General features: G+C 53.3%; 55 protein-coding genes, 1 tRNA gene and 2 pseudogenes (2 of these 58 only partly in view). 29 read left to right on the top strand and 29 right to left on the bottom strand.

From position 1 onward, the window contains the following. From E6P06_RS13110 to roxA, 17 genes and pseudogenes are all read left to right on the top strand, one after another. On the top strand, window positions 1-440 hold the end of the coding sequence (locus E6P06_RS13110; RefSeq protein ID WP_139935306.1) for a hypothetical protein. The gene continues 493 nt to the left of window position 1, outside the view; the window shows 440 of its 933 coding nt (coding positions 494-933); its start codon lies beyond the left edge, outside the window; the stop codon is at window positions 438-440. A 9-nt stretch (window positions 441-449) separates the two neighbouring features. After that, window positions 450-911: an NUDIX hydrolase gene (locus E6P06_RS13105; protein ID WP_016150068.1), complete on the top strand. Its 462-nt coding sequence runs from the start codon at window positions 450-452 to the stop codon at window positions 909-911. A 53-nt stretch (window positions 912-964) separates the two neighbouring features. Next, window positions 965-2,071: a tRNA 2-thiouridine(34) synthase MnmA gene (gene mnmA, locus E6P06_RS13100; RefSeq protein WP_003832402.1), complete on the top strand. Its 1,107-nt coding sequence runs from the start codon at window positions 965-967 to the stop codon at window positions 2,069-2,071. Between the two features lie 34 nt (window positions 2,072-2,105). Continuing rightward, a complete protein-coding gene (gene hflD, locus E6P06_RS13095) occupies window positions 2,106-2,747 on the top strand; it encodes a high frequency lysogenization protein HflD (protein WP_003841885.1) in 642 nt (213 codons plus the stop codon). A 3-nt stretch (window positions 2,748-2,750) separates the two neighbouring features. Next, a complete protein-coding gene (purB, locus tag E6P06_RS13090) occupies window positions 2,751-4,121 on the top strand; it encodes an adenylosuccinate lyase (protein WP_044711951.1) in 1,371 nt (456 codons plus the stop codon). 120 nt (window positions 4,122-4,241) lie between these two features. Beyond that, a pseudogene (locus E6P06_RS27975) lies at window positions 4,242-4,385 on the top strand (SOS response-associated peptidase family protein); the annotation flags it as partial. A gap of 156 nt (window positions 4,386-4,541) precedes the next feature. Then, entirely contained in the window at window positions 4,542-5,081 is a 540-nt protein-coding gene (locus tag E6P06_RS13080; protein WP_044711949.1) for a cytochrome b, read from the top strand. A 366-nt stretch (window positions 5,082-5,447) separates the two neighbouring features. Further along, window positions 5,448-6,104: a thermostable hemolysin gene (locus E6P06_RS13075; protein WP_003841881.1), complete on the top strand. Its 657-nt coding sequence runs from the start codon at window positions 5,448-5,450 to the stop codon at window positions 6,102-6,104. Next, entirely contained in the window at window positions 6,085-7,527 is a 1,443-nt protein-coding gene (locus tag E6P06_RS13070) for an AMP-dependent synthetase/ligase (RefSeq protein WP_139935304.1), read from the top strand. Before E6P06_RS13075 ends, E6P06_RS13070 begins: the two co-directional genes overlap by 20 nt. Then, on the top strand, window positions 7,524-8,189 hold the full coding sequence (locus E6P06_RS13065) for a TenA family transcriptional regulator (protein WP_003841877.1): 666 nt from the start codon (window positions 7,524-7,526) through the stop codon (window positions 8,187-8,189). Before E6P06_RS13070 ends, E6P06_RS13065 begins: the two co-directional genes overlap by 4 nt. Then, entirely contained in the window at window positions 8,176-8,982 is an 807-nt protein-coding gene (locus tag E6P06_RS13060) for an SDR family oxidoreductase (protein ID WP_106902457.1), read from the top strand. Before E6P06_RS13065 ends, E6P06_RS13060 begins: the two co-directional genes overlap by 14 nt. Next, window positions 8,979-9,599 carry a hypothetical protein gene (locus E6P06_RS13055; RefSeq protein WP_103856767.1) on the top strand — a complete coding sequence of 207 codons (621 nt, stop codon included), beginning with the start codon at window positions 8,979-8,981 and terminating at the stop codon, window positions 9,597-9,599. The genes E6P06_RS13060 and E6P06_RS13055 overlap by 4 nt, the downstream gene beginning before the upstream one ends. A gap of 139 nt (window positions 9,600-9,738) precedes the next feature. Further along, the gene (locus E6P06_RS27970; protein WP_229235678.1) at window positions 9,739-9,906 is read left to right on the top strand and encodes an Arm DNA-binding domain-containing protein; all 168 of its coding nucleotides are present in this window, start codon (window positions 9,739-9,741) and stop codon (window positions 9,904-9,906) included. Window positions 9,907-10,058: 152 nt separating this feature from the next. Then, on the top strand, window positions 10,059-10,907 hold the full coding sequence (locus E6P06_RS13050; protein WP_233622591.1) for a site-specific integrase: 849 nt from the start codon (window positions 10,059-10,061) through the stop codon (window positions 10,905-10,907). A 73-nt stretch (window positions 10,908-10,980) separates the two neighbouring features. Further along, the gene (gene phoP / locus E6P06_RS13045) at window positions 10,981-11,652 is read left to right on the top strand and encodes a two-component system response regulator PhoP (protein ID WP_003030783.1); all 672 of its coding nucleotides are present in this window, start codon (window positions 10,981-10,983) and stop codon (window positions 11,650-11,652) included. Then, window positions 11,652-13,115 carry a two-component system sensor histidine kinase PhoQ gene (phoQ, locus tag E6P06_RS13040; protein WP_139935303.1) on the top strand — a complete coding sequence of 488 codons (1,464 nt, stop codon included), beginning with the start codon at window positions 11,652-11,654 and terminating at the stop codon, window positions 13,113-13,115. The genes phoP and phoQ overlap by 1 nt, the downstream gene beginning before the upstream one ends. Before the next feature lie 92 nt (window positions 13,116-13,207). Continuing rightward, window positions 13,208-14,329: a [50S ribosomal protein L16]-arginine 3-hydroxylase gene (gene roxA / locus E6P06_RS13035; RefSeq protein WP_003030786.1), complete on the top strand. Its 1,122-nt coding sequence runs from the start codon at window positions 13,208-13,210 to the stop codon at window positions 14,327-14,329. Window positions 14,330-14,431: 102 nt separating this feature from the next. On the opposite strand, the gene pepT is transcribed toward roxA, so the two are convergent. Beyond that, window positions 14,432-15,658 (bottom strand): peptidase T, encoded by a 1,227-nt coding sequence (gene pepT / locus E6P06_RS13030; protein WP_032936142.1) that lies wholly within the window; start codon window positions 15,656-15,658, stop codon window positions 14,432-14,434. 250 nt (window positions 15,659-15,908) lie between these two features. Here pepT and potA point away from each other — a divergent pair, with 250 nt between their 5' ends. The 4 genes from potA to potD are packed head-to-tail and all read left to right on the top strand — an operon-like array spanning window position 15,909 to window position 19,736. Beyond that, on the top strand, window positions 15,909-17,045 hold the full coding sequence (gene potA / locus E6P06_RS13025) for a spermidine/putrescine ABC transporter ATP-binding protein PotA (RefSeq protein WP_003030791.1): 1,137 nt from the start codon (window positions 15,909-15,911) through the stop codon (window positions 17,043-17,045). Next, window positions 17,029-17,886 (top strand): spermidine/putrescine ABC transporter permease PotB, encoded by an 858-nt coding sequence (potB, locus tag E6P06_RS13020; RefSeq protein ID WP_003030793.1) that lies wholly within the window; start codon window positions 17,029-17,031, stop codon window positions 17,884-17,886. The genes potA and potB overlap by 17 nt, the downstream gene beginning before the upstream one ends. Continuing rightward, window positions 17,883-18,662, top strand: coding sequence for a spermidine/putrescine ABC transporter permease PotC (potC, locus tag E6P06_RS13015; protein WP_003030794.1), 780 nt, complete (start codon window positions 17,883-17,885; stop codon window positions 18,660-18,662). Before potB ends, potC begins: the two co-directional genes overlap by 4 nt. 27 nt (window positions 18,663-18,689) lie before the next feature. Then, the gene (gene potD / locus E6P06_RS13010) at window positions 18,690-19,736 is read left to right on the top strand and encodes a spermidine/putrescine ABC transporter substrate-binding protein PotD (RefSeq protein WP_003030797.1); all 1,047 of its coding nucleotides are present in this window, start codon (window positions 18,690-18,692) and stop codon (window positions 19,734-19,736) included. A 99-nt stretch (window positions 19,737-19,835) separates the two neighbouring features. Here potD and cobB read toward each other — a convergent pair whose 3' ends face one another. From cobB to lolC, 5 genes are all read right to left on the bottom strand, one after another. Continuing rightward, entirely contained in the window at window positions 19,836-20,657 is an 822-nt protein-coding gene (gene cobB / locus E6P06_RS13005) for a Sir2 family NAD+-dependent deacetylase (protein WP_003030799.1), read from the bottom strand. A gap of 15 nt (window positions 20,658-20,672) precedes the next feature. Then, complete coding sequence (nagK, locus tag E6P06_RS13000) at window positions 20,673-21,584, bottom strand: N-acetylglucosamine kinase (protein WP_003030802.1); 912 nt, start codon at window positions 21,582-21,584, stop codon at window positions 20,673-20,675. A gap of 89 nt (window positions 21,585-21,673) precedes the next feature. Next, window positions 21,674-22,918, bottom strand: a complete 1,245-nt coding sequence (lolE, locus tag E6P06_RS12995) for a lipoprotein-releasing ABC transporter permease subunit LolE (protein ID WP_003030804.1) — start codon at window positions 22,916-22,918, stop codon at window positions 21,674-21,676. Then, complete coding sequence (gene lolD, locus E6P06_RS12990) at window positions 22,918-23,619, bottom strand: lipoprotein-releasing ABC transporter ATP-binding protein LolD (RefSeq protein WP_003030805.1); 702 nt, start codon at window positions 23,617-23,619, stop codon at window positions 22,918-22,920. Before lolD ends, lolE begins: the two co-directional genes overlap by 1 nt. Then, window positions 23,612-24,811: a lipoprotein-releasing ABC transporter permease subunit LolC gene (gene lolC, locus E6P06_RS12985; RefSeq protein WP_139935901.1), complete on the bottom strand. Its 1,200-nt coding sequence runs from the start codon at window positions 24,809-24,811 to the stop codon at window positions 23,612-23,614. Before lolC ends, lolD begins: the two co-directional genes overlap by 8 nt. A gap of 261 nt (window positions 24,812-25,072) precedes the next feature. Here lolC and E6P06_RS12980 point away from each other — a divergent pair, with 261 nt between their 5' ends. From E6P06_RS12980 to E6P06_RS12970, 3 genes are all read left to right on the top strand, one after another. Further along, window positions 25,073-26,137 carry an acyltransferase family protein gene (locus E6P06_RS12980; protein WP_016149996.1) on the top strand — a complete coding sequence of 355 codons (1,065 nt, stop codon included), beginning with the start codon at window positions 25,073-25,075 and terminating at the stop codon, window positions 26,135-26,137. 118 nt (window positions 26,138-26,255) lie between these two features. Further along, complete coding sequence (mfd, locus tag E6P06_RS12975; RefSeq protein WP_139935302.1) at window positions 26,256-29,702, top strand: transcription-repair coupling factor; 3,447 nt, start codon at window positions 26,256-26,258, stop codon at window positions 29,700-29,702. Window positions 29,703-29,851: 149 nt separating this feature from the next. Further along, window positions 29,852-30,817: a L,D-transpeptidase family protein gene (locus E6P06_RS12970; RefSeq protein WP_121571635.1), complete on the top strand. Its 966-nt coding sequence runs from the start codon at window positions 29,852-29,854 to the stop codon at window positions 30,815-30,817. A gap of 86 nt (window positions 30,818-30,903) precedes the next feature. On the opposite strand, the gene bhsA is transcribed toward E6P06_RS12970, so the two are convergent. After that, window positions 30,904-31,161 carry a multiple stress resistance protein BhsA gene (gene bhsA, locus E6P06_RS12965; RefSeq protein WP_003030810.1) on the bottom strand — a complete coding sequence of 86 codons (258 nt, stop codon included), beginning with the start codon at window positions 31,159-31,161 and terminating at the stop codon, window positions 30,904-30,906. A 243-nt stretch (window positions 31,162-31,404) separates the two neighbouring features. Between bhsA and comR the strand changes: the two genes are divergently transcribed. Both comR and E6P06_RS12955 read left to right on the top strand, forming a co-directional pair. After that, entirely contained in the window at window positions 31,405-32,040 is a 636-nt protein-coding gene (gene comR, locus E6P06_RS12960; protein WP_044711798.1) for a TetR family copper-responsive transcriptional repressor ComR, read from the top strand. A gap of 255 nt (window positions 32,041-32,295) precedes the next feature. Beyond that, window positions 32,296-34,477, top strand: a pseudogene (locus E6P06_RS12955) (TonB-dependent siderophore receptor). Window positions 34,478-34,534: 57 nt separating this feature from the next. Here E6P06_RS12955 and E6P06_RS12950 read toward each other — a convergent pair. From E6P06_RS12950 to hinT, 8 genes are all read right to left on the bottom strand, one after another. Next, window positions 34,535-35,074, bottom strand: coding sequence for a glycine zipper 2TM domain-containing protein (locus E6P06_RS12950; protein WP_003030814.1), 540 nt, complete (start codon window positions 35,072-35,074; stop codon window positions 34,535-34,537). Between the two features lie 168 nt (window positions 35,075-35,242). After that, window positions 35,243-36,547: an NADH-quinone dehydrogenase gene (gene ndh / locus E6P06_RS12945; RefSeq protein WP_003030815.1), complete on the bottom strand. Its 1,305-nt coding sequence runs from the start codon at window positions 36,545-36,547 to the stop codon at window positions 35,243-35,245. A 237-nt stretch (window positions 36,548-36,784) separates the two neighbouring features. Further along, entirely contained in the window at window positions 36,785-37,327 is a 543-nt protein-coding gene (ycfP, locus tag E6P06_RS12940) for an alpha/beta hydrolase YcfP (RefSeq protein WP_003030817.1), read from the bottom strand. A gap of 21 nt (window positions 37,328-37,348) precedes the next feature. Next, window positions 37,349-38,374 (bottom strand): beta-N-acetylhexosaminidase, encoded by a 1,026-nt coding sequence (nagZ, locus tag E6P06_RS12935; RefSeq protein ID WP_003846728.1) that lies wholly within the window; start codon window positions 38,372-38,374, stop codon window positions 37,349-37,351. Window positions 38,375-38,384: 10 nt separating this feature from the next. Further along, a complete protein-coding gene (gene thiK, locus E6P06_RS12930; protein ID WP_003841846.1) occupies window positions 38,385-39,209 on the bottom strand; it encodes a thiamine kinase in 825 nt (274 codons plus the stop codon). Further along, window positions 39,190-39,831, bottom strand: coding sequence for a penicillin-binding protein activator LpoB (gene lpoB / locus E6P06_RS12925; protein WP_003846732.1), 642 nt, complete (start codon window positions 39,829-39,831; stop codon window positions 39,190-39,192). The genes thiK and lpoB overlap by 20 nt, the downstream gene beginning before the upstream one ends. Window positions 39,832-39,844: 13 nt before the next feature. After that, entirely contained in the window at window positions 39,845-40,219 is a 375-nt protein-coding gene (locus E6P06_RS12920; protein WP_003846733.1) for a YcfL family protein, read from the bottom strand. 2 nt (window positions 40,220-40,221) lie between these two features. Then, window positions 40,222-40,581 (bottom strand): purine nucleoside phosphoramidase, encoded by a 360-nt coding sequence (gene hinT, locus E6P06_RS12915; RefSeq protein ID WP_003030826.1) that lies wholly within the window; start codon window positions 40,579-40,581, stop codon window positions 40,222-40,224. 349 nt (window positions 40,582-40,930) lie between these two features. Between hinT and fhuE the strand changes: the two genes are divergently transcribed. Then, a complete protein-coding gene (gene fhuE, locus E6P06_RS12910) occupies window positions 40,931-43,117 on the top strand; it encodes a ferric-rhodotorulic acid/ferric-coprogen receptor FhuE (RefSeq protein ID WP_044711786.1) in 2,187 nt (728 codons plus the stop codon). A gap of 22 nt (window positions 43,118-43,139) precedes the next feature. Here fhuE and paaY read toward each other — a convergent pair whose 3' ends face one another. From paaY to paaA, 13 genes are all read right to left on the bottom strand, one after another. Further along, on the bottom strand, window positions 43,140-43,736 hold the full coding sequence (gene paaY / locus E6P06_RS12905; RefSeq protein WP_044711783.1) for a phenylacetic acid degradation protein PaaY: 597 nt from the start codon (window positions 43,734-43,736) through the stop codon (window positions 43,140-43,142). 11 nt (window positions 43,737-43,747) lie between these two features. Beyond that, window positions 43,748-44,674 carry a phenylacetic acid degradation operon negative regulatory protein PaaX gene (gene paaX / locus E6P06_RS12900; protein WP_161805914.1) on the bottom strand — a complete coding sequence of 309 codons (927 nt, stop codon included), beginning with the start codon at window positions 44,672-44,674 and terminating at the stop codon, window positions 43,748-43,750. A 158-nt stretch (window positions 44,675-44,832) separates the two neighbouring features. Then, window positions 44,833-46,149: a phenylacetate--CoA ligase PaaK gene (paaK, locus tag E6P06_RS12895; RefSeq protein WP_044711779.1), complete on the bottom strand. Its 1,317-nt coding sequence runs from the start codon at window positions 46,147-46,149 to the stop codon at window positions 44,833-44,835. A gap of 28 nt (window positions 46,150-46,177) precedes the next feature. Continuing rightward, window positions 46,178-47,383 carry a 3-oxoadipyl-CoA thiolase gene (pcaF, locus tag E6P06_RS12890; RefSeq protein WP_139935301.1) on the bottom strand — a complete coding sequence of 402 codons (1,206 nt, stop codon included), beginning with the start codon at window positions 47,381-47,383 and terminating at the stop codon, window positions 46,178-46,180. Beyond that, window positions 47,383-47,805, bottom strand: coding sequence for a hydroxyphenylacetyl-CoA thioesterase PaaI (gene paaI / locus E6P06_RS12885; protein WP_061549515.1), 423 nt, complete (start codon window positions 47,803-47,805; stop codon window positions 47,383-47,385). The genes pcaF and paaI overlap by 1 nt, the downstream gene beginning before the upstream one ends. After that, entirely contained in the window at window positions 47,798-49,216 is a 1,419-nt protein-coding gene (locus E6P06_RS12880) for a 3-hydroxyacyl-CoA dehydrogenase (protein WP_136346041.1), read from the bottom strand. The genes paaI and E6P06_RS12880 overlap by 8 nt, the downstream gene beginning before the upstream one ends. A 3-nt stretch (window positions 49,217-49,219) precedes the next feature. Next, window positions 49,220-50,008 carry a 2-(1,2-epoxy-1,2-dihydrophenyl)acetyl-CoA isomerase PaaG gene (paaG, locus tag E6P06_RS12875; RefSeq protein WP_032949037.1) on the bottom strand — a complete coding sequence of 263 codons (789 nt, stop codon included), beginning with the start codon at window positions 50,006-50,008 and terminating at the stop codon, window positions 49,220-49,222. Between the two features lie 2 nt (window positions 50,009-50,010). Further along, window positions 50,011-50,778 carry a 2,3-dehydroadipyl-CoA hydratase PaaF gene (gene paaF / locus E6P06_RS12870; protein ID WP_044711773.1) on the bottom strand — a complete coding sequence of 256 codons (768 nt, stop codon included), beginning with the start codon at window positions 50,776-50,778 and terminating at the stop codon, window positions 50,011-50,013. Next, entirely contained in the window at window positions 50,775-51,845 is a 1,071-nt protein-coding gene (gene paaE / locus E6P06_RS12865; RefSeq protein WP_102191132.1) for a 1,2-phenylacetyl-CoA epoxidase subunit PaaE, read from the bottom strand. Before paaE ends, paaF begins: the two co-directional genes overlap by 4 nt. A gap of 7 nt (window positions 51,846-51,852) precedes the next feature. Beyond that, window positions 51,853-52,353: a 1,2-phenylacetyl-CoA epoxidase subunit PaaD gene (gene paaD, locus E6P06_RS12860; RefSeq protein WP_139935300.1), complete on the bottom strand. Its 501-nt coding sequence runs from the start codon at window positions 52,351-52,353 to the stop codon at window positions 51,853-51,855. Window positions 52,354-52,365: 12 nt separating this feature from the next. Next, window positions 52,366-53,121: a 1,2-phenylacetyl-CoA epoxidase subunit PaaC gene (gene paaC / locus E6P06_RS12855; RefSeq protein ID WP_071687212.1), complete on the bottom strand. Its 756-nt coding sequence runs from the start codon at window positions 53,119-53,121 to the stop codon at window positions 52,366-52,368. A 7-nt stretch (window positions 53,122-53,128) separates the two neighbouring features. Then, window positions 53,129-53,416 carry a 1,2-phenylacetyl-CoA epoxidase subunit PaaB gene (gene paaB / locus E6P06_RS12850; RefSeq protein ID WP_003030843.1) on the bottom strand — a complete coding sequence of 96 codons (288 nt, stop codon included), beginning with the start codon at window positions 53,414-53,416 and terminating at the stop codon, window positions 53,129-53,131. Between the two features lie 11 nt (window positions 53,417-53,427). Further along, window positions 53,428-54,357, bottom strand: a complete 930-nt coding sequence (paaA, locus tag E6P06_RS12845) for a 1,2-phenylacetyl-CoA epoxidase subunit PaaA (protein ID WP_061549519.1) — start codon at window positions 54,355-54,357, stop codon at window positions 53,428-53,430. A gap of 283 nt (window positions 54,358-54,640) precedes the next feature. Here paaA and paaZ point away from each other — a divergent pair, with 283 nt between their 5' ends. Then, complete coding sequence (gene paaZ / locus E6P06_RS12840; RefSeq protein ID WP_057101705.1) at window positions 54,641-56,686, top strand: phenylacetic acid degradation bifunctional protein PaaZ; 2,046 nt, start codon at window positions 54,641-54,643, stop codon at window positions 56,684-56,686. 82 nt (window positions 56,687-56,768) lie between these two features. Here paaZ and E6P06_RS12835 read toward each other — a convergent pair. After that, window positions 56,769-56,844: transfer RNA gene (locus E6P06_RS12835), tRNA-Asn, on the bottom strand. Between the two features lie 160 nt (window positions 56,845-57,004). Between E6P06_RS12835 and E6P06_RS12830 the strand changes: the two genes are divergently transcribed. Then, window positions 57,005-57,671, top strand: the 5' portion of a protein-coding gene (locus E6P06_RS12830; protein ID WP_003846749.1) for an EmmdR/YeeO family multidrug/toxin efflux MATE transporter. Its footprint extends 821 nt past the window's final position; only the first 667 of its 1,488 coding nucleotides appear in the window; its start codon is at window positions 57,005-57,007; its stop codon lies beyond the right edge, outside the window.

Genomic DNA, 57,671 nt, shown 5'->3' with positions numbered 1-57,671 from the left:
CAACGGAACAGTGCCGCAGCCAGTCCGTTTTTTTGGTTCCCGGCGACATTATTTCCACACAAGAGCAGTCAAAAGATGACTTTATTGAAGCGGTTTATTACACCGCCGATCGCCATATCGTACGCGGCTGGTTGAAAAAGTCACAACTCCAGTCTTTAAACAGCGGTGATAACTACCGCTATGATATCAATCCATTATCGACAGACGAAGCTACACGAGTCGCGACCCTCAGCCTACGCCCGGACTATCAATGTATTTTTTATGAAAGCTGGAATGCTAAAAAGGCCATTGAGATTATCGTACGCGAGGATCATCAAACTGCATTGTGTCGCGGAGGGGCCGACCCACAAACGTCGCCTCCTGTGGCTTATATCAGTATCGACAAGACCAGCGGTGAAATTAGTTGGCCAGATGTTGCCGAAGGTTTTGCTGAGGAATAAGGGGGAAACATGTTCAAACCGCACGTCACGGTCGCCTGCATTGTGCATGCAGAAGATAAATTCTTAGTCGTTGAAGAAACGATCAATGGCAAGGCCTTGTGGAATCAACCCGCAGGACACCTGGAAGCCGACGAAACGCTGGTGCAAGCCGCAGCACGCGAACTATGGGAAGAAACGGGCATTAAAGCACAGCCACAGCATTTTGTTCGTATGCATCAATGGATTGCACCGGACAGAACGCCCTTCTTGCGTTTTCTTTTCTCTATCGAGCTTGCCAATATGTGCGCTACTGAACCCCATGATAGCGATATTGATTGCTGTCGTTGGGTCAGCGCAGAAGAGATTTTCTCTGCGCCAAACCTGCGTTCGCCGTTGGTTGCAGAGAGTATTCGCTGTTACCAGAGCGGCCAGCGCTACCCGCTGTCCATGATCGGTGAATTTAACTGGCCATTTACAGAGGGTGTCAAGTAAAGGGCTGCGTGCTAGAATATGCCGCCTTGAAGTTCAATGTTGTGAGTATTCCTATGTCTGAAAGCCCAAAAAAAGTGATCGTCGGCATGTCCGGCGGTGTCGATTCCTCCGTTTCTGCCTGGCTGTTACAACAACAGGGCTATCAGGTAGAAGGCCTGTTCATGAAGAACTGGGAAGAGGACGATGGCGAGGAATACTGCACAGCGGCAGCCGACCTTGCGGATGCACAGGCTGTCTGTGACAAACTCGGCATTGAACTGCATACCGTCAACTTTGCCGCAGAATACTGGGACAACGTCTTTGAACTGTTCCTTGAAGAGTACAAAGCGGGTCGTACGCCGAACCCGGATATTCTGTGCAATAAAGAAATTAAGTTTAAAGCCTTCCTTGAGTTTGCCGCCGAAGATTTAGGTGCCGATTACATCGCCACCGGTCACTACGTGCGTCGCGCAGATGTCGACGGCAAAAGTCGCCTGCTGCGTGGGCTCGATGGTAATAAAGACCAAAGTTATTTCCTCTATACGCTCGGCCATGAGCAAATCGCGCAAAGCCTGTTCCCGGTCGGTGAACTGGAAAAACCACAGGTGCGTAAAATTGCCGAAGACCTTGGTCTGATTACGGCCAAGAAAAAAGACTCCACCGGCATCTGCTTCATTGGCGAACGTAAGTTCCGCGAGTTTCTTGGTCGCTACCTGCCGGCTCAGCCAGGCAAAATCATCACCGTTGATGGTGAAGAGATTGGCCAGCATCAGGGGCTGATGTACCACACTCTGGGTCAGCGTAAAGGTCTGGGTATTGGCGGAACGAAAGAAGGGACAGAAGATCCATGGTATGTAGTGGATAAAGACGTAGAGAACAACATTCTGGTTGTCGCTCAGGGTCATGAACATCCACGTCTGATGTCTGTTGGCCTGGTGGCGCAACAGCTGCATTGGGTCGATCGCGAACCGTTCACTGGTACCATGCGCTGTACGGTGAAAACCCGCTATCGTCAGACCGACATTCCGTGCACCGTTAAGGCACTGGATGCTGAGCGTATTGAAGTCATTTTCGACGAGCCAGTCGCGGCGGTTACGCCGGGTCAGTCGGCTGTCTTTTACAATGGCGAAGTGTGCCTCGGCGGCGGCATTATCGAACAACGGTTGCCTCTGCCTGTATAATTACTTACACATTTGATACAAGGAAGCAGTGAACGTGGCAAAGAATTATTATGACATCACCCTCGCCCTGGCAGGCATTTGCCAGTCGGCACGCCTGGTGCAAGAACTGGCGCACCAGGGGCATTGTGATGCCGATGCATTACACGTTTCACTGAACAGTGTCATCGACATGAATCCCAGCTCTACGCTGGGCGTGTTTGGCGGCAGCGAGGCCAACTTGCGTTTGGGGCTGGAAACAATGCTCGGCGTACTTAACGCCAGCAGTCGCCAGGGACTGAACGCTGAACTCACTCGTTACACGCTAAGCCTGATGGTGCTGGAGCGTAAGCTGTCAGCGGCCAAGGGCGCTATGGACACGCTGGGAGACCGTATCAGCGGCTTGCAGCGCCAGCTGGACCATTTTGATTTGCAGTCAGAAACGTTGATGAGTGCGATGGCTGGCATTTATGTTGACGTCATCAGCCCACTCGGCCCGCGTATTCAGGTCACGGGTTCCCCGGCCATCCTCCAGAGCCCGCAGGTTCAGGCTAAAGTACGCGCTTCGCTGCTGGCTGGCATCCGTGCTGCCGTGCTCTGGCATCAGGTTGGTGGAGGCCGTCTGCAACTCATGTTTTCTCGTAATCGCCTGACGACTCAGGCAAAACAAATTCTTGCTCATTTAACCCCGGAGTTGTGATCTATGGAATTATCCTCACTGACCGCCGTTTCCCCTGTCGATGGACGCTACGGCGATAAAGTCAGCGCGCTGCGCGGGATTTTCAGCGAATACGGTTTGCTGAAATTCCGCGTACAGGTTGAAGTACGCTGGCTGCAAAAACTGGCCGCGCACGCAGCGATCAAGGAAGTTCCTGCTTTTGCTGCCGACGCAATCGGTTTCCTTGATGCGATCGTCGCTAACTTCAATGAAGAAGATGCTGCGCGTATCAAAACCATTGAACGTACGACCAACCATGATGTGAAGGCAGTTGAGTATTTCCTGAAAGAGAAAGTAGCGGATATCCCGGAACTGCACGCCGTTTCCGAATTTATCCACTTTGCGTGTACCTCAGAAGACATCAACAACCTGTCTCACGCGCTGATGCTGAAAACCGCACGCGACGAAGTGGTTCTGCCGTACTGGCGTCAACTGATTGATGGCATCACCGCGCTTTCAGTTGAATATCGCGATATTCCTCTGCTCTCCCGTACTCACGGCCAACCTGCCACCCCATCAACAATGGGCAAAGAGATGGCAAACGTGGCGTACCGCATGGAGCGTCAGTATCGCCAGCTCAACCAGGTTGAAATTCTTGGTAAAATCAACGGTGCCGTGGGTAACTATAACGCCCACATTGCCGCTTACCCGGAAGTAGACTGGCATCAGTTTAGCGAAGAGTTCGTCACCTCGCTGGGTATCCAGTGGAACCCCTACACCACGCAGATTGAGCCGCACGACTACATTGCCGAGCTGTTTGATTGCATCGCCCGCTTTAACACCATTCTGATCGATTTCGATCGCGACGTCTGGGGTTACATTGCGTTGGGTCACTTCAAGCAGAAAACTGTCGCGGGTGAAATCGGTTCTTCCACCATGCCGCATAAAGTTAACCCCATCGACTTCGAAAACTCCGAAGGTAATCTGGGTCTGTCCAATGCGGTTCTGCAGCACCTGGCGAGTAAACTGCCGGTTTCCCGCTGGCAGCGTGATCTGACAGACTCTACCGTTCTGCGTAACCTGGGTGTGGGTATCGGCTATGCGCTGATCGCCTATCAGTCCACGCTGAAGGGTGTGAGCAAACTGGAAGTGAACCGCGATCATCTGCTGGATGAACTGGATCATAACTGGGAAGTTCTGGCAGAGCCGATTCAGACCGTGATGCGTCGCTACGGTATTGAGAAGCCGTACGAGAAGTTGAAAGAACTGACCCGCGGCAAGCGCGTTGACGCCGAAGGTATGAAGCAGTTTATCGATGGTCTGGCACTGCCGGAAGAAGAGAAAACTCGCCTGAAAGCAATGACGCCTGCCAATTATATTGGCCGCGCCATCACCATGGTTGATGAACTGAAGTAATCAGCAACTCCCCAGATGCTGAACAGAAGCCGGATAAGCGTAAGCGATTCCGGCTTTTTATCACCCGCTACATTATCCCTTCCCCCCCCCCCAAATTTGCCCCAAAAAAGTAACAATCTATGGTGGTCTAAGCTGCTACTAATTTATGCACGATCTGAAACTGCAGCCACCCGCAGAATGTTTAAACCACTCTGGCAGCATGGCCGCGCAATTTTCTTTGCTGATGGCTGCTACGAATGGGAAAATGAAGGCAACAAGAAACAGCACGGACTGCCGGAAAGGACCCGTAAGTGATAATAATTATCAAAACGTTCACGTGGGGTCATTGGAATAACAATTTCTTAATCTCTCACCGAAAATAAGGATTTGTTAAGCTTCATGCTTTATGGTTGATGCAACACACCCTTTGAGGAAATAATAATGATGAAATTCTCAAAACTTCAGATTCGCTTACACTGGCTGACTCTGATGTTAATAGCGATAACCTATGCAGCTATGGAGCTACGCGGCTGGTTTCCTAAAGGCAGCAACACCTACCTGCTCATGAAAGAAACACATTACAATGCTGGGGTATTTGTCTGGTTTTTAATGATAATACGATTAATTATTAAACATAAGTATCATGACCCAGACATCATTCCGCCCCCACCGACCTGGCAGATGATGGCTGCTAAAATAATGCATATCCTGCTATACATTTCTTTTTTGGCTCTGCCATTATTAGGTATTGCAATTATGGCTTACGGTGGGAAGGACTGGAGTTTCTTAAGTTTTAACATTGCACCTTTCGTTACTCCTGACGGGGAAACAAAATCACTTATTAAAGATATTCACGAAACACTGGCAAACGTCGGATACTTTTTAATCGCAGCGCATGCAGGTGCAGCGTTATTTCATCACTACGTCCAGAAAGATAACACTCTTTTGAGAATGATCCCTGACTGTAACGATAAGAAATAAATACAAATTTTAATGTTTAACATTACAGTAGGCACTCAGTGAATGCCTACTGTAATCCTGGAGAATTGGTATCGCGCCTTTTGGTAGTTCTTTAGTGCGATCAATGGCTAATTCAACTCTCATAATTACCTCCGATGTATACACTGTTTTTTTATACAGCACTCCTGTAAACAGAAATGATCAACGATTTAAGAGCGCAAATTATTAATTTTTTTACGTAATGTATTTACACATCAGATATTCCGTTTTTCGGGTCCTACACATTTTTGTCGCGACATTGGATTTAAATTACCTGGCTCATGCTCAACTTAATGTTGACATAATGTTGACTCGCCATACTGGTAAGACGCTAAAAGAGGTCTTCCTATGCGAATCTTATCTCCTTATACGTTGCGCTGGCTTCCAGGTGAACGTGAGCAAAATGATATTTCAGAGTTTATTCGTGAAAGTTATTCTCAGTTTTATCATGCTTCTCTTCCTCGCTGCATGCCATGGTTACTTGGAATGTTCGATGCCAACGGAGAATTAAAAGCAGCCTGTGGCGTCCAACCGGCCTCAATGGGCAAGATATACCTCGAACACTATCTTGATGTCCCGGTTGAAGTCGTGCTGTCTGCACGATTGTCACATCCCGTTTCACGCGACTCGATTGTTGAAATTGGTAATTTTGCCGCGAGCGATGGGGCAAGCGCCCGAATAATGTATGCGGCTCTATGCCTGCTTCTCAATCAATACTGCTATTCGTGGATTGTCTTTACCGGAACTAAAAAAATACGCAATACCTTTTTCCGCCTGAATCTGCAACCAGTCACATTGATGCCTGCTGACTCGACAAGGCTTGGCGAAGCTGCGCGTGAATGGGGGAGCTATTACGAACATGACCCGCAAATTATGGCGGGGGAGTTACATGGTGGGCAAACCACACTGAGTCAGACCAGCCTGTTGCTGGGAATGTTTGCTGATCCGCCTTCTGCTCCCTGGATAACCCCTTCCGGAGGATCTTATGCTTCTGAACACGCTTGAGAAACAGGCTGCGCTTCAGCCAAATGCCATCGCCCTGCAGGGCGATTCTCGCTCGTGGAGCTGGCAGCAATACCATGATGCCGTTAAAGCAGTGGCCGAACAATTATCTGCCCTCAAGGTAAAACGGCTGGCACTTGAAATGGATAACAGCCCTGAATGGGCCATCATCGATCTCGCATGCCTGATAAGTGGAGTGGTGATCATCCCTGTCCCCTCCTTTTTCAGCGGGCAACAGAAAGCCTGGGTACGATCATCAGCCTCTGTGGATGCACAAATCGGTGGAGAAATCCTGGCGGATTGGCAGGAACACGATTTTGTACTGGGGAGACTGCAAATCCGTGCAGTAGAGGACCCCGTGACTCTGCCGGCAGGAACGGCAAAGATAACGTATACCTCCGGTACAACCGGAGAGCCAAAAGGCGTCTGTCTGAGTCTGGATGGTATGGAATGGATGGCTCAAACGTTAGCGGCCGCATTGCACCCCCTGAAACTGGAAAAACACCTGGTGACACTGCCCCTCAGTATTCTGCTAGAAAATCTGTGCGGCGTTTACATCCCTCTGCTACTTGGCGCTGAGACGGTGATTCTCCCACCCTCCCGGATTGGGTTTGAAGGTTCCAGCCGCTTTAATCCAGCCCAGTTTCTTCAGGCGCTGAACACCTGGTGCCCACAAAGTCTGGTGCTGGTACCAGAGTTGCTACGTGTGTTACTGCATCTACACAAGCAGGTACCAGGCAGTACGCAATCTTTACGGTTTGTCGCCGCAGGCGGTGGCAAGGTTCCGGCTTCATTGCTGACAATGGCGATAAAGAGTGGCTTACCTGTATATGAAGGATACGGTCTCTCAGAATGTGGCTCTGTCGTTGCCCTCAATCTGCCCGACGCTATAAAAGAGAACAGCGTCGGTCGGCCATTGCCAGGTATCCAGATCAATGTTGATGACCGGCAACAATTGTGTGTCACCAGCCCGGCTAACGCTTTGGGATATCTGGGATCCGCACCAGCCTCCCCAACAGTTGCCACCGGCGATCTTGGCAGTGTTGATGAACACGGGTTTGTTCGTATTCAGGGGCGCCTGAAGAATGTCCAGATAAACGCTTTTGGTCGTAATTTTTCACCTGAATGGCCTGAGGCAGAGGCCATGACCTGTCCAGCTGTACGCCGGATAGTGATTTTTGGAGAAGGCTTAAGGCATAACGTTGCACTCGTCGATGTCTTCGACGGGCAACAGATGCAGGCCCGCGAGCAGCTGCTGGCCCTTTCAGCTCGCCTGCCTGATTATGCGCAGTTCCATCGCCTGTTATTCACTTCAGCTATATCAGAGCCTGGCATGCTCACTGCAAATGGCCGCCCACGCCGGGAACTCATCCGGCAATCCCTCTGGCAACACATTCTCACCTGTAGTGAAGAGGAGTCATCATGAGCTTTTATAACAAATTACAACAACAGACTGAGGCCGAACGCCGGAGTTTACTCTCCTCGCCTGTCATCGCGCGCTGCCAGACTGGTGACATCTCGCGCGACCTGTATATCGCTTTTCTGACACAGGCTTACTATCACGTCAGCCATACCGTCCCCCTGTTGATGAGTGCTGGCAGCCGTTTGCCAGCCTCACATGAAGCCATTCGGGGCGCAATTGCTGAATATATTGACGAAGAGTACGGGCATCAGGAATGGATCCTGAACGATATTCAGGCTTGCGGCGGTGATGCGGAAAGCGTTCGCAATGGCACCCCAGGGATACCGATAGAAATGATGGTGGCCTGGCTCTACTACCGCATTGAACGGGTCAACCCTATGAGTATTTTTGGCATGGTACAGGTTCTGGAGGGAACCAGCGTATCTATTGCTACCGCGATTGCAGCCCAGGTGGAACGGACACTGGGGTTGCCAGAACAGGCGACAACCTACCTGCGTTCACACGGTGAACTTGATCAAGGACATCTTAAATTTTTCGCCTCACTTATGGATACCGTGACTGACGAGGCCGATCAGGCAGCCATTATCTATGCCGCTCGTCGCGTCTATCACCTGTACACAGAGATGCTTAACCAACTGGGGCAGACCACGTATGAACCTGCATGATAAAACCGTTCTGCTGACTGGCGCCAGCGGTGGTATCGGACAAGAGCTGGCGCAAAGGCTGGCGCACAAAGGAGCCAGACTCTGCCTGGTTGGACGAAATGCACAGGCGATGACGCTTCTGAAAGAGATGCTTCCCTATCCGGAACGGCATCATATTGTGCTAATGAGCAGTTATACCGATGACGAAATCGTCGCGCTGGCCAGCAGATTCAAAGATGAGAACAAACTGGATATCCTGATCAACAATGCCGGAACCAGCCGTTTTGCACTGTTTGAACAACAGTCTTTTGACGATATTCGGGAACAGATTAGAACCAATATCGAAATCCCCACTCTGTTGACCCGCGCCATGCTGGATAAGTTTAATCCACAGGGCATCATCCTAAACATTGGTTCGATATTTGGTGAGATTGGCCACCCTGCCTGGAGCGTGTATAGCGCCACCAAAGCGGCCACGCACCGTTTGTCGGAAGCGCTGGGGCGCGAATTAAAGGGGAATGGTATCAGCGTACTGTATGCCGCGCCGCGTGCTACCGAAACGGCGCTCAACAGTGACGAGGTTTACGCGCTTAACCGCAAACTGGGCAACAGCAGTGACTCCCCACAATTTGTCGCCGTACGTCTGGTACATCTCCTTGAGACAGAGCAGAAACGCTACCGCTTCGGCGCGATGGAACGTCTGTTCGTTAAAATCAATGCCTGGTTTCCCGGTATGGTAGACAAAGCGCTGGGTAAAAAAATAGCGGTGATCCAGTCCTATACCCAGGGCACATTCAAAGGTGAAGACAAATGAAAATTATGAAAACGTTGCTCCTGACAGCAGCTTTTCCCGCCTCTGCCATGGCGACTACCACGCTGGAAAACCTCCAGCACGACTGGTCCGTTTGTCAGTATCAGACCCTTGAAGCAAAAAAAGAGAGCTGCTTTACCACACTGAGTCAACGGGCCCATAGTGCGAGTCAGGCGAAAAATAATGCTGACGCAGCATTGCTTATTTGGTCGGCGATTATCGACAGTAGCTGGGCGGGGGCTAAAGGAGGGCTGGGTGCATTGAGTCTGGTCAAACAGGCCCGTAGCGATCTGGAAAAAGCGATCAGCATCGACCCCAATGCTTTACAAGGTTCAGCCTGGACCAGCCTTGGGGCGCTATATTATCAGGTTCCCGGCTGGCCGATTGGGTTTGGTGATAAAAACAAAGCCGAAGAAATGCTGAAAAAAGCACTGGCGATCAATCCTGATGGCATCGATCCAAACTATTTTTATGGTGACTTTTTGCTGAAAGAGAAAAAGACTGGCGAAGGGAAACGCTATCTGGAAAAGGCTCTTAAAGCGCCGGCTCGCCAGGGGCGTGAGATTGCCGACCAGGGACGCCATCGCGATATAGCAAAAGACCTGGAAAGTATTCAGTAAAATATTCAACCCCTGCGTTGTTATAACGCCAGGGGTTGTTGATCTTTAAATCCGTGTCACCTTTCCTCAATTGGCGAACTCTCCGTGATGATCATAAGGGCATTCCAGTCCCCCCATACCCATCCCATATGGTTTTAGGGTGTATTCAGGCAATCTTCGCGCGCTCATCACAAGCGAAATACAGCTCGGTAAGTTCGACTATGCGGAACGTTTCCCGGAATCCAAAGCGCTTAAGAAGTTCATCACAACCAAAAAAATCACCACGTTTAAAGAACTGAGTGATTTTTTACAGACACCAAAGCCTTAGAGGTATCTGGTGCAACACTGCTATCGCTTACTTCGGTCGTAAATACGTTACTGCGTGTAATCGGAGAAAATACCCGTCTGGTAGATATTGAGCATGCCGACATTTTGCATTACCGAAAGGAGTTATTAACCGGGACAATCATTAACCCGGCAATGCCGAATCTGGCCAGGCAGGGCCGCGCGCCCTCAACAGTCAATAAACAGATGGCAGTTTTATCAGAAATGCTTAAGCTCGCAAACCGAAGCCAGTTTATATTGCATGCTCCTTATGAAGGAGTGTCGCGACTCAAGTTATCTAAAAATGATCCCGACCCACTTTTACTTCATGAGTACCAGGCACTGATAGCCGCCCTTCCCCGTAGCCAGGCATTAATCATCATTGTTGCCGTTCATACGGGGATGAGGCCGGGCGAGATATGCGCCCTGGCATGGGAAGACATTGATTTGGTAAAAGGTGAAATCCACGTATCCAGAAGTTTGACGAATAAGCGAGTATTTGTACCCCCTAAGACAGATGCCGGAATAAGGACGATAACGTTGCTTAAACCTGCTCTGGATGCACTGAAGGAACAATACGAAGTCACCGGCGCTAATCCGAAGCAAGAAATTCGATTTCACCATCGGGAGATCGGAAAAACTGAGCAGCAATCTCTTCGCTTCGTTTTTTCACCGACAGCATATTCGTCCAGTAAAGGCAGTTACTTCTCCAAGAACTCGATTGCCTATGGCTGGAAGCGAGGCACTAAGCTTGCCAATATCCGCGAAAGGAACCCTTATCAGTCACGGCATACCTACGCATGCTGGACGTTGATGGCCGGAGCGAACCCGTCATTCATAGCGAGTCAGATGGGACATGAAGATGCGCGCATGGTGTACGAGGTTTACTCCAAGTGGATTGGCGACATGAACCAGGATCAGGTCAACATGCTGAACAATCAGATGCCAACAGCACTGCCCCCAGGACGCCCCCACGGGCAGGGGAGCATGAGAAAAGTTATTTAATTTCATAGCGCTGCTTTCAATCCACATAATCAGCGTTAAACTATTCATACCATTATTTTAGGGAGAAACGATGATGCGCGTACTGGTTGTCGAGGATAATGCTTTATTACGCCACCACCTCAAGGTTCAGTTACAGGATTTAGGGCATCAGGTGGATGATGCAGAAGATGCGAAGGAAGCGGACTATTATCTGAATGAGCATCTGCCGGATATCGCGATCGTTGATTTAGGACTCCCCGATGAAGATGGTTTGTCGCTAATCCGCCGCTGGCGCAGTAATGAGGTTTCGCTGCCAATTCTGGTATTAACCGCGCGCGAAGGCTGGCAGGACAAAGTGGAAGTTCTCAGTGCAGGCGCTGACGATTATGTCACCAAACCGTTTCACATCGAAGAAGTGGCTGCACGCATGCAGGCACTGATGCGTCGAAACAGCGGTCTGGCATCGCAAATTATCTCCCTTCCGCCTTTTCAGGTGGACCTCTCCCGACGCGAGTTATCCGTCAATGATGAGGTTATCAAGCTCACGGCGTTTGAATATACCATTATGGAAACTCTCATCCGTAATAATGGCAAAGTGGTCAGTAAAGATTCGCTCATGTTGCAGCTTTATCCGGATGCCGAGCTGCGCGAAAGTCACACTATTGATGTCCTGATGGGGCGTCTACGTAAAAAAATTCAGGCGCAATATCCGCATGAGGTGATCACTACCGTACGTGGACAAGGCTATCTTTTCGAACTGCGCTAATGAATAAACTATTGCGTCATTTTTTCCCGTTATCGCTGCGGCTGCGCTTTTTACTGGCCACCGCGGGCGTGGTATTGGTGCTTTCACTGGCCTACGGCATGGTTGCCCTGGTAGGCTATAGCGTCAGCTTTGATAAGACAACGTTCCGCCTGCTGCGGGGCGAAAGTAATCTGTTTTATACCCTGGCGAAATGGGAAAACGGCAAGATTAACATCGAGCTGCCCGAGAACCTCGACATGCAAAGCCCAACAATGTCTCTGATTTACAATGAAGCGGGTGAACTTCTGTGGGCGCAGCGCAATGTTCCCTGGCTGACGAAAAGTATCCAACCGGACTGGCTAAAAACCAACGGATTTCATGAGATTGAAGCCAACGTAGACGCTACCAGCACCCTACTGGGCGAAGATCACTCCGCGCAGCAGCAGTTAAAAGAAGTCAGAGAAGATGACGACGACGCCGAAATGACCCACTCCGTGGCGGTAAACGTCTATCCTGTTACTGCCAGAATGCCGCAACTGACCATTGTGGTTGTCGATACCATTCCGATAGAGCTAAAGCGCTCGTATATGGTCTGGAGCTGGTTTATTTATGTGCTGGTCGCCAATCTGTTGCTGGTCATTCCGCTGTTATGGGTGGCCGCGTGGTGGAGCCTGCGGCCGATTGAATCGCTGGCGCGTGAAGTCCGTGAGCTTGAGGAACATCATCGTGAGATGCTAAACCCCGCCACCACACGCGAATTGACCAGCCTGGTTCGTAATCTCAATCGGCTGTTAAAAAGCGAACGTGAGCGTTATGACAAATACCGCACCACGTTAACAGACCTCACCCATAGCCTGAAAACACCACTGGCGGTATTGCAGAGTACTCTGCGCTCAATGCGTAATGAAAAGATGAGCGTCAGCGACGCAGAGCCTATCATGCTGGAACAAATCAGCCGTATTTCCCAACAGATAGGCTATTACCTGCATCGCGCGAGCATGCGTGGCAGCAGTGCCCTACTCAGCCGCGAACTGCACCCGATCGCGCCGTTGCTGGATAAACTAACCTCGGCACTGAATAAGGTGTATCAGCGTAAAGGCGTCAACATTAATCTCGATATCTCACCTGAAATCAGCTTTGTGGGCGAACAGAATGATTTTGTCGAGGTGTTGGGCAACGTACTGGATAACGCCTGTAAATATTGTCTGGAGTTTGTCGAGATTTCAGCGCAACTGTCTGAGGATCAGCTGCATATTCTGGTTGAAGATGATGGTCCTGGTATTCCGCAAAGCAAACGGGAAGTGGTGTTTGACCGCGGACAGCGCGTAGATACGCTACGTCCAGGACAAGGCGTCGGTCTGGCGGTGGCGCGAGAAATCACCGAACAGTATGACGGGCAGATTATTGCCGGTGATAGCCTGCTGGGTGGTGCGCGCATGGAGGTTATTTTTGGTCGCCAGCAGCCGGGTCAGAAAGACGAGTAATCGTCGCATGTAATAAATATGTACTGACTTCACGCTTGAGGTTAAGTATCCGTTATAATCGGTTGCAGATACCAGCCTGCGGGATGCTCATTATGGAATACCAACTCACACTTAACTGGCCCGATTTTCTTGAACGCCACTGGCAGAAACGCCCGGTGGTCTTAAAACGCGGGTTTAACAATTTTATTGACCCTCTCTCTCCTGACGAACTGGCTGGACTGGCAATGGAAAGCGAAGTCGACAGCCGACTCGTCAGCCACCAGGACGGAAAATGGCAGGTTAGCCACGGTCCCTTCGAAAGCTACGACCATCTTGGCGAGAATAACTGGTCTTTGCTGGTGCAGGCGGTCAACCACTGGCACGAGCCAACTGCCGCGCTGATGCGCCCGTTCCGTGAATTACCGGACTGGCGCATCGACGACCTGATGATTTCTTTCTCTGTCCCCGGCGGCGGCGTTGGCCCGCACCTGGATCAGTACGATGTATTTATCATTCAGGGAACAGGTCGTCGTCGCTGGCGCGTAGGTGAAAAACTGCAGTTGAAACAACACTGCCCTCACCCGGATCTCCTTCAGGTCGACCCGTTCGAAGCTATTATCGATGAAGAGCTGGAACCCGGCGATATCCTGTACATTCCACCGGGATTCCCGCACGAAGGTTATGCGCTGGAAAACGCGATGAACTATTCGGTCGGTTTCCGTGCGCCAAACACTCGCGAGCTGATCAGCGGGTTCGCCGATTACGTTTTACAACGTGAACTGGGTAGTACCTATTACAGCGATCCTGACCTGCCGCCACGCGATCATCCGGCCGACGTTCTGCCGCAGGAGATGGATAAGCTGCGCGAAATGATGCTCGGGCTGATTAATCAACCAGAACATTTCCAGCAGTGGTTTGGCGAGTTTATTTCTCAGTCTCGTCATGAACTGGATATTGCCCCGCCGGAGCCACCATATCAGCCAGACGAAATTTACGATGCCCTGAAGCAAGGTGATGTGTTAGTGCGTCTGGGCGGATTGCGTGTATTGCGTATTGGCGACGACGTCTACGCTAACGGTGAGAAAATTGATTCACCGCATCGTCCTGCCCTGGAAGCGCTGGCCAGTCATATTGTGTTGACGGCTGAGAACTTTGAGGATGCGCTGGAAGATCCTTCTTTCCTTGCCATGCTTGCCGCGCTGGTCAACAGCGGGTACTGGTTCTTCGAAGGGTAATGCGAAGTGTGCCTGATGCGACACTACGCGTCTTATCAGGCCTACTGGAGTGTAATAATGTAGGCCGGATAAGCGAAGCGCCATCCGGCAACTACACATACTTTATTTTTGTTGCGCGGCCAGTTCAGCAATACGCACAATCACTTGTACCGCTTTTTCCATTCCTTCCAGGGTTACAAACTCATGTTTACCATGATAGTTATAGCCGCCGGTGAACAGATTCGGACACGGTAATCCCATAAACGACAGCTGCGCGCCGTCAGTGCCGCCACGGATCGGTTTTAGCACCGGCTCAATATCGCAATCGCGCATCGCCTGCTGGGCGATATCCAGTACGTGCGGATGCTCAATCACTTTTTCGCGCATATTGTAGTAACTGTCTTCAATCACCAGTTCGATATAGCAGTCGGGGTGTAACCCTTTACCGACCTTCTTGGCGATATCCATGATCTTGCGTTTACGCGCTTCAAACTGCTTACGGTCAAAATCACGAATAATGTAGTGCATATCCGCCCGATCGACCGTCCCTTTCATGCTCGCCAGATGATAAAAGCCTTCGTAGCCTTCCGTCTTTTCCGGGCTTTCATCTGCCGGAACCTCTGCATGAATACGCGCCGCCAACGACAGCGCATTTACCATCACACCTTTTGCGGTGCCGGGATGCACATTGTTGCCAACAATTTTAATATTAACCGACGCGGCGTTGAAGTTTTCAAACTCCAACTCACCTACGCCACCACCGTCAACGGTATAGGCCCACTGCGCATCGAATGTCGCAACGTCAAAATGCTTCGCCCCTTTACCCACCTCTTCGTCCGGTGTAAAGGCCACGCGGATATCACCGTGCGGAATATCTTTTTGGATAAGCACAGCCAGTGCGGTCATGATTTCCGCCACGCCTGCTTTATCATCCGCGCCCAGCAACGTTTTACCATCTGTAGTGATCAGCGTCTGACCCAGAAGTTGATGCAGCACCGGGAACATCACTGGCGATAAAACTTCATCACCAATGCCTAACGCAATATCGCCACCGCGATAGTTTTCAACAATTTGCGGATTGACATTTTTACCACTGAAATCCGGTGAGGTATCCACATGGGAAATAAAGCCGATCGCAGGAATATTGCCAGCAACGTTAGCGGGTAACGTTGCCATCAGCGTGCCTTTTTCGCTCAGTGAAATATTAACCAGCCCCATCTCTTCGAGCTGTTGTTTGAGCAGTTGTAATAATTTCCACTGTCCTTCGGTGCTGGGTACCTGCCGCACGCCCGATTTTGATTGGGTGTCCAGCGACACGTAGTGTAAAAAACGCTCAAGTAGTTTATCCATGCAGTCACCCTCACTTTTTGTGACAACATTATCAATAAGCAACAAAAGACAAATATTGCGTCAGGTCACTTTTATCCCCGCAAGTGAGAATATTTCGCCCTGACATCCCCTCTGACTATAGGGCTAAGCCAGTAATTCGCAACAAGGATTGGCGATTACAATGGTTTGCCGTAGAATAACGGCCCTCATTAAGAGTCATCAAGGTGGTTAACCACAAACCCCGCATCGGTCAGCCATCCGTTGCGTTTACATGGGACAGAGTAAAAAATTGAATAAACAACCGCGTTCGCTTTCTCCACTGGTGCAATTAGCGGGAATTCGCAAAAGTTTCGATGGCAAAGAGGTGATTTCCAGCCTGGATTTGACCATCAATAATGGCGAGTTTCTTACGCTGCTTGGCCCCTCTGGCTGCGGTAAAACAACCGTTCTTCGCCTGATTGCCGGTCTGGAAACGGTTGATTCCGGTCATATTATGTTGGACAACGAGGACATTACTCACGTTCCAGCGGAAAACCGCTACGTGAATACCGTCTTCCAAAGCTATGCGTTATTCCCCCACATGACCGTATTTGAGAATGTGGCCTTTGGTTTACGCATGCAAAAAACGCCCGCAGCCGACATTTCTCCCCGCGTTACCGAAGCCCTGCGCATGGTACAACTGGAAGAGTTCGCCCAGCGAAAACCGCATCAACTTTCCGGCGGCCAGCAGCAGCGCGTAGCGATTGCCCGAGCTGTGGTCAACAAACCCCGCTTACTCTTGTTAGATGAATCCCTCTCTGCGCTGGACTACAAACTGCGTAAGCAGATGCAGAATGAACTGAAAGCGCTGCAGCGTAAGCTTGGTATCACTTTTGTCTTTGTCACACACGATCAGGAAGAAGCGCTGACTATGTCCGACCGCATCGTGGTGATGCGCGATGGTAAGATTGAGCAGGACGGTACGCCGCGCGAAATCTACGAAGAGCCCAAGAATCTGTTCGTCGCCGGGTTTATCGGCGAGATCAATATGTTTAACGCCACGGTGATTGAACGTCTGGATGAACAGCGTGTTCGTGCTAACGTTGAAGGTCGCGAGTGCAATATTTATGTCAACTTCGCGGTGGTTCCCGGACAAAAGCTGCACGTCCTGTTACGTCCTGAAGATTTGCGCGTAGATGAAATCAACGATGATAATCATATTGAAGGCCTGATCGGCTACGTGCGCGAACGCAACTACAAAGGCATGACGCTGGAGTCGGTTGTGGAACTGGAAAATGGCAAGATGGTGATGGTCAGCGAATTCTTCAATGAAGACGATCCTGACTTTGACCACTCTCTCGACCAGAAAATGGCGATTAACTGGGTAGAAAGCTGGGAGGTAGTACTGGCTGATGAAGAACACAAGTAAATTCCAGAGTGTGGTGATCGTCACCATTGTCGGTTGGCTTGTGTTATTTGTCTTTCTGCCCAACCTGATGATCATCGGTACCAGCTTTTTGACCCGCGACGACGCCAATTTCGTCAAAATGGTCTTTACGCTGGAGAACTATACGCGCCTGCTCGATCCGCTCTATTTTGAGGTGCTGGTTCACTCCCTCAATATGGCGCTGATTGCCACGCTCGCCTGTCTGGTACTCGGCTACCCGTTTGCCTGGTTTTTGGTGAAACTGCCGGAAAAAGTGCGCCCGCTGCTGCTGTTCCTGCTGATTGTTCCGTTCTGGACCAATTCACTTATTCGTATCTACGGACTCAAAATTTTCCTCAGTACCAAAGGCTATCTCAACGAGTTTCTGTTATGGCTCGGGGTTATCGATACACCCATTCGCATCATGTTTACCCCCAGCGCGGTGATTATCGGGCTGGTATACATCCTGCTACCGTTTATGGTGATGCCGCTCTATTCCAGCATTGAAAAACTCGATAAACCGCTGCTGGAAGCCGCACGTGATTTAGGTGCCAGTAAACTTCAGACCTTCACCCGCATCATTATTCCGTTGACGATGCCGGGGATTATCGCCGGATGCCTGCTGGTCATGCTGCCCGCAATGGGGCTGTTTTACGTTTCCGACTTAATGGGCGGCGCGAAAAACCTGCTGATTGGCAACGTGATTAAAGTTCAGTTCCTGAACATCCGTGACTGGCCGTTTGGTGCAGCCACCAGCATTACGCTGACCATCGTGATGGGTCTGATGCTGCTGATCTACTGGCGTGCCTCGCGCTTGCTGAACAAGAAGGTGGAACTCGAATGATCGGTCGACTGCTCCGCGGCGGTTTTATGACCGCTATCTACGCGTATCTGTATATTCCAATCATCATTCTGATTGTGAACTCCTTTAACAGCTCGCGCTTCGGCATCAACTGGCAGGGTTTTACTACCAAATGGTACGGCCTGCTGATGAATAACGACAGCCTGTTGCAGGCGGCGCAGCACTCGCTGACGATGGCTGTGCTATCCGCCACGTTTGCCACCTTGATCGGCTCACTCACTGCGGTTGCGCTGTACCGCTACCGTTTTCGCGGTAAACCGTTCGTCAGTGGTATGCTGTTCGTGGTGATGATGTCGCCAGATATTGTGATGGCAATATCTCTGCTGGTGCTGTTTATGCTGATCGGCATTCAACTGGGTTTCTGGTCGCTGTTGTTCTCACATATCACTTTTTGTCTGCCTTTTGTGGTGGTGACAGTTTACTCACGCCTGAAAGGTTTTGATGTACGCATGCTTGAGGCTGCTAAAGATTTGGGTGCCAGCGAAGTAACTATTCTGCGCAAGATTATACTGCCACTGGCTATGCCTGCGGTGGCTGCGGGTTGGTTGCTGAGCTTTACGCTGTCGATGGATGATGTCGTCGTTTCGTCCTTCGTTACCGGACCGGGTTATGAAATTCTGCCATTAAAAATCTACTCAATGGTCAAAGTCGGCGTATCACCAGAGGTGAACGCGCTGGCGACCATTTTGTTGGTTCTGTCGCTGGTTATGGTGATCGCCAGCCAGCTTATTGCACGTGATAAAACCAAGGGCCGCTGAGGCCCTTAATTCAGGGGACGTTAAATGATGAAAAAATGGTCACGCCACCTGCTCGCGGCGGGTGCTCTGGCACTGGGCATGAGCGCCGCTCACGCGAATGACAACAACACGCTCTATTTCTATAACTGGACCGAGTATGTCCCGCCAGGGTTGCTGGAACAGTTCACCAAAGAGACCGGCATTAAGGTTATCTATTCGACCTACGAGTCGAACGAAACCATGTACGCCAAGCTCAAAACCTATAAAGACGGCGCATACGATCTGGTGGTTCCGTCCACCTATTACGTCGATAAAATGCGTAAAGAAGGCATGATCCAGAAGATCGACAAGTCGACGTTGACCAACTTCCACAACCTCGATCCGGAAATGCTCAACAAGCCGTTTGACCCGAACAATGACTACTCCATCCCGTATATCTGGGGTGCGACGGCCATTGGCGTAAACAGCGATGCTATCGATCCGAAAACCGTCACCAGTTGGGCCGATCTATGGAAACCGGAGTACAAAGGCAGTCTGCTGTTAACGGATGATGCGCGTGAAGTGTTCCAGATGGCGCTGCGCAAGCTGGGATACTCCGGCAATACCACCGACCCGAAAGAGATTGAAGCCGCCTATAACGAACTGAAGAAGCTGATGCCTAACGTCGCGGCGTTTAACTCTGACAACCCGGCCAACCCGTATATGGAAGGTGAAGTCAATCTGGGGATGGTATGGAATGGCTCCGCGTATGTTGCGCGTCAGGCAGGTACACCGCTGGAAGTGGTATGGCCTAAAGAAGGTGGCATTTTCTGGATGGATAGCCTGTCTATTCCGGCTAACGCGAAAAACAAAGAAGGTGCGCTGAAGCTGATTAACTTCCTGCTGCGCCCGGACGTGGCGAAAGAAGTTGCGGAAACTATTGGTTATCCGACGCCAAACCTGGCAGCACGTAAGCTGTTAAGCCCTGAAGTCGCAAATGATAAAACCCTGTACCCTGACGCAGAAACCATCAACAAAGGGGAATGGCAGAACGACGTCGGTTCCGCCAGCGCTATCTATGAAGAGTATTATCAGAAGCTGAAAGCAGGACGCTAATTGCCCTCCTCTTAGGCCGGATAAGACGCGCCAGCGTCGCATCCGGCGCATCATCACTGCCCGATGGCGCTGCGCTTATCGGGCCTACGCCATCCGTGTTCACAGACCTTTCAATAACTTCTCAACAAACTCTGGCACCACCTGGCTTGCCGGACCGTAATACTTCTCTTCAAACTCGCTGCCAACCTGGCTCGGTTCGAGATTTAGTTCTACCGTATGTGCCCCATGCAGTCGCGCCTCATGCACAAAACCCGCAGCCGGATAAACATGTCCCGATGTGCCAATCGCAATGAATACATCCGCCATTGCCAGCGCCATGTAAATTTCATCCATGCCCAGCGGCATTTCACCAAACCACACCACGTGTGGTCGCAGCGGTGCCGGAAATTGACAGCAGTGACATTTATCTTCCGGGGTCACATCGTCCTTCCATTCCAGAATCTGCCCGCTTTGCGAGCAGCGAACCTTGAGCAGTTCGCCGTGCATATGGATAACGTTCTGGCTGCCCGCACGCTCATGCAGGTTATCAATGTTCTGCGTCACCAGTAAAAAACGGTCGCCCAGTTCGGCTTCGAGTTTTGCCAGTGCGATATGCGCCGCGTTGGGCTGGATTTCTGGCTGTTGCAATTGATGGCGACGGGCGTTATAAAACGACTGAACCAGTTCCGGGTTTCGACTAAATCCTTCCGGAGTCGCAACGTCCTCAACCCGATGTTCTTCCCAGAGACCATCCGCCGCGCGGAAGGTTCGAATTCCTGACTCAGCGGAGATTCCCGCTCCCGTCAGTACCAGCACTCTTGGTTTTTCCATCAATTCAGGCACCACTCTGTCTCTGAAAAAGATTCGTTGACGCAGGCGATCGCGCAAATGGCGTTTATTTTTACGAAAGCGGCTTAACCGATGACCCCGACGCGACAGCATAACAACCTCTTTGTATTAATCGGTAAGATGTAGGAAAGCAGCCCCGCGCATCCCGCCGGCATCACCGTGCCGTGCCTGCTCAATACGCGGTACCCGGGCAACCGGCAACAGATGACGTGGCAGTCGGTCCGTCAGTTGCGTCGTAATAGCGGTAAAATTCGATAAGCCTCCGCCAATCACCACCAAATCAGGATCGACGATAGTCAGGATATTCCCAAGACACACCGCCAGCAAATCCAGATAGCGTTCTACGTGTGCACGCGCATGTTCATCGCCCTGCTCCCACAACGCGATAATTTCACGGGCATCCAGCGGTTGATGGTAGTAATGCTGATACAACCACGCAAATCCACCGCCGGAAAGATAGCTTTCGATGCATCCCAGTTGGCCGCATCCGCAGCGGCGCAGCGGGAAATCAAAGCCCATCAGCGTCAGCGCATCGACCGGCAAACGAATATGACCAAACTCGCCGGTGATATAGCTGCGTCCGGTGATGGATTTCCCGTTAAGCACCAGGCCGCCGCCAACGCCCGTACCGAGGATCAACCCCATCACCAGCGGATATTGGGTAAACTCGTCATCCCAGGCTTCGGAGAGAGCAAAACAGTTCGCATCGTTATCCAGACGCACATCGCGGTCAAGGCGAGCGCTAAGATCGGCGCGGAGCGGTTTGCCACTGGCGGCAGGAACGTTGGCCGCGTACAACGTGCCGTCTTCCGTTTCCGGCATGCCAGGAATCCCGATACCGACCGAACCTTTGATACCAAAACGCTGGTCAGCTTCCGTCACCAGATTGCAGACCGCATCAAGGAAAGCGTCGTAGCTGTCGCGAGGTGTAGGGACGCGAGTTTCCCATTGCAGACGACGTTGCTTATCAAACACGCCCAGCGCAATTTTGGTCCCGCCGATGTCAAATCCGTAATACATCACCGCTCCTTGATACACGTCATCCTTCAAGATGCCTCTGCGTTGGCTACGCCTTGATGCAGCATGAATGCTGTCGTGTATTATTGTTGTTATTGGCCGCTAAGTACTCTCGCAGGATCAATATTGCTGGCGCGACGCGCCGGATACCAACTTGCCAAAAGACTCAGCACGAGTGCTGTCACCAGCACGTAAATCACATCCAGCCAGTGTAATTCCGACGGCAGGAAGTCAATGAAATAGATATCGCCGGACAGGAACTGATGACCGATAAGCGCCTCGATTCCGTTGATGATCGGCGTCAGTTGCAACGAGACAACCACCCCGATAACGACGCCTATCAGGCTACCAAACAGACCCGCCAGCAGGCCGTACCAGACAAAAATGGCACGGATCAACCCATCTTTCGCCCCGAGGGTTCTTAATACCGCAATATCGCCGCTTTTGTCTTTTACCGCCATCACTAACGTGGAAACGATATTAAAGCAGGCCACACCAATCACCAGCACCATCGCCAGATACATAATGGCGCGAATCATCTGGATATCGCGATACATATAGCCGTAAGTACCGATCCAGCTCTTAATATAAACATAGTTATTGGTGACTTCACCCGCGTCCCGCACCAGCTTATTGGCGTTAAACACGTCGTTAACCTTCAGCGCAATCCCGGAAACGCTGGTTCCCATATCCAGATATTGCTGCGCATCTTCCATTGGGATCATGGCAAAGCTGTGATCGAGCTGACCGCTCAGCTGCAGAATTCCCGTTACGTGCAAACGCACGCGTTTAGGCTGCTGTAATTTATGATCCGCGCTGGCGTTAGGGATCATAATCGACACCCAGTCGCCCTGCTTCACCTTCAGCGCATCGGCAATACCCTTACCAATGATGATTTGTTGTTCACCGGCTTTAAAATTATCCCAGGCATGGTTTTGCACGAAGGATGGCAGTGCGCTTAAACGCTGTTCCTGTTTCGGGTCAACGCCCTTCACCTGCACCGCGCGTAAGTTCGCCCCGCTCTCTACCAGTCCGGTAAAGTTGATATAAGGCGCCGCGGCGACAATACCCGGCACTTTTTGTACTTTGTCGAGCGCTTCCTGCCAGTTATTCCACGGCTGATTTACGGCTTCAATCTCTCCGTGTGGGACTACGGCCAGAATACGGTTGTTCAGCTCACGCTCAAATCCGTTCATGGCACTTAAACCAACGATCAACACCGCCACACCCAACGCGATGCCAACAGTGGAAATCACAGATATCAGCGAAACCATACCGCCGCGCCGCCGACCACGGCTAAAGCGCAGACCAATCAATAACGATAAAGGCGAAGCCATTACTCAGCTCCCATCAGGCTCAGTTCTGCCGTCAGGCGACCATCGCGCATTTCAAGCTGGCGGCTCATCCGCTTCGCCAGTTGCAGATCGTGCGTCACCACCAGAAATGCCGTGCCCTGAGAGCGGTTCAGCTCGCCCAGAAGCTCAAAAATGCTATCCGCGTTACGCGCATCCAGGTTACCCGTTGGCTCATCCGCCAGGACCAGACGCGGGTTATTCACCAGCGCACGAGCGATGGCCACACGCTGGCGTTCGCCGCCAGACAGTTCAGACGGGCGATGACTGGCACGATGATCCAGTCCTACGGCTTTCAGCATATCCCGTGCGCGCTCGGTTATTTCAGCCGGTTTTTTCTTGCCTATCAGCAGCGGCATCGCTACGTTTTCCAGCGCGGTAAAGTCCGGTAGTAAATGGTGGAACTGGTAAATAAAGCCCAGCTTCTGATTGCGCAGTTCCGCTTTCGCCGCCGACGAGAGCTTGCTCATCGGCTGACCGCTAAAAATGACGTCACCGGAAGTCGGGGTATCCAGCCCGCCTAACAGATGCAGCAGCGTACTCTTGCCGGAGCCAGAGCTGCCGACAATCGCCATCATCTCACCTTCGCCGACGCTAAAACTGACATCGTGCAGGACATCGGTCTGCACAGTGCCTTCCTGATAGCGTTTGCACAGGTTGTCGCATTGCAACAGGATCTTATTCATAACGTAAAGCCTCAGCGGGTTGAGTGGCGGCAGCGCGCCAGGAAGGATAAAGCGTAGACAGCAGCGCGATGGCCATCGCCACCAGCGCAATGACGATAACCTGCAGCGGCTCGATAGCGACCGGCAGCGCCGCGCCATCCAGCAGCACACCAATAATTGGCATTAAATTGTTCAGTTGACTGGCGAGCAATGCGCCCAGCACCGCGCCAAGCAGCGCGCCGATAATCCCGGCACTGGCCCCCTGAACCATAAACACCATCATTATCTGACGCGGCGTTAGCCCCTGCGTTTGTAGAATCGCCACTTCCCCCTGCTTCTCCATTACCATCAGACCCAGCGAGGTAATAATATTAAAAGCCGCCACAGCCACGATCAGGCTAAGCAGTAGCTCCATCATGTTCTTCTCCATGCGCACGGCCTGGAACAGTTCCCCTTTGCGCTCGCGCCAGTCCTGCCATTTGGTGCCCTGCGGCAGCGTTTGCTGGCTCAGCGTATCAACTTTTAACGGTTCGTTCAGCCACAGACGCCAGCCGGTAATATTGCCCACCGGATAGCGCATCAGGCGGGAAGCATCCTGAATGTTGGTTAGCATCTGGTAGCCGTCTACTTCGCTGTTGGCGGCGAAGGTGCCAATCACCGTAAACAGACGCTGGCTCGGCAAACGCCCCATTGGCGTAAACTGGCTGGCCGAAGGCACCATCACGCGAATTTGATCGCCACGGTTCACGCCCAACTGCCCGGCAAGCTGCTCGCCGAGGATGACATTATACTTACCCGGTTGCAGATCTGTTTGCTTCACATTGACCAGATACGGCGTTAACGGATCTTTTTGCGCCGGATCGATACCGAGCATCACGCCGACCGCCACGCTACGCGCGCTTTGCAGCACCACATCTCCCGTAGTTATGGGTGCAACTCGGTTGACGCCGTTCAACACCACCGCTTTTTCCGGCAGTTGTTGCGGGTTGAGGGAACCCTGTTCAGACGAGAGAACGGCCTGAGGCATCAGGCCAAGAATATTGTTTTGCAGCTCGCGCTCAAAACCGTTCATCACCGACAACACCGTGACCAGCGCCATCACCCCGAGGGTAATGCCAATGGTGGAGAGCCAGGAAACGAAGCGACCGAAGCGATCTGCTGCACGCCCACGCATATAACGCAGGCCGATGAATAGAGCGACAGGTTGGTACATGAAATCCGTCTGGTTGCTGTTAGCAAAGTCACGAGTATATAAGCGAAAGCGGAATGGGTAAATGACTGAACCGTAAGTGTTCGTCAGCACTATTCCTAAAAGTATAAATAAATCAATTCGCTAAAGTTGTCCGTCTTCCCTTCCATCCCGGTCCCTGATCTTTATCTTAAAAAATCAAAATGCAGACAGTTACGCATTACAGCGCACAGCGGGTTGCGCAGGATGGCAGGCTATAACCAACAATATGGATACGCCGTCTCGATGAATAAAAAAGAACTATGGATTAATCAAATCAAAGGGTTATGTATTTGTCTGGTGGTGATTTACCACTCGGTAATCACATTTTACCCGCACCTCACTACTTTTCAGCATCCGCTTTCAGAGCTGCTGAGCAAATGCTGGATTTACCTCAATTTGTACCTGGCGCCGTTTCGCATGCCGGTCTTTTTCTTTATTTCGGGATATCTGATCCGTCGCTACATTGATAGCGTCCCGTGGACCACCTGCGTGGATAAACGGATCTGGAGTATTGCCTGGGTGCTGATTCTCTGGGGTGTGGTGCAATGGCTGGCGTTAGTGGCGCTCAATAACTGGCTGGCCCCACAGCGCGATCTGAGCCATGCTGCCAACGCCGCTTATGCTGGTTCGATCGCAGGTTTTACCCACGGGATGCTGACCGCCAGTACCAGCTTGTGGTATCTGTACGCACTGATTGTCTATTTTGTTCTGTGTAAAATTTTCAGCCGCTGGGCGGTGCCGCTGTTGGCGTTATTTGTGGCGCTGAGCGTGACGATCAACTTTGTCCCGACGCCGTGGTGGGGAATGAACAGCGTGATTCGCAATCTGCCCTGGTACAGCCTCGGTGCATGGTTTGGCGCAACGCTGATGGTATGGATTAAGGAGGTGCCCCTGCGCCGCCATGCGCTCATTGTTCTGGTTAGCGCAATCGCCGCCATCGTCGCGTGGCTGGCAAATGTCTCACTATTACTTTCTCTTCTTTCCATTGTGCTGATCATGAAGCTGTTTTATCAATTTGAGCTGCGCTTTGGTATGCGTGAGTCCGGCCCGTTAAGCGTGATTGGTGCCAATACCATCGCCATCTACACCACCCACCGAATTCTGGTTGAGCTATTCAGCTTAACGCTAATCCCCAACATTAATCATGCCGCCTGGCCTGCATATGCAGAGCTGGCCCTGCTGCTGGTGTATCCATTCGCCTGCCTGCTGCTGTGCACCTTGTTTGGCCTGTTGGTGCGTAAAATTTCACAAAAAACAGTGGCCGACCTGCTCTTTTCCCCGCCTTCTTTATCGGTCGTTTCGCGCTAACCCCAACGCGCTTTTTGCCCCCATCAGGGGGCGAATCAATTTGCTTATGAGAAACGATCACGGATAATAAAGAACATTGCTTATCAGATGTATATCTAAACGAGAACCTGACAACCGAATGCCTGAACAACATCGTTACACGCTCCCAGCGAAAGCTGGCGATCAGCGCCAGTTGGGTGAGCTTACCGGTGCCGCCTGCGCAACGCTGGTCGCCGAAATCGCCGAACATCACGCCGGTCCAGTGGTGCTGATCGCGCCGGACATGCAAAATGCTTTGCGCCTGCATGATGAAATTCGTCAGTTCACCGACCAGATGGTGATGAACCTGGCCGACTGGGAAACGCTGCCCTATGACAGTTTTTCTCCCCATCAGGAGATCATCTCTTCGCGTCTCTCTACGCTGTATCAACTGCCTGCCATGCAGCGAGGCGTGCTGATCGTTCCGGTAAATACTCTGATGCAGCGTGTCTGTCCGCACAGCTATCTGCACGGGCATGCGCTGGTCATGAAAAAAGGTCAGCGGCTTTCGCGCGACGCCCTGCGCGAACAGCTGGATAGCGCTGGCTATCGCCATGTTGATCAGGTCATGGAACACGGCGAATACGCCACGCGCGGCGCGTTGTTGGATCTGTTCCCGATGGGCAGCGAGTTGCCTTATCGTCTGGATTTCTTTGATGACGAAATCGACAGCCTGCGTCTGTTTGATACCGACACCCAGCGCACGCTGGAAGAAGTCGATGCCATTAATTTGCTTCCCGCGCACGAATTCCCGACTGACAAAACGGCCATCGAGCTATTCCGTAGTCAGTGGCGCGATACCTTTGAGGTTAAACGCGACGCCGAACATATTTATCAGCAGGTCAGCAAAGGCACGTTACCTGCGGGTATTGAATACTGGCAACCGCTGTTTTTCAGCGAGCCGCTGCCGCCGCTGTTCAGCTACTTCCCCGGCACTACGTTATTGGTCAATACCGGTGATATCGAGACCAGCGCAGAACGCTTCCAGGCCGATACCCTGTCACGCTTTGAAAATCGCGGTGTTGATCCGATGCGCCCGCTCCTGCCGCCGGAATCGCTGTGGCTGCGGGTTGATGAGCTGTTTTCTGAACTTAAACGCTGGCCGCGCGTTCAACTGAAAACCGAGAGTCTGGCGAACAAAGCTGCGAATACCAACCTCGGGTTCCAGAAGCTACCGAACATCGCCGTGCAGGCACAGCAAAAATCACCGTTAGATGCGTTACGTAAATTCCTTGAGGGCTTTACCGGCTCGGTGATTTTCTCGGTCGAAAGTGAAGGCCGACGTGAAGCGCTTGGCGAGTTGCTCGCTCGTATCAAAGTGGCACCGAAGCGGATATTGCGACTCGATGAAGCCGTAGATAACGGTCGTTATCTGATGATTGGCGCAGCTGAGCACGGCTTCATCGATAGCAAACGTAATCTGGCACTGATTTGTGAAAGCGATTTGCTTGGGGAACGCGTGGCGCGTCGCCGCCAGGATTCGCGTCGCACCATCAACCCGGACACCTTAATTCGTAACCTTGCAGAGCTGCATCCCGGTCAGCCGGTAGTGCATCTGGAACACGGCGTGGGTCGCTATGCCGGGATGACCACGCTGGAAGCGGGCGGTATCACCGGTGAATATCTGATGCTCACCTATGCCAACGACGCCAAACTGTACGTGCCGGTGTCGTCACTGCATCTGATCAGTCGCTATGCGGGCGGTGCAGAAGAGAATGCGCCACTGCATAAACTGGGCGGCGATGCCTGGTCACGCGCCCGACAGAAAGCCGCTGAGAAGGTGCGCGATGTCGCGGCAGAGCTGCTGGATATTTATGCCCAGCGCGCGGCGAAAGAAGGCTTTGCCTTTAAGCATGACCGTGAACAGTATCAGTTGTTTTGCGACAGCTTCCCGTTTGAAACCACGCCTGACCAGGCGCAGGCGATCAACGCTGTACTCAGCGATATGTGTCAACCGCTGGCCATGGACCGCCTGGTGTGCGGCGACGTCGGTTTTGGTAAAACCGAAGTCGCGATGCGCGCCGCTTTCCTTGCCGTAGAGAACCACAAACAGGTTGCCGTGCTGGTTCCGACTACCCTGCTCGCACAACAGCACTTCGACAACTTCCGCGATCGTTTTGCCAACTGGCCAGTACGCATTGAGATGTTGTCCCGTTTCCGTAGCGCCAAAGAGCAAGCGCAGATTCTGGAACAGGTTGCCGAGGGGAAAATTGATATTCTCATCGGCACGCACAAGCTGCTGCAAGCGGATGTGAAGTTAAAAGATCTGGGTCTGCTGATTGTCGATGAAGAGCACCGTTTCGGCGTTCGCCACAAAGAACGCATCAAGGCGATGCGCGCGGATGTCGATATTCTGACCCTGACGGCAACGCCTATTCCGCGTACGCTCAATATGGCGATGAGCGGCATGCGCGATCTGTCGATCATCGCCACGCCGCCCGCTCGTCGTCTGGCGGTCAAAACCTTCGTGCGCGAATACGACAGCCTGGTGGTACGCGAGGCGATCCTGCGTGAAGTTCTGCGCGGGGGACAAGTTTATTATCTGTTTAACGACGTCGAAAATATCCAGAAAACCGCTGACAGATTAGCAGAACTGGTGCCGGAAGCGCGTATTGGTATCGGCCACGGGCAAATGCGCGAGCGCGAGCTGGAACGCGTGATGAACGATTTCCACCATCAGCGTTTTAACGTGCTGGTGTGTACCACCATTATCGAAACCGGGATCGACATTCCGACCGCCAACACCATTATCATCGAACGCGCCGATCACTTTGGTTTAGCGCAATTGCACCAGCTACGCGGTCGTGTGGGACGCTCACACCATCAGGCGTACGCCTGGCTGCTGACGCCGCATCCAAAAGCAATGACCACCGACGCGCAAAAGCGTCTGGAAGCCATCGCTTCGCTGGAAGATTTGGGTGCAGGATTTGCGCTGGCGACCCACGACCTTGAAATTCGCGGCGCCGGGGAACTGTTGGGTGAAGATCAAAGTGGTTCCATGGAAAGCATCGGCTTCTCGCTGTATATGGAGCTGCTGGAAAACGCGGTCGATGCGCTCAAAGAAGGGCGTGAGCCGTCACTGGAAGATCTCACCAGCCAGCAAACCGAAGTTGAATTGCGTATGCCGTCTCTGCTGCCGGATGACTATATACCGGATGTTAACACCCGACTATCGTTCTACAAGCGCATTGCCAGCGCGAAAGGCGAAAACGAACTGGAAGAGATTAAGGTCGAGCTGATAGATCGTTTTGGCCTGCTGCCCGACCCGGCTCGTACGTTGCTGGATATCGCTCGTTTACGCCAGCAGGCGCAGAAACTGGGGATCAGAAAGCTCGAAGGTCATGACAAAGGCGGTACCATTGAATTTGCCGAGAAAAACCACGTCAACCCGGTCTGGCTGATTGGTTTACTGCAAAAACAACCGCAACACTTCCGTCTGGACGGCCCAACCCGACTGAAATTTATGCAGGATCTGGGCGAGCGTAAAACGCGGATCGACTGGGTCCGCCAGTTTATGCGTCAGCTTGAAGAAAACGCCGTAGCATAGTGAACAGGCCGGGTGAGCACACCACTCACCCGGCCTGATGAATTTACAAACTCTTTGCACTTCCCTGCACTTCCAGACACAGCAAACCGCCATAATTCTCGTTTACTTTTACATAATAAAAACCACGTAAAAACAATGGATTTATGGTGATGTTAAACAATAAACGACTCTCTCGCTGGCTCGCGTTTTTTACGCTGGCAGCGACCTTCGCGTTAGCACTTCCGGCTCAGGCAAACACCTGGCCGCTGCCACCGCCGGGAAGCCGTCTGGTGGGCCAGAATACCGTTCACGTTGTTGAAGACAATGGCGGTTCTCTGGAGGCGATTGCGAAAAAATATAATGTCGGCTTTTTAGCGCTGCTGCAGGCCAACCCCGGCGTTGACCCTTACGTACCACGTCCGGGCAGCGTGCTGACTATACCGTTACAAACTCTGCTACCTGACGCCCCGCGCGAAGGTATTGTTATCAACCTCGCCGAACTGCGTCTTTATTATTACCAGCCGGGGACCAATTCGGTGACCGTTTATCCTATTGGTATTGGCCAGTTAGGTGGTGACACGCTGACGCCTACGATGGTAACCACCATTTCTGATAAACGCGCCAACCCCACCTGGACGCCGACGGCAAATATCCGCGCGCGATACAAAGCAAACGGAATTGACCTGCCTGCCGTTGTACCTGCCGGTCCGGATAACCCGATGGGCCATCATGCAATTCGCTTAGCGGCATACGGCGGCGTTTATCTGCTGCACGGCACCAATGCTGACTTTGGCATCGGCATGCGCGTCAGTTCCGGCTGTATTCGTCTGCGCGACGGTGATATCGAAACCCTGTTCCGTCAGGTAACGCCCGGAACTAAGGTCAATATTATCAATACGCCGATCAAAGCATCCGTTGAGCCTAACGGCGTGCGGCTGGTAGAAGTGCATCAGCCGCTGTCCGAAAAAATCAATGACGACCCGCAACTGTTGCCAATCGTGCTGAACGCGTCCATGCAGACATTTAAAAATGCGGCGCGAACAGATACCGCCGTCATGGATCATGCGATGGAGATTCGCTCAGGCATGCCGGTCGATGTGACCCGTCATCACGACGTTGCTCAACAGCCGATGTAAACTCCGCACATAAAAAAAACCCCGCTGGATTTTATTCCGCGGGGGTTTTTTATTTAACTCGCAGTGGCATTGCGATGGGTTAAATCTTATTTGTAGATAACAGCAGTCCCATGAAGGGTGTTAGGGCCGGTAACGGAAGTAATACGGAAAGACTTCGCACCCATCTCATCGGCTTTCTGCGCCAGTTGATCTTCCAGTGAACCTAAGTTAGTCCCCGCATTCGCAGAAATAGTACCGACTTTCTCTTGACCCGCAGGTGTGGACTGAACTTCAACAGCGGCGAAGCTTGCAAATGACAGTGAGCTAAGAACAGCAGCAACAAACAGGGTTTTTACGTTTTTCATGATAGTGACCTTTAGCAGATGAATGGGTGTCGGAAAGATTAACTTAACGATCGATAGGTAAATCATAGATGTGACCCAGGTCACACGTCAATACTTTTTTATAATGATCGTTATATAAAATATAAAGGTCTTATTTTTCATGACAATAGATATAATTTATTTTTATCGTGAATCCGCTGGAGTGTGCAGTCGAATATTTTTATAATGGTTATTCAATAAACCCAACAAAGGTACATCGGCGCCATGACAACTGAAACGACAGGTTGTGCAAAAAAAAGCCGTGGCCGACCAAAAGTGTTCGACAGGGAAGCCGCGCTTGATAAGGCCATGACACTCTTCTGGCAGCACGGATATGAAGCGACCTCGCTCGCCGATCTCGTAGAAGCTACCGGCGCAAAAGCGCCCACGCTGTATGCGGAGTTCACCAATAAAGAAGGGTTGTTCCGTGCCGTGCTGGACCGCTACATCACCCGCTTTGCGGCGAAACACGAAGCTCAGCTGTTTTGTGAAGAAAAAAGCGTTGAGTCCGCACTGGAAGACTATTTCACCGCCGTAGCGACCTGCTTTACCAGCAAGGACACCCCGGCGGGATGTTTCATGATTAACACTTCTGCGACGCTGGCAGCCTCTTCCCGCGATATTGCGCACACGGTGAAATCCCGCCATGCAATGCAGGAACAGACGCTTACTCAGTTTCTTCATCAGCGTCAGCAACGAGGTGAAATCCCCGCCTACTGTGACGTGCAAAAACTGGCTGAATACCTGAACTGTATTTTACAAGGTATGTCGATCAGCGCCCGTGAAGGTGCAACGTTTGAAAAACTGATGCAGATCGCACGTACCACCCTGCGGCTGTGGCCCGAACTCGTCAAAGCTTAACCCTTTCCCGCAATTCCCCCACTGTACTAACACCCCCGGGAGCTGATAAAGCCCCCGGTTAGATTCCCGTTCCATTGCCCCTACATTTCTCATTGTTTTCATCGTGTTATCCGATCATTTTTTGTAAAAGGTATTGATAACGACAATTGTTATCAGCAATATTCGCATTTGTTTTAATACCTGTTTCACAATGTAACCATCGGTTTCTCTACCGCCATAACAAAAACAGATCGACTCTTTTTAAAAGGAATACAAATGAATAAGCGTCTCTGGGTGCTCAATCCTCTCCTGTTGTCTTTAACCCTCCCGGCCATTGCGGCTGAGGAAGAGAACCTCATCGTCAGCGCCAACCGTAGCCAACGCACCGTGGCAGAAATGGCGCAAACGACCTGGGTTATTGAAGGAAGCGAGATTGAACAACAGGTTCAGGGGGGGAAAGAGTTCAAGGATGTTCTTGCTCAGTTAATCCCAGGAATCGATGTCAGTAGCCAGGGGCGTACAAACTACGGCATGAACATGCGTGGTCGCGCCATTGTCGTGCTCATTGACGGTGTCCGTCTGAACTCCTCGCGAACCGACAGCCGTCAACTTGACTCCATTGACCCGTTTAACATTGCGCACATTGAAGTCATTTCAGGCGCAACCTCACTTTATGGCGGTGGCAGTACCGGCGGATTAATCAACATCGTCACCAAAAAAGGCCAGCCGGAGCGTGAAGTAGAACTCGAACTGGGGAGCAAAAGTGGCTTCAACAACAGTAACGATCATGATGAACGCGTTGCCGCGGCGGTGAGTGGAGGAACAGATCGCGCTTCCGGGCGTATGTCCGTCGCGTATCAACGATTTGGCGGCTGGTATGACGGTAATCACGATGCCCTGCTGCTGGATAACACCCAAACCGGGCTACAGCACTCTGATCGTCTGGACGTGATGGGCACCGGGACGATTGAACTTGACGACAACCGTCAGTTGCAACTGGTTACACAGTATTACAAGAGCCAGGGGGATGATGATTACGGACTGGATCTCGGCGAGAACATGTCCGCCGTGACCGGAAACGGTAAAGCTTATACCAGCAGCGGACTGAATTCCGATCGTATTCCCGGCACCGAACGTCATCTGATCAGCCTGCAATATTCAGATGCGGATTTTTTCGGCCAGAACCTGGTCAGCCAAATCTATTACCGCGACGAATCGCTGAAATTCTATCCTTTCCCGACGCTTAGCAAAGGTAAGGTCACCAGTTTCTCCGCATCACAGCAGGACACAGACCAGTTTGGCGCCAAAATTACCCTCAACAGCCAGTTGATGGATAACTGGGAGTTGACGTGGGGTATCGATGCCGATCACGAGACCTTCGATTCCAATCAGAAATTCTTCGATCTGGCCTGGTCCCTGCCCTCTGGCGGCATGGATAACCGCACCGCTTATACCACCGGGCGTTACCCCGGTTACAGCATCACCAATTTCGCGCCTTTCCTGCAAAACAGCTATGACATTAACGACATCTTTACCCTCAGCGGCGGCGTGCGCTATCAATGGACCGAAAACAGGGTTGATGATTTCGTTGGCTATGCTCAACAGCAGGGAATCGCGACCGGACTTGCGAACTCTGCCGATACCATTCCGGGTGGCAAAACCGATTACGATAATTTCTTGTTCAACGCCGGTATCCTCGCCCATCTGACTGACCGTCAGCAAACGTGGTTTAATTTCTCTCAGGGCGTGGAGCTTCCGGATCCAGGGAAATATTACGGTAACGGCACCTATTCGCTGGTTGGCGATCATTACCAGCTCCAGCGCAGCGTCAACGTGGCGGATTCACGTCTGGAAGGGATTAAAGTTAACTCGTACGAACTGGGATGGCGCTACACCGGCGATAGTCTGCGCACGCAACTGGCCGCTTACTACTCGACTTCAGATAAATCGATCGTTATCAACCGCAGCGATATGACCATTAACGTTCAACCCGACGATCGCCGTATTTATGGCCTTGAAGGCGCGGTGGATTATTTCATTGCGGATACGGACTGGAGCCTGGGCGGCAACTTCAATGTCATTAAATCAGAAGTGAAACAGAACGGTAAATGGCAAAAATGGGATGTGACTCTGGCCTCACCGTCGAAAGCAACCGCGTGGGTCGGCTGGGCACCAGAACCGTGGACCTTGCGCGTACAGAGCCAGCAAACATTTGATCTTACCGACGCCAGCGGCAATAAGCTGGATGGCTATAACACCATGGACTTTATCGGCAGCTATCAGCTCCCGTTGGGTAAGCTGACCTTTAGCGTGGAAAACCTGCTGAATGAAGAGTACACCACGCTGTGGGGACAACGTGCGCCACTGCTGTACAGCCCAACCTACGGCAGTCCGTCACTGTATGAATACAAGGGCCGGGGGCCGCACCTTTGGTCTGAACTATGCCTTAACCTTCTGATAAAAAAAGCCCCCCAGCCTGAGCGAATGGGGGGCTAATGTTCAGGATAATGCTATTTTACGCTTTGTTATTCAGTACCAACTGTCCGTTGTTATCCAACGGAATTTGCGCGCCGGGGTCCTTATCCATACGGATTTTCCCCTGCTGATCGCCAATTTTGTACGTCACGTCGTAGCCCAGCATCTTTTCAGATTTGTCATACACCGTTTTACAACGCTGCTGCGTGGTGGTGTAAGTATCGTTTTCCTGCATCGAACCCTGAATCTGATTACCTGCATAGCCGCCGCCTAAAGCCCCGGCCACGGTGGCAATATCTTTACCACGTCCGCCGCCAAACTGGTGGCCAATAACGCCACCCGCAACCGCACCCAATACGGAACCCGCAATACGGTTTTCATCTTGTACCGGCTTACGGTGCGTGACAGTTACGTTCCGGCACTCCTGACGCGGTGTTTTTACCGACTCTTTAATCGGTGTTGCAGAGACAACTTGCGCATACTGTGGGCCACGCTCGAAAACGTTCAGACTGGCCACTGCTGCAACACCCAGCGCAGCAGCTACGCCAATCCCTATACCCGCCAACATTGATTTATTCACGGGACTTCCTCCTTTTTTGCTATTAGCAACAACTTTGCAACAGAAGGTAAGGAATGCCAATCAGATTACGGATGAAAATAGCAGGATGAGGCACGAACGCAGGATGATTCGGAGAACTCTGAAGGAAGGCGCCGGATGCGTAAAATCATCCGGCGCCACAAGTCGATATTAATGCAGTTTCAGACGCGGGCGAATCACCCGGTTGATACTGCCGACCAGCATCATCAGGCCGGTTTTGAAGTAGCCGTGTAAAGCAATCTGGTGCATGCGGTACAGTGAGATGTATACAAAGCGCGCAATACGCCCTTCCACCATCATCGAACCACGGGTCAGGTTGCCCATCAGGCTACCCACGGTAGAAAAGTTAGAGAGCGAGACCAGAGAGCCGTGATCTTTGTACTGATACGCTTTCAGTGGCTTGCCGTTCATCTGTGCCAGAATATTGTTCATCGCACAGGTCGCCATCTGGTGTGCTGCCTGAGCGCGCGGAGGCACAAAACCCCCTTCCGGGCGCGCGCAGGAAGCGCAGTCGCCAATCGCGTACACGTCAGGATCGCGCGTGCTCTGCAGAGTTGGCTCAACCACCAGTTGGTTAATACGGTTCGTTTCGAGACCGCCAATGTCTTTCATAAAGTCTGGCGCTTTGATACCCGCCGCCCACACCATCAGGTCGGCTTTAATGTATTCGCCATCTTTGGTGTGCAGTCCGCCTTCGTCAGCGCTGGTGACCATCGTCTGGGTCAGTACGCGTACGCCCAGTTTGGTTAACTCATTATGCGCAGCACCGGAAATACGCGGCGGCAACGCAGGCAGAATGCGCTCGCCAGCTTCCACCAGCGTAACGTTCAGCGCATCGTTGGTCAGCCCTTTGTAACCATAGCTGTGCAGCTGTTTTACCGCATTGTGCAGCTCAGCGGAGAGCTCAACCCCCGTCGCACCACCGCCCACAATGGCGATATTCACTTTTCCGTTAGCGCCCAGATTCGCGGAATACTTCAGGAACAGATTCAGCATCTCCTGGTGGAAACGACGCGCCTGATGCGGGTTATCGAGGAAAATGCAGTTTTCTTTCACGCCAGGAGTGTTGAAATCGTTGGAGGTACTGCCCAACGCCATCACCAGCGTGTCATACGGCACTTTACGCTCAGGAACCAGCAGATCCCCCTTCTCATCGCGCAGCTCAGCGAGAGTAATGGTCTTCGCTTCACGATCGATATCTATCACCGAACCTAACTGAAACTGGAAGCCATGGTTACGGGCATGTGCCAGATAGCTCAGCGCATCCACGCCTTCATCCAGTGAACCCGTCGCCACTTCATGCAGTAACGGTTTCCACAAATGACTGTGGTTTCTGTCTACCAGTGTGATTTTGGCCTTTTTCTTACGCCCGAGTTTTTTACCCAACTGCGTCGCCATTTCCAGTCCGCCAGCACCGCCGCCGACAATCACGATCCTTTTCAATGGTGTAGTCAACGTGAACCCCCTCAAATTTATTAACCAATTGTTAATTAAAAGTTATTAATATAGCTCTTAATTAACAACAAGTTACAGTAATGAAAATGTTCTTCGAGAGTGAGAATAACACGAACGGTGCATTGGTCATACCAAAATTGATGTGTATCAAGTTTTGATGCTGAAAAGATAGACAACCGGAACTTTAAGAACAAAAAAACCAGCCCGATGGCTGGTTTTTTACGCATTCAATAAGGATTAACCTAACGTCTTGAACGCTTTGATGCGCTGCAAATGCGGAGAGATATTCTTAAACTTATGCGTCTGCTCTTCGTCCCAGACTATCTCGTAAAAGTGATGCAGCTCTTCCGACGAACGCTGGCTATTGAGCGCTTCATCATGACGCGACAGGATAACCAGACAGCGATCGCGATTCTTTTCGCGGAAATTGGTCACGCATTTTGTTGCGATGTCTGCATACTCCTCAGGTCTGTCAATTTTGCCTTCCATGTTCTCATACGGAAACAGGTTAGGATTAAACACGACCTGACGAATATCACACAGAAAACCAATCCGTTCAGCCCAATATCCCCCGAGCCCCACACCACAAATCAGCGGACGGTCATCCACATTCAGCTGTAGCATTTTGTCCACTTCTTTCAGCAGATGCTGCATATCATGTTTAGGATGCCGCGTACTGTAGCTAATCAGCCTGACATCCGGGTCGATGAATTGCAGCTGCAACACCTTCTCATGGTTGCCCGGGCTGTTAGAGTCAAAACCGTGTAAATAGATAATCATCGCATCCTCGCCAAACTTGCGTTAATGACCTGCTTTCTCTTCCTGCCAGCGCTCATGAAGCTGGTTTAGCTGAGCGCTTACCGTCTTCCAGCGTGCCGAATCCATCAGTTCCTGACGTGAAAATGAACCTTTATGATACAAACGTGTAACACGTTCTGCATTGATCGGCGACAGATTATCTAACACACTGACCGCTCCCTTACGATTATTGCAGACCAGGATCATATCGCAACCTGCATCCAGCGATGCCTGTCCACGCTGGGCATAGCTTCCCATAATCGCCGCCCCTTCCATCGACAAATCGTCGGAGAAAATGACACCATCGAAGCCAAGCTCCTGGCGCAGCACCGTTTTCAGCCAGTGAGATGAGCCACTCGCCGGACGCGGATCTACATCACTGTAGATAACGTGCGCAGGCATAATGGCATCCAGTTTGTTCTCCGTAATCAACGTCTGGAACACGGACATATCTTTCGCACGAATCTCGGCTTCTGAGCGAGGATCGGTTGGGGTTTCTTTGTGTGAATCCGCCGTCACGGCCCCATGACCAGGGAAATGTTTACCGGTCGTTTTCATACCTGCGGCATGCATACCGTCAATGAAGCGGGTCGCCATCGCCAATGCTTTTAGCGGATCGGCGTGGTAAGAACGCTCGCCGATTGCGGCGCTGATATGGCCCACATCCAGTACCGGTGCAAAGCTGATATCAATGTCCATCGCGATCATTTCGCTGGCCATCAACCATCCGGCGTCCTGAGCCAGTTTGCCGCCCTCTTCCAGACCGTGCAGCGCGGCAAACGATTGAGCCGCAGGCAGGCGAGTAAAGCCTTCTCGAAAACGCTGTACACGTCCGCCTTCCTGATCTACCGCCACCACCAGATGGTTACGTGACGCAGTCCGGATTTGTCGCACTAATTCACGCAGCTGTTCCGGGTCATGATAATTTCGGGTAAAGAGGATCAACCCACCTACCAGCGGATGCGCCAGAATCTCACGCTCTTCTGCGTCCAGCTCATACCCTTCGACATCCAACATTACTGGGCCCACACTGCTCTCCTTATCCTTTCATTGTTAGCTGCCGCCAGGTTTCATCGGCCAGCCTAATAAATTGTCTATCGCCGGTTTGCCGCCAGCGATACTCAAACCACCCCGCCTTCAGCATCATTATCCAGGGTTGCCATTGTCTGACTTGTCGCCACAAAACGTCTGGCTCAATGTGCGCTCGTTGGGCGTAGGTGCTAACCAGCTGTTGGTGCTGGGATTCATCGCTGACCCATACCGCCGCCAGCTCCAGGGCAATATCACCGTCTCCGGCGTATTCCCAGTCAATCAGCCGCAGCCCTGAGGCTGTGCGTACGATGTTGTCACCGTGAACATCCATATGCAGCGGCCCCAGACGCAAAGGTCGAGGCTCACCTCGTTTCCTTAGCCGCTTCAGCGCGCGCAGCCAGCATGGTGTACGACGCGCCGGATCGCCACACTGCCAGTACTGTTCAAGTAGCGGCAGCAGGCTGATTCGCCAGCCCAATCGGGGTTGCTGGTGCAGATGATACAGTAAGCCTGCGAGTTCGTCGGCGTCCGGTAATCTGGATTCTACCTTACCGTGAAAAAACTCGACGGCCATCCACCCACGCGTATAAAAATGAGGACGTGGCGCAAGGTTTTCTGGCAGATGTTTTAACGCATGATATTGGCGTAAGAAATGCGATTCCGGCGCATCAGGGTCGTGATGACAACGCAGTACCAGCCGGTGAGAATGATGCTCAATGATGCAGCTCCCGCCGCTCAGGCCAGTTTGGCTGGCTGCGACGGGATGATACTGCGGGAAATAGCGCGACAACACTTCGCCGCGCGTGAGTCTGTTATTGTTGCTGAACGGCACCTTTACCTGACCAGATTATCTCGCCAGTTTGTACCAGCATTAATTGCATTTGCAGCGCAGGCGAATTGACGTTGCCGGATGCGCTGGAATAAAGCACATACTGCGCGCCAACGTTACGGGCGATACCAATCGCTTTACTGCGCGTTCCCAGACTATCGTTCGGCGACAGACCTAACTGCTGCTTGGCGACTGCCAGTTGCTGAGCGGAAACCAGAGTAAACTTACCGTTATTCGCCAGAGCATTACGTAAGGTTTCGGTGGCTTCACCCGCGTTCAGCGAGCCGTTGGTGCGGTTATTCACGCTATCAACCAGCAGAACGCCGCCCGCTTTGACGCCGTCGGCCTGCAGCATTTTTCCGACCATCGGCTGCATAGCCCCATTCCAGTCATAATGACGTTGACGTGGCGTCGGCTGCGCCGTTTGGTCCTCGTGCTCAATCGGACCCGGCTGCTGCGGTATGGTTGGCACCGTTGGCACTACCGGCACCGGCTGTTGCGGCTGCACAGGCTGTTCCGGCACCGGCTTGACTTCCTCTACCGGTGCGGGCTCTCGTTGCACCACACAGCCAGAGAGAAACATCGCCAGCGCGGCAATCAGTGCGTAGCGATTCATTTTGATCATCAAGATTCACCCCTTACAAATAAAGATAAAGTCTAACCTTGTGCGCCCCCAGAAAATTGGCGCTGCCGTACAGCGTCACCGACGAATGAGCCGGAATAGTCACGCTGCGCGGCGCTTCCAGAGGATGCATTTCCAGTCCTCTGGCGTCATACCAGTAAAACCGATAATGAACGGTGACGGGTTCTTGTCTTTCGTTATAGAGTCGCGAGGATGCCGAGGCCTGAATATCAGACGTGGTTAACGTGGGCTGTTCTGCTGTTATACCTGCCGCCAAAATCGTTGACTCCATCACCAGCGACTGTTCATCACTTACCGGAATTTCTGGGTGTGTTCGACAACCCGCCAGTAGCAGCAAGCCCAGTGAAAGTACAATGCATCCTCTGATCATGCCTACAGACCTTTATGCGCGAGCATTGGGCCAAGCGCACGGCCACCCAGCAGGTGCATATGAATGTGATACACCTCCTGACCCCCGTGGCGGTTGGTGTTCATGATTAAGCGGTACCCATCTGCAGCAATGCCTTCCTGCTCAGCAATTTTCGCTGCAACGGTGATCATGCGGCCCAATGCCTGTTCATGTTCAGCCGTCACATCGTTGACGGTTGGGATCAGGATGTTAGGAATGATCAGAATATGCGTAGGTGCCTGAGGGGAAATATCACGAAACGCAGTGACCAGTTCATCCTGGTATACGATATCCGACGGAATTTCACGACGGATAATTTTGCTGAATATAGTTTCTTCTGCCACGACGTTTTCCTTTTTCATTAACAGCCCAAGCGTTTTGCCATGCTACGCCGGGTAACTCTGCGAGTATAGAGTATGAGCGAGTTACTCACGCTCTTTCAACTTTAACCCTCGATTTTTTAAGCGAAAACCCCAGTCAATGCTGCTCTTATAACCATTTCCCAGCGCTATTGCTCAAGCATAGTACTGAAACAATATTTCATTTATGTCGTAGCATCCGTTTACACATTAAGTGCTAATGCGTATATTTCGCATTTGTATTTACATGCGCATTTAATAATTTACAACCAAAGGGCTCATCACAACTACCGGTGATTCGAACTTAATATTAATAATTATCAAGGACTTTTCGATGTCTTTCACAACACTCAACGGGAATATTCAACGCCAACCGGGGCTTGCCCCTTCTGCGCTGGCAGCCTGCATCACGCTAGCGCTTTTACCTTCCACCAGCCTCGCAGCCCCTGCTGAAGAGACAGTGATCGTGGAGGGTTCTGCTCCAGCCGCATCCAGCGACGAACAGGATTACAGCGTTAAATCGACGACCGCGGGCACAAAAATGCAGATGACACAGCGCGATATTCCGCAATCGGTCAGCATTGTCAGCCAGCAGCGCATGGAAGATCAGCAGTTGCAAACGCTGGGCGATGTGATGGACAACACGTTGGGGATAAGCAAAAGCCAGGCGGATTCCGATCGCAGCAGCTATTACTCGCGCGGATTTCAGATTGATAACTATATGGTCGATGGGATCCCGACCTATTTTGAATCCCGCTGGAATCTCGGTGACGCCCTTTCCGACACCGCCCTTTTTGAGCGTGTCGAAGTGGTCCGTGGTGCAAACGGACTGATGACCGGGACGGGTAACCCTTCAGCCTCCATTAACATGATCCGTAAGCATGCCACCAGCCGCGAGTTCACCGGTAATGTTTCTGCAGAATATGGCAGTTGGAACAAACAACGCTATGTGACCGATCTGCAAAGCCCGCTTACGGCAGACGGCAATGTGCGTGGTCGCATCGTGGCGGGTTACCAGAATAACGACTCCTGGCTTGATCGCTACAATAGCGAAAAAATGTTCTTCTCCGGGATTGTCGATGCCGATTTGGGTGACACCACCAGCCTGTCTGCAGGTTATGAATACCAGCGCATTGATATCAACAGCCCAACCTGGGGTGGATTACCGCGCTGGAATACCGATGGCAGTAAAAACAGCTATGACCGTTCGCGCAGCACTGCGCCGGACTGGGCTTACAACGATAAAGACTTCAACAAAGTGTTTGTCACCATCAAACAACGTTTTGCCGATACCTGGCAGGCGACCATGAACGCCACCCACTCCGAGGTCAAGTTCGACAGTAAAATGATGTACCTCGATGCCTATGTTAATAAGGCCGACGGCACGCTGATTGGCCCATATGGCAACTATGGTCCGGGATATGACTATGTCGGAGGAACCGGCTGGAACAGCGGTAAACGTAAAGTGGATGCTGTCGATCTATTTGCCGACGGCGGTTACGATCTGTTTGGTCGTCAGCATAATCTGATGCTGGGCGGCAGCTACAGTAAACAGAATAACCGTTATGAAAGCTCGTGGGCGAACGTTTTCCCCAACGAAATCGGCAGCTTCTATACCTACGATGGTAACTTCCCGGAAACTAACTGGAAACCGCAGTCATTGGCTCAGGACGATACCACGCACATGAAATCGCTGTACGCCGCAACGCGTATTTCGCTGGCCGACCCACTGCATTTGATTGTCGGCGCGCGTTATACCAATTGGCGTATCGACACCCTGACCTACAGCATGGAGCAAAACCACACCACCCCGTACGCGGGCCTGGTGTATGACATTGACGATAACTGGTCTACCTACGCCAGCTATACCTCAATCTTCCAGCCGCAGAACAAGCGCGACAGTTCCGGTAAATATCTCTCTCCGATTACCGGCAACAACTATGAGCTTGGCCTGAAGTCCGACTGGATGAACAGCCGTTTAACCACCACACTCGCGGTGTTCCGCATTGAACAGGATAACGTAGCGCAATCAACCGGCGTGCCAATCGCCGGTAGCAATGGCGATACGGCCTTTAAAGCGATGGATGGTACAGTCAGCAAAGGGGTCGAATTCGAAATTAACGGTGCGATCACCGATAACTGGCAGATGACGTTTGGCGCGACACGCTATGTTGCTGAAGACAACGAAGGCAATGCTGTAAACCCTAACCTGCCACGGACCACGGTAAAACTGTTCACCCGTTATCGCCTGCCAGCCATGCCGGAACTGACCGTAGGCGGCGGAGTCAATTGGCAGAATCGTGTTTACAGCGATACGGTCACGCCTTATGGCACATTCCGCGCGGAACAGGGAAGCTACGCCCTGGTAGATTTGTTCACCCGTTACCAGGTAACAAAAAACTTCTCAGTGCAGGGTAACCTCAATAACCTGTTCGATAAAACCTACGACACGAATATCGACGGTTCTATCGTTTATGGTGAGCCGCGCAACGTCAGCATCACCGCAAGCTATCAGTTCTGACACCAGGTATTGCGTAGAATTGCTAACCTGCTGACTTAGGTTGCAAATTCTCATCAAACTCCAGCCGCTTTCTGTCGGGTTCTACCGCAGTCAGCGGCTGCACCTCTGCCAGCGTCTTCTGGCAGCGCTCAACCAGCACCTGATATTCGCGAGTGCCCTGTTTTTTCCACACCAGCTCCTGCTCAGTTAACATGCGAATCGCTTTCGCCGGGCTGCCGACAATCAGATGGTTGGCAGGCATCTCGGCGCGCGCTTTCACAAACGCCGAAGCACCAACGATACTGTTCTCACCAATGGTCGCGCCATCGATAATCACCGCGCTCATGCCGACCAGCGCGTTACGCCCTATCACACAGCCGTGCAGAATCGCTCCGTGGCCGATATGTCCGTCCTCTTCCACCACCGTATCCTGGCCGGGAAATCCGTGCATCACGCAGTTATCCTGGATATTCGCCCCATCTTTAACCACGATACGCCCAAAATCTCCGCGCAGGCTGGCATTGGGGCCAACATAAACACCTTTGCCGAGAATGACATCGCCAATCAGCACTGCGGTTGGGTGAACATAGCTTTCCGCAGGAACTACCGGGATCATCCCGTCAATCTGGTAAATCGGCATGGCTTCTCCTGTTACGCCTCGGCTAATCCGCCGAAGCGTTGATAATAGAGCGGCCCTGGCGCGGGTAGTTCCCCCACCGAGCTCTCGCCTTTTTCGCTGACGAAAACCTGGGCGCCGGGCGCAACACGTTGATAAATATTAATACACAGCTGACGCGCCGTCTGCCCAAGCCAGTGAGCAGGCAACAATTCTTCCGGCAACAGCGGATCTTTGAGCACAACCCGACGATAAAGGTGAATGAGCAACAGGCGGATCTGGAAGCAGCGCTCTGGCGTAAGTTCGTCCGGCCCGACGTCACGCAGCAACGGTAACAACGGACGGAACAGAGTGATAAACGCCTCGTACATGGCATTTTGTTCGGTTAAGTGCCAGCACCCTTCTACCCGCTCACGCAGCGCGGCGCGGGAGAGCGCCAACGGCGAATGCGCCTCAAAAACGATGACGTTTTCCGCCACCCCAGCTTCATGGAGCAGCGACTGGACGTCCGCCAGCTTTTGCGATGGTGACGCCAGCAGACTCGGCGCCAGTACGCCAAAACCTTGCCATAACAGCTGCTTTTTAACTTCGGCCAGGATGTTTTTTTCCAGCCCTTCGGAGAGCAGCAGCAGCCAGGTACCGTCCCACTCAGGGGCGCTGGCACGGTAGATTTTGCTCTCGGCGCGACGCGTCAAGCGTAGCCCTTTATCGCTCAGGCGGTAGAAACTGCGTCGGCCGATACGTACCACGTCCAGCCATTCTTCTTTATTAAGGCGAAACAGTGCGGTACGTACAAAACGCTCACCGAAGCCAAGCCCTTCCAGCAGCGCGGCAACACTACCCAACCAGACTTCTCCACCGCGTTGCGATAAACAGTCCCCGTAAAGCGAGGCGATAAGCGAGGTGCCGCTGACCGGCATTGCGGTTACCGCCTGCTGAATAAAACTATCGAGCTTTTCCATATGATTCATACTGTTGTCTTTTTTGTGCTTTTTGAATCATAGCACAGGAATAGATCAGCGATACGCCAGGAGTTTGTAGGCCGGATAAGGCAACGCCGCCATCCGGCAGCGTTGCGCCATTGTGCCTGATGGCGCTACGCTTATCAGGCCGACGAGACTTAGCCGTTGGCGGCAGCTTTACGCAGGTCAAACACGCGGCAGGCCTTGCCTTCGGAGCGTGGAATGCTGCCGCAATTGACGATGCTGACATCCGTTGAAATGCCGACCATCGACTTAATGCGATGACGCAGATGGTGGCAAATCTGGCAGCGCTGCTCGTGGCTTAGCACCAGGCTACTCTCTTTAAGCTCCACGCGTACCGAAAGTGAATCAAGATGGCCACGGCGATCCACTTCAAGCTGATAATGCGGGGCCAGATGATCAATCTTGAGGATCTCTTCTTCCACCTGAGACGGGAATACGTTGACGCCGCGAATAATCAGCATGTCGTCGCTGCGCCCGCTAATGCGATCCATACGACGCATCGTGCGCGCGGTTCCCGGCAGCAGGCGCGTCAGGTCGCGGGTACGATAACGAATGACCGGCAGCGCTTCTTTCGTCAGCGTGGTGAACAGCAGTTCGCCGTGCTCACCGTCAGCCAGTGGCGTACCGTCATCCGGATTGACCACTTCCGGGAAGAAATGATCCTCCCAGATTGTCGGACCATCACCCGTTTCGATGCACTCCATCGCCACGCCCGGCCCCATCACTTCCGACAGGCCATAAATATCGAGCGCCGTAATACCGAGGCGACGTTCGATCTCCGCGCGCATCCCCGTTGTCCACGGCTCTGCGCCAAAGACACCGGTACGCAGCGAACAGCCGCGCGCGTCACCGCCCATCTGGCGCTCCAGCTCTTCAATCAGGTTCAGGCAGTAGGATGGCGTAACCATGATCATGTCGGGCTTAAAATCACGGATCAGCTGCGCCTGTTTCTCGGTCTGGCCGCCGGACATCGGGATCACCGTCGCCCCTAAACGCTCGGCACCGTAGTGCGCGCCCAGGCCGCCGGTGAACAGGCCGTAGCCGTAGGCCACATGAATTTTATCCTTTGCCGAGCCGCCAGCGGCGCGCAGCGAACGGGCGACGATGTTCGCCCAGGTATCGATATCGTTCTGCGTGTAGCCAACGACGGTCGGTTTACCCGTGGTACCGGATGACGCATGGATACGCACTACCTGCTCCATCGGTACCGCGAAGGTATCAAACGGATAGTTGTCGCGCAGGTCCTGCTTGGTGGTGCAGGGAAACTTGCTCAGATCGTTCAGCTCACGGAAATCATCCGGGTGAACCCCCGCCGCATCAAATTTGCGACGGTACATCGGCACGTTTTCATAGGCGTGTTTTAACGTCCATTTCAGGCGCTCGGTCTGCAGAGCGACTAATTCGTCACGCGATGCGGTTTCAATTGGATCTAATTTTGTTGTAGTTGTCATGTTGTAGGGTACTTGCAGGTCAATTAGCTCACACTCGCTCAAGGATCATGGCAATGCCCTGACCCACGCCAATACACATCGTACACAGCGCATAGCGTCCATTGCGTCGTTCCAGCTCCAGCGTCGCGGCCAGCGCTAACCGCACACCGCTCATCCCCAGCGGGTGACCTAAAGCGATAGCCCCCCCATTGGGATTTACGTGTTCTGCATCATCTGCCAGTCCAAGCTGTCTCATCACTCCCAACGCCTGGGCGGCAAAGGCTTCATTCAGCTCAATTACATCCATATCGTTAATATTCAGCCCGGCGCGCTCCAGCACTTTAAGCACCGCCGGAACCGGCCCAAGCCCCATGTACTTCGGCTCAACGCCCGCGGTCGCCATGGCGACGATGCGCGCACGTGGCGTTAAGCCCTGCGCGGCGGCCTGCTGCTGGCTTGCGATAATCAACGCCGCAGCACCGTCATTGACACCGGAAGCGTTGCCCGCCGTCACCACGCCGCCCTTGCGGAACGGGGTTTTCAGCGAGGCCAGTTGCTCCAAAGTGGTTTCTGCACGCGGATGTTCATCTTCACGCACCGCGCTGACCGCACCTTTCTTACCAATAATCTGCACCGGCACAATTTCCTGCGCCAGAATGCCGTCGCGCTGCGCTTTCGCCGTACGCTGTTGGCTGCGGTACGCAAAGGCATCCTGGTCCCTTCGGCTTATATTTAACAATTCGGCTACATTCTCTGCCGTTTCCGGCATGCTGTCAGTACCAAATTGTTGCTGCATGAGCGGGTTCACAAAACGCCAGCCGATGGTGGTATCAAACATTTCCGCCTGACGCTGGTACGGCGCGGTGGCCTTGCCCATGACGAACGGCGCGCGGGACATGGACTCCACGCCACCGGCAATCATCAGGTCCGCATCACCCGCTTTAATGGCCCGCGCGGCAAAGCCAATTGCGTCCAGACCAGAGCCGCACAGGCGGTTAATGGTGGTACCGGACACGCCGTACGGATAACCCGCCAGCAGGGTCGCCATATGCGCCACGTTGCGGTTATCCTCGCCCGCCTGGTTGGCGCAACCGAAGATCACATCGTCAATAGCGCTGGCATCCAGGTGTGGGTTGCGGTTGAGTAATTCACGCAATGGAATGGCCGCCAGATCGTCGGCACGCACACCTGCCAGCGCCCCGCCGTAGCGACCAATCGGGGTACGAATACCGTCACAAATAAATGCGTCACGCATTAGACTTCTCCTGTAATCGTGCCGCCGATGCGGTGCGATTTTCCGCGAAACAGGGCAACGGTTTTTTGCTGTTGATTAACAATCTCAATGTCGTAAACGCCGGTCAGCTTGCCCTGCTGTTTCACCCGCGCGGTGGCGGTCAGCAGATCGCCAGTGAAGGCCGGGCGCAGGAAATCGATGCTCGCCGCCGACGCCACCGCCGCCAGCCCCTGGCTGTTACAGGCGTAGGCAAAGGCGGTGTCCGCGAGCGAAAACAGCTGCCCGCCGTGACAGGTCTGGTGGCCGTTGAGCATCGATGGCAGCACCGCCATCGTCATCTGCGCATAGCCTTCATCCATTTCGATAATCTCGATGCCCAGCGCGCGGGCGCAGGTATCTTTCTCGTACATGGCGCGGGCGTTGCGCCAGGCCTGGTTACTCATGACGCATCTCCAGCAGCGCCATCTGGCGCAGTCGCGCACTCGGGCGGTAGCGTTCTTCGCCGTAGTGCTGTTGTAGGTTTTCCAGCAGGCGCAACACGCGCCCCCAGCCAAGCGATTCACCCCAGGCAATCGGGCCACGTGGGTAGTTGACACCCAGCCGCATGGCGGTATCGATATCATCCGCGTTAGCAACGCCTTTTTGCACCGCATCCAGCGCTTCGTTCGCCAGCATCGCTACCGTACGCCATACCAGCAGGCCGGGATAATCAGCAATGTGCAGAACCTTTTTGCCCTGCTGCTGGAAGTAGTACACCGCTTTGTCGGTTGCCGACTGTGGGTTGGTTTGCGCGCTCGCCAGTACGACCGTGTCGCCCGCCGCATGGTCATAAACCACCACCGGGCGCTGATGCTGCACGCTTAAGGCCAACGCGGTTTCACCGGTAGTTTCCAGCAGCAGCACATCATCCAGCTCAGTGACAACGTCACGTTTAATGTTTTTTGCTGCATTTTCAGGCTGTACCGCTGCAACAGCCAGATCAGGCGATACTTCAACAGGCCAGCGATAGACACCGTGTCCACTCTTCTTGCCCAGACGCCCCGCCAGAGCGAGCTCCTGTTGCAGCAAAGACGGCAGAAAGCGGCGATCCTGCCAGAAGGCGTTAAATACCGAACAGGTAACGGCAAAGTTGACGTCCTGACCGATCAGATCGGTCAGCGCCAGCGGCCCCATAGGGAAACCGCCGCCGTCGCGTAGCGCCGCGTCAATCACTTCCGGCACGGCGACCTGTTCCTCCAGCGCACGCCAGGCTTCGGCGTAAAACGGGCGCGCCACGCGGTTGACAATAAAGCCCGGCGTGGAGCGGCAGCGCACCGGCTGCTTACCCCAGGCGCTCACGCATTGGCATAGCTGCTCAACCACTTCCGTTGAGGTGGCAAGGCCGCTCACCACTTCCACCAGTTTCATTACCGGTGCTGGATTAAAGAAGTGCAGCCCCGCCACCCGTTCCGGATGCTTCACTCCCGCCGCAATTGCGGTAATGGAAATCGACGAGGTATTGCTGGTCAGCAGCGTTGACGGCGAACAGATTTCCGCCAGTTGGCTGAACAGCGCCTGTTTAATCTCCAGGCGTTCCGAAGCGGCTTCAATTACTAACTGCGCATCGGCTAGCTGTGTTAATTCGGTTGCTGGCGTAATGCGTGCCAGCAGCGCCTGCGCCTGCTCGGCGCTGACTTTGCCGCGGCTAACGCGGGCGTTGAGGCGCTCGGCAATGCCGTCGATAGCGCGGGTAATCGCCTCAGGCGAAATGTCATACAGCCGCACCGCGTGTCCGGCACGGGCCGCCACTTCGACGATCCCGGCCCCCATGGTGCCGCCGCCAATCACGGCGACGGTGTGAAGAGTCTGGCTCATGGCTTATTTCCCGCTGAACTGTGGCTGACGTTTGGCGAGGAAGGCGCTGACGCCTTCGCGATAGTCGTCGCTGCGACCGGCCATGCGCTGGTAGTCGCGCTCAAGCTCAAGCTGCTGATCCAGCGTATTGGTTTCGGAAAGCTGCAAAGCTTTCTTAATTAACCCCAGCCCATAGGTCGGCTGCGTAGCAAAATGACGCGCCATGGCTAACGCGGTGTCTTTCAGTTCAGCGTCATCCACCACCTGCCAGATCATCCCCCACTGCGCGGCCTGTTCGGCGCTGAGGTTATCGCCCAGCATCAGTAAACCTACGGCGCGAGCGCGGGTGGTCACACGGGGCAGCAGCCAGCTACCGCCGCAGTCCGGCACCAGGCCAAGCTTGCTGAAGGCCATCACAAACTTCGCCGAACGCGCGGCCAGCACGATATCGCAGCCCAGCGCTAACGTTGCACCCGCCCCGGCGGCCACGCCGTTAACGGCGCAGATAACCGGCTTCGGCAGCGCGGCTAAACGACGCACCAGCGGGTTGTAAAAGCGTTCCACCGACATGCCCAGATCCGGCGCGGGGCCGCTTGGGTCAACGTTACGGTCATTCAGATCCTGTCCGGCGCAAAAACCGCGACCGGCACCGGTAATCAGCAGGCAGCGAATGGTGTCGTCACGTTCGGCCTGTTTCAGGCAGTCGGCGAGCTGCTGGTGCATCACGTCATTAAAGCTGTTGAGTCGGTCCGGGCGGTTCAGGGTGATGGTCATGACGCCCTGTTCCACTTCGCTGAGAATGAAAGCTTCCACGATTAGCGTCCTTTAAATTCCGGTGTGCGTTTTTCTAAAAAGGCGCTGACGCCTTCACGACGATCTTCGGTACCGCTGAGCAGCGTAAACAGCTGGCGTTCCTGCACCAGACCGGCCTGAAGGCTCACCTCGTGCGCCAGACGCAGCGACTGCTTTGCCGCACGCAGCGCCAGCGGCGAGTGGCGAGCGATGTTTGCAGCCAGCTTCAGGGCATATTCATCAGAGAGGTTCGCCGGGTGAATGTCGCTCACCAGCCCAGCCTGCTGTGCGCGTTCGGCGTCAATGCTTTCGCCGCTCAGCACCATCCGGCTCGCCAGCGCTTTACCAACGCTGCGGATAAGCCGCTGCGTACCACCCGCCCCCGGCATGGTGCCGAGAGTAATCTCCGGCAGGCCAAAACGGGCGTTATCGCCGGCAATCACCAGATCACACAGCAGCGCCAGCTCGCAGCCCGCCCCCAGCGCATAGCCGTTCACCACCGCTATCAGCGGCTTGTTGAAGGCATCGATGCGCGCCCACAAACGAGGACGAATATCGTCGAAGGTGGCGGGCAAGTCTTTTTCCGCCATTTCGTTGAGATCGGCACCGGCAGCGAAATAGCACGGGTTACCGCTAATCACGCAGACGCTCACGCAGGCGTCTGCAGCCGCACTTTCCAGCGCGTCGGCTATCTGCGTCAGCAGCGCGTTGTTTAACGCATTACGCGCCTGCGGACGGTTCAGCGTCAGTTGCAGCACACGGTCATGACGGGTAATCAGCAGTTCGCTCATGCCGTCCCCCGCGCGTCAAAGTCGACCACCACATCCGCGCTTTTGGGCAGCGCCTGGCAGCTCAACACATAGCCCGCCGCCACTTCATCGGCTTCCAGGCTATAGTTGGCGGCCATTGCCACTTCGCCCTGCACCACTTTGCATTTACAGGTGGCACAGACGCCGCCTTTACAGGCAAACGGCAGGTCTGCGCCCTGACGCAGCGCCGCATCAAGAATGCTGTCATCTTCGGCATTTAGCGAAATCAGGCGATCGCGGCCGTCCTGGCGAATGGTCACCGTGCGGCCTTCCGCCTGCACGCCGGTGGCGCGTTTCACGCTGGTACCCGGCGTATTGAAGCGCTCGAGGTGAATGGATTTTTCCGGCACGCCCAGTTCACGCAGCGCCACTTCGGCTTCGTCCATCATCGCCGACGGGCCGCAGATAAACGCATCATCAAAACGGCTGAAATCAACCAGCGTTTTGCCCAGCGCATGCAGCTTGTCGCCGTCAATGCGCCCTTGCAGCAGGTCGCTGTCCATCGACTCCTGGCTGAACAGATGCACCACCTGCAAACGCTGCGGGTAGCGGTCTTTCAGGTCGGCCAGCGCCTGACGGAACATCATGCTGTGGCTGCTGCGGTTGCCGTAAATCAGGGTGAACTGACTGGCCGGTTCGGTCGCCAGCGTCGCTTCAATAATCGCCATCATCGGCGTAATGCCGGAACCGGCGGCAATCGCCAGATATTCCGCTTCACGCTCGGCCTGCGGCTGGTAGCCAAAGTGCCCCTGCGGCACCATCACCTCAAATTCCATACCCTGCTGAATATCGCGCTGGGCATAGCGGGAGAAACGACCGCCGTCGATAGCTTTGACCGCCACGCTGATTTCTGACGGCGAACGGTTGCGGCAAATGGAGTAGCAGCGACGTAACTCTTCCCCGCCCAGACGGGTTTTCAGCGTCAGGTGCTGGCCCGGACGGAAGGCGTAGACGCTATGCAGCGCATCGGGAATGGCAAAAGTGATGGTGACCGAATCACGGGTTTCCGGTTCGACCTTTGCCACGGTAAGCGAATGAAATGTTGTCATCGCAGCCTCAAATACATTTAAAGTAATCAAAGGGTTCACGGCAGCTATCGCAGCGGTACAGCGCTTTACAGGCCGTGGAACCGAATTCACTAATCAGCGAGGTGTGGGTACTGCCGCAGCGCGGGCAGACCACATCCTTTGGCATCTCGTCGGCGTGGCAGGCATGAGCCTGCGGCGGGCTGATACCGTACTGACGCAGACGCTCGCGGGCATCCGGGCTCATCCAGTCGGTGGTCCACGGCGGGTCGAGCTGCAGTACGATATGCACCGGCGTATAGCCGTGCTCCGCCATCACCGTCCGAATTTCACCCAGCAGGTGTTCGGTGGCCGGGCAACCCGAGTAGGTTGGTGTAAAGCCAATCACCCAGCCGTCACCGAGGCGTTCAACCCGGCGCACCATCCCCAAATCGGTGATGGTCAGCACCGGCACTTCCGGGTCGGGGATCGCGTTTAACAGTCCCCACACGGTGCGCACATCGGCGGGCGCGATATCGGCAAGACGTTGCATAGCCACCTCCTGTTACCACTGCTGTCCAGGGTACGAACGCTGTAAATACTGCATTTCTGCCAGCATCGGACCGAGATGTTCACTGTGCAGCCCCTGCTTACCGCCGCTGCGGAACGCCGCCTCCTGGGGAATTTGCAGGCCGGAATCAAGCAGCGCGGTGTGGACCGTTGCCTGCCATTCCGCCTGGAGCGTGCGCGGATCGACAGCGATTTCCTGCTCGCTCAGGTCAATTTCCAGCGCATCGGCAACGAACAGTTCACCGGTATAGCGCCACAGGTTATCGACCGCCTGCTGCATCAACTGCGCGGAGTAGTCGGTACCGTTGCCCAAACGTTCCAGCCAGCCGCGGCTGAAGCGCTGGTGATAACGCACCTCTTTCAACCCTTTGGCCGCAATGGCGGCGAGCTGCGCGTCGCGGCTGTAGACCAGACGGCTGAACAGCGCCACGTGCCAGATGTCGATAAAGAACTGGCGGGCAATGGTGTCGGCAAAGTTGCCATTCGGCTGTTCAACCAGCAGCAGATTGCTGAACAGGCGTTCATCGCGGCCGAAGGCCAGCGTGTCTTCGTCGCCGCTACCGTTCAGTTCGGCGGCGTAGCTGAGAAAATTGCGCGCCTGCCCCAACAGATCGAGACCGATATTAGCCAGCGCCAGGTCGATTTCCAGCTCCGGTGCGTGGCCGCACCATGCGCCTAAACGCTGTGCCAGGATCAGGCCGTTATCGCCCAGACGCAGGGCATAGGTTGCAACGGGATTGAGAGTCGTCATCGTTGCCTCACATATGTTCCATGCCGTCCGGCACGGTGTAGAACGTCGGGTGGCGGTAGACTTTGCTTTCTGCCGGGTCGAAGAATTCACCGCGATCTTCCGGCTGCGAGGCAACGATTTCACTCGCCTTCACCACCCAGATGGAGCAGCCTTCGCTGCGGCGGGTGTAGGCATCACGCGCGTTTTCCAGTGCCATTTGGTCATCGGCGGCGTGCAGGCTGCCCACATGGCGGTGCGACAAACCCTGTTTGCTGCGGACAAACACTTCGTATAACGGCCAGTATGTTTTGCTCATCTTTTTTCTCCTCAGGCGGCATCGCGAGCGCGTTGTTTTTCGGCATGAGCCAGCGCGGCTTCGCGCACCCATGCCCCCTCTTCCCAGGCCTTACGCTTGGCGCCCAAACGTTCGTGATTGCAGACACCACGACCGTTGATGACCTCATTAAATTCCTGCCAGTCGATCTCACCGAATCGGTATTTCCCCGTCGCTTCATCAAGCTGCAGATCGGCATCCGGCACGGTCATGCCGAGGATTTCAACCTGCGGAACGGTGTTATCCACAAAGCGCTGGCGCAGTTCGTCGTTGGAATGCAGTTTGATTTTCCACGCCATACTGCGGGCGCTGTTCGGCGAGTTGTCGTCGCTCGGCCCGAACATCATCAGCGCGGGCCACCAGAAACGGTTGATCGCATCCTGGAGCATCTGCCGCTGTTCTTCGCTGCCCGCCGCCAGCGCCATACAGGCTTCAAAGCCCTGACGCTGGTGGAAGCTTTCTTCTTTGCAGATTTTGACCATCGCCCTGGCATACGGGCCGTAGGAGGTACGACACAGTGCCACCTGGTTGACGATCGCCGCGCCATCGACCAGCCAGCCGATCACGCCAATATCCGCCCAGCTCAGGGTTGGGTAGTTGAAGATGGAGGAGTATTTCATCTGCCCGTCGAGCATCTTCTGGTACAGATCCTCACGCGCGCAGCCCAGTGTTTCCGCCGCGCTATAGAGGTACAGGCCGTGTCCGGCCTCGTCCTGTACTTTTGCCAGCAGAATGGCCTTACGCCGCAGCGTGGGTGCGCGGGTTATCCAGTTGCCTTCTGGCAGCATGCCGACGATTTCCGAGTGCGCATGCTGGCCAATCTGGCGGATCAGCGTCTTACGGTATGCGTCCGGCATCCAGTCCTGCGGCTCGATGGCCGTTTCCTGCGCGATGCGCTGGTCAAAGCGTTGTTCTTCTGTCACGTCATCACCTTATGATTCCGATAAATTCAACAAATCATTTTTTGTGAATCATTTTTTTATGAAAGTTACATCTTGGTTAAATAAAACCACAAATTTTGTTTGTGATTTTTGTGACACGCTACGCAAAGCCTTTTAGTTTATTGAGTAAAAACAGAATCATAATCAATTTAGATAAGGTGTTCGCGATTGCATTGTTAATAAATTATTAAAATCCCTCTTGCATTTTGTGATTCACAAAATAACTATTTAAAGAGAAATTACGGAACACATCTGGAGATTAACGATGCAGCAGTTAGCCAGCTATTTATCCGGCGCCTGGCAGACCGGCCGGGGCCGCACCCGTACTATCCACCACGCCATCAGCGGCGAACCGCTTTGGGAAGTGACAAGCGAAGGACTGGATATGGCGCAGGCGCGCCGCTTCGCCATCGAGCACGGCGGCAAAGCGTTACAGGCAATGAGCTTTATTCAGCGCAGCGCGATGCTAAAAGCGGTGGCGAAGCATTTAATGGAACTGAAAGCCGATTTCTATGCCATATCCGCGCAAACCGGAGCAACACGCGGTGACAGCTGGGTCGATATCGAAGGCGGCATTGGCACGCTTTTCACTTATGCCAGTCTCGGTGGCCGCGAGCTGCCGGACGATACACTGTGGCCGGAAGACGAACTGATCCCGCTGTCCAAACAGGGCGGTTTTGCCGCACGCCATGTGCTGACGTCAAAATCCGGCGTCGCGGTACATATCAACGCCTTTAACTTCCCCTGCTGGGGTATGTTAGAAAAGCTGGCGCCGACCTGGCTTGCCGGCATGCCCGCGATCGTTAAACCGGCGACCGCCACCGCGCAGCTGACGCAGGCGATGGTCAAAGCCATTGTCGACAGCGGGCTGGTGCCGGACGGCGCAATAAGCCTGATCTGCGGCGGCGCGGGCGATCTGCTGGATAATCTGGATAGCCAGGACGTAGTGACCTTTACCGGCTCTGCGCATACCGGGCAGCAATTGCGCGTACATCCGAATCTGGTGGCGAAATCTGTGCCCTTTACCATGGAAGCGGATTCGCTGAACTGCTGCGTACTGGGCGACGATATCACCCCGGAGCAGCCGGAGTTTGCGCTGTTTATTCGCGAAGTGGTGCGCGAAATGACCACCAAAGCCGGGCAGAAATGTACCGCCATTCGCCGCATTATCGTGCCGCAGGCGCAGGTGAAAGCCGTCAGTGAAGCGCTGATTGCCCGCCTGCAAAAGATAGTAATGGGCGATCCGGCGCAGGAAGGCGTGAAGATGGGCTCGCTGGTGAATAACGATCAGCGTCAGGACGTGCAGGATAATGTGAATCGTCTGGTTGAAGCCGGATGTGAGGTGCTGCTGGGCGGAAAAGCAGATCTGAGCACCGCTGGAGCTTTCTTCCCGCCAACGCTGCTGTTTTGTCCGCAGCCGGATGAAATTGCCGCGGTACATGCAATTGAAGCCTTTGGTCCGGTCGCCACGCTGATGCCGTATCAGAACCGCGAACACGCCCTGACGCTGGCACGCGCTGGTGAAGGCAGTCTGGCAGGAACGCTGGTGACGGCGAGCGGCGAACTGGCGCGAGAGTTTATCCTCGGTGCAGCCCGCGCCCACGGGCGTATTCAGGTGCTGAACGAAGAATCCTCAGCGGAATCGACCGGCCACGGCTCTCCACTGCCACAGCTGGTCCACGGTGGGCCTGGACGTGCAGGCGGCGGTGAAGAGCTGGGCGGTCTGCGTGCGGTGAAACACTACATGCAACGCACTGCCATTCAGGGCAGTCCAACCATGCTGGCCGCCGTTAGCCAGCAGTGGGTACGCGGCGCGCAGGTTACGGAAGATCGCATTCACCCGTTCCGCAAATATTTCGAAGAGATCCAACCGGGCGATAGCCTGCTGACTCCGCGCCGCACGCTGACCGAAGCGGATATCGTCAATTTTGCCTGTTTGAGCGGCGATCACTTCTACGCTCATATGGACAAAATTGCAGCGGCCGAGTCTATTTTCGGCGAACGCGTGGTGCACGGCTATTTCCTGATTTCCGCCGCTGCCGGTCTATTTGTAGACGCGGGCGTTGGCCCGGTTATCGCCAACTACGGTATGGAAAATCTGCGCTTTATCGAGCCGGTTAAGCCGGGCGACACTATCCAGGTGCGTTTAACCTGCAAACGCAAAACGGTGAAACTTCAGCGCAATGCCGAAGAAAAAGCGACTGGCGTGGTGGAATGGGCGGTGGAGATTTTCAATCAGCACCAGCAGGCGGTGGCGCTGTATTCCATTCTGACGTTGGTTGCGCGTCAGCATGGGGATTTCCCGGCTTAAGAACCCGGTGTCGCTTCGCGCGACCAGAGTTGAAACAAAAAGCAAAAAGCCTGCTTAGTTTCCTGAGCAGGCTTCTTAAATATGGCTCCTCTGACTGGACTCGAACCAGTGACATACGGATTAACAGTCCGCCGTTCTACCGACTGAACTACAGAGGAATCGTTGTGGAGGCTTATCTTAGCGGCGAAAAAATTTTTGTCAAACCTCATTTCTTCGAATGCGAATCAATTGATGCTTCTCTCGACAGTTTGTTGCATTTACAGACATTTTAAATAGAAAAAACTTTGCAGCTTTTTTGATTCTCCCTCATCATTTGAAATGAGGTTTCAACTTTCTTCGTTAAGGTCCACTTTGAACGTCTCCGCTGCCTTACGCCAGGTCGCTTCCCGCACGCCCTGGTATGCCAAACGCAAGAGTTATAAGGTTCTCTTTTGGCGCGAAATCACTCCGCTGGCTGTCCCCATTTTCCTGGAAAACACCTGTGTGCTATTGATGGGTGTTCTGAGTACCTTCCTGGTAAGTTGGTTGGGAAAAGAAGCAATGGCCGGTGTCGGACTCGCTGACAGTTTTAATATGGTCATCATGGCATTTTTCGCCGCCATCGATCTGGGTACCACCGTAGTTGTAGCATTTAGCCTCGGGAAACGAGATCGTCGACGGGCCAGAGCCGCAGCCAGACAATCGCTGGTGATCATGACAATTTTTGCTACCGTGCTGGCAGCGGTCATTCACTATTTTGGTCAACAGATTATTGACGTTGTCGCAGGTGAAGCAACGCCAGACGTTAAAGCTTTGGCACTTACCTATCTGGAGCTGACGGTGCTCAGCTACCCGGCGGCAGCCATTGCGCTGATCGGCAGTGGCGCACTACGTGGAGCCGGAAATACTAAAATACCGTTGTTGATAAACGGCGGTATGAACATCCTGAATATCATCATCAGTAGCATCCTGATTTACGGGATCTTTTCCTGGCAAGGTCTGGGAT

The sequence above is a fragment of the Citrobacter sp. CF971 genome (genome assembly GCF_006385635.1).
GTDB classification, from domain to species: domain Bacteria; phylum Pseudomonadota; class Gammaproteobacteria; order Enterobacterales; family Enterobacteriaceae; genus Citrobacter; species Citrobacter freundii.
This window is presented reverse-complemented; position numbering and strand designations above follow the sequence as displayed.

Coding starts and splice junctions, on each gene's coding strand:
- E6P06_RS13080 (WP_044711949.1), top strand. CDS start 4,542: ATGATGAAATTCTCAAAACTTCAGATTCGCTTACACTGGCTGACTCTG.
- potD (WP_003030797.1), top strand. CDS start 18,690: ATGAAAAAATGGTCACGCCACCTGCTCGCGGCGGGTGCTCTGGCACTG.
- E6P06_RS13060 (WP_106902457.1), top strand. CDS start 8,176: ATGAACCTGCATGATAAAACCGTTCTGCTGACTGGCGCCAGCGGTGGT.
- paaK (WP_044711779.1), bottom strand. CDS start 46,149: ATGACAACTACAACAAAATTAGATCCAATTGAAACCGCATCGCGTGAC.
- mnmA (WP_003832402.1), top strand. CDS start 965: ATGTCTGAAAGCCCAAAAAAAGTGATCGTCGGCATGTCCGGCGGTGTC.
- paaF (WP_044711773.1), bottom strand. CDS start 50,778: ATGAGCGAACTGCTGATTACCCGTCATGACCGTGTGCTGCAACTGACG.
- pcaF (WP_139935301.1), bottom strand. CDS start 47,383: ATGCGTGACGCATTTATTTGTGACGGTATTCGTACCCCGATTGGTCGC.
- fhuE (WP_044711786.1), top strand. CDS start 40,931: ATGTCTTTCACAACACTCAACGGGAATATTCAACGCCAACCGGGGCTT.
- bhsA (WP_003030810.1), bottom strand. CDS start 31,161: ATGAAAAACGTAAAAACCCTGTTTGTTGCTGCTGTTCTTAGCTCACTG.
- ycfP (WP_003030817.1), bottom strand. CDS start 37,327: ATGATTATCTATTTACACGGTTTTGACTCTAACAGCCCGGGCAACCAT.
- paaB (WP_003030843.1), bottom strand. CDS start 53,416: ATGAGCAAAACATACTGGCCGTTATACGAAGTGTTTGTCCGCAGCAAA.
- E6P06_RS12970 (WP_121571635.1), top strand. CDS start 29,852: ATGTTAAACAATAAACGACTCTCTCGCTGGCTCGCGTTTTTTACGCTG.
- E6P06_RS13070 (WP_139935304.1), top strand. CDS start 6,085: ATGCTTCTGAACACGCTTGAGAAACAGGCTGCGCTTCAGCCAAATGCC.
- pepT (WP_032936142.1), bottom strand. CDS start 15,658: ATGGATAAACTACTTGAGCGTTTTTTACACTACGTGTCGCTGGACACC.
- paaX (WP_161805914.1), bottom strand. CDS start 44,674: ATGGAAAAGCTCGATAGTTTTATTCAGCAGGCGGTAACCGCAATGCCG.
- paaD (WP_139935300.1), bottom strand. CDS start 52,353: ATGCAACGTCTTGCCGATATCGCGCCCGCCGATGTGCGCACCGTGTGG.
- paaZ (WP_057101705.1), top strand. CDS start 54,641: ATGCAGCAGTTAGCCAGCTATTTATCCGGCGCCTGGCAGACCGGCCGG.
- E6P06_RS13105 (WP_016150068.1), top strand. CDS start 450: ATGTTCAAACCGCACGTCACGGTCGCCTGCATTGTGCATGCAGAAGAT.
- E6P06_RS13055 (WP_103856767.1), top strand. CDS start 8,979: ATGAAAATTATGAAAACGTTGCTCCTGACAGCAGCTTTTCCCGCCTCT.
- cobB (WP_003030799.1), bottom strand. CDS start 20,657: ATGCTGTCGCGTCGGGGTCATCGGTTAAGCCGCTTTCGTAAAAATAAA.
- lolC (WP_139935901.1), bottom strand. CDS start 24,811: ATGTACCAACCTGTCGCTCTATTCATCGGCCTGCGTTATATGCGTGGG.
- phoQ (WP_139935303.1), top strand. CDS start 11,652: ATGAATAAACTATTGCGTCATTTTTTCCCGTTATCGCTGCGGCTGCGC.
- E6P06_RS12980 (WP_016149996.1), top strand. CDS start 25,073: ATGAATAAAAAAGAACTATGGATTAATCAAATCAAAGGGTTATGTATT.
- lpoB (WP_003846732.1), bottom strand. CDS start 39,831: ATGATCAAAATGAATCGCTACGCACTGATTGCCGCGCTGGCGATGTTT.
- phoP (WP_003030783.1), top strand. CDS start 10,981: ATGCGCGTACTGGTTGTCGAGGATAATGCTTTATTACGCCACCACCTC.
- E6P06_RS13065 (WP_003841877.1), top strand. CDS start 7,524: ATGAGCTTTTATAACAAATTACAACAACAGACTGAGGCCGAACGCCGG.
- E6P06_RS12880 (WP_136346041.1), bottom strand. CDS start 49,216: ATGAGCCAGACTCTTCACACCGTCGCCGTGATTGGCGGCGGCACCATG.
- lolE (WP_003030804.1), bottom strand. CDS start 22,918: ATGGCTTCGCCTTTATCGTTATTGATTGGTCTGCGCTTTAGCCGTGGT.
- nagK (WP_003030802.1), bottom strand. CDS start 21,584: ATGTATTACGGATTTGACATCGGCGGGACCAAAATTGCGCTGGGCGTG.
- paaC (WP_071687212.1), bottom strand. CDS start 53,121: ATGACGACTCTCAATCCCGTTGCAACCTATGCCCTGCGTCTGGGCGAT.
- purB (WP_044711951.1), top strand. CDS start 2,751: ATGGAATTATCCTCACTGACCGCCGTTTCCCCTGTCGATGGACGCTAC.
- E6P06_RS13075 (WP_003841881.1), top strand. CDS start 5,448: ATGCGAATCTTATCTCCTTATACGTTGCGCTGGCTTCCAGGTGAACGT.
- E6P06_RS12920 (WP_003846733.1), bottom strand. CDS start 40,219: ATGATCAGAGGATGCATTGTACTTTCACTGGGCTTGCTGCTACTGGCG.
- paaY (WP_044711783.1), bottom strand. CDS start 43,736: ATGCCGATTTACCAGATTGACGGGATGATCCCGGTAGTTCCTGCGGAA.
- potC (WP_003030794.1), top strand. CDS start 17,883: ATGATCGGTCGACTGCTCCGCGGCGGTTTTATGACCGCTATCTACGCG.
- mfd (WP_139935302.1), top strand. CDS start 26,256: ATGCCTGAACAACATCGTTACACGCTCCCAGCGAAAGCTGGCGATCAG.
- E6P06_RS13050 (WP_233622591.1), top strand. CDS start 10,059: ATGCCGAATCTGGCCAGGCAGGGCCGCGCGCCCTCAACAGTCAATAAA.
- potA (WP_003030791.1), top strand. CDS start 15,909: ATGGGACAGAGTAAAAAATTGAATAAACAACCGCGTTCGCTTTCTCCA.
- potB (WP_003030793.1), top strand. CDS start 17,029: ATGAAGAACACAAGTAAATTCCAGAGTGTGGTGATCGTCACCATTGTC.
- roxA (WP_003030786.1), top strand. CDS start 13,208: ATGGAATACCAACTCACACTTAACTGGCCCGATTTTCTTGAACGCCAC.
- paaI (WP_061549515.1), bottom strand. CDS start 47,805: ATGAGTAACCAGGCCTGGCGCAACGCCCGCGCCATGTACGAGAAAGAT.
- paaE (WP_102191132.1), bottom strand. CDS start 51,845: ATGACAACATTTCATTCGCTTACCGTGGCAAAGGTCGAACCGGAAACC.
- comR (WP_044711798.1), top strand. CDS start 31,405: ATGACAACTGAAACGACAGGTTGTGCAAAAAAAAGCCGTGGCCGACCA.
- lolD (WP_003030805.1), bottom strand. CDS start 23,619: ATGAATAAGATCCTGTTGCAATGCGACAACCTGTGCAAACGCTATCAG.